Origin of the sequence: Fuscovulum sp. (genome assembly GCA_035192965.1) — a bacterium.
GTDB lineage: Bacteria > Pseudomonadota > Alphaproteobacteria > Rhodobacterales > Rhodobacteraceae > Paragemmobacter.
The window spans coordinates 1,273,256-1,330,926 of the sequence record CP136571.1 but is presented as its reverse complement, the minus strand read 5'-3'; the positions used below and the strand labels follow the sequence as shown (position 1 = coordinate 1,330,926).

Annotated in this window: 51 protein-coding genes (2 of these 51 running past the window's edge); 27 read left to right on the top strand and 24 right to left on the bottom strand. The window is 63.6% G+C overall.

The window, feature by feature from the left end; genetic code table 11:
• The 4 genes in view from RSE12_06525 to RSE12_06510 are tightly spaced (at most 2 nt apart) and all read right to left on the bottom strand, a layout consistent with a single transcriptional unit that may run on beyond the window.
• A protein-coding gene (locus tag RSE12_06525) for a chemotaxis protein CheA (GenBank protein WRH63985.1) crosses the window boundary here: on the bottom strand, positions 1 to 1,087 show its 5' portion. The gene continues 110 nt to the left of window position 1, outside the view; only the first 1,087 of its 1,197 coding nucleotides appear in the window; it begins with the start codon at positions 1,085 to 1,087; its stop codon lies beyond the left edge, outside the window.
• Positions 1,084 to 1,980, bottom strand: coding sequence for an Hpt domain-containing protein (locus RSE12_06520; GenBank protein ID WRH63984.1), 897 nt, complete (start codon positions 1,978 to 1,980; stop codon positions 1,084 to 1,086). The genes RSE12_06525 and RSE12_06520 overlap by 4 nt, the downstream gene beginning before the upstream one ends.
• 2 nt (positions 1,981 to 1,982) lie before the next feature.
• Positions 1,983 to 2,351 carry a response regulator gene (locus RSE12_06515; GenBank protein ID WRH63983.1) on the bottom strand — a complete coding sequence of 123 codons (369 nt, stop codon included), beginning with the start codon at positions 2,349 to 2,351 and terminating at the stop codon, positions 1,983 to 1,985.
• Positions 2,348 to 2,656: an STAS domain-containing protein gene (locus RSE12_06510; GenBank protein ID WRH63982.1), complete on the bottom strand. Its 309-nt coding sequence runs from the start codon at positions 2,654 to 2,656 to the stop codon at positions 2,348 to 2,350. The genes RSE12_06515 and RSE12_06510 overlap by 4 nt, the downstream gene beginning before the upstream one ends.
• A 221-nt stretch (positions 2,657 to 2,877) precedes the next feature.
• Here RSE12_06510 and RSE12_06505 point away from each other — a divergent pair, with 221 nt between their 5' ends.
• Genes RSE12_06505 through RSE12_06495 form a run of 3 tightly spaced genes read left to right on the top strand, consistent with a single transcriptional unit; the run spans position 2,878 to position 6,409 of the window.
• Entirely contained in the window at positions 2,878 to 3,900 is a 1,023-nt protein-coding gene (locus RSE12_06505) for a CheB methylesterase domain-containing protein (GenBank protein WRH63981.1), read from the top strand.
• Positions 3,897 to 4,415, top strand: a complete 519-nt coding sequence (locus RSE12_06500; protein WRH63980.1) for a chemotaxis protein CheD — start codon at positions 3,897 to 3,899, stop codon at positions 4,413 to 4,415. The genes RSE12_06505 and RSE12_06500 overlap by 4 nt, the downstream gene beginning before the upstream one ends.
• Before the next feature lie 38 nt (positions 4,416 to 4,453).
• On the top strand, positions 4,454 to 6,409 hold the full coding sequence (locus RSE12_06495; protein ID WRH63979.1) for a methyl-accepting chemotaxis protein: 1,956 nt from the start codon (positions 4,454 to 4,456) through the stop codon (positions 6,407 to 6,409).
• A gap of 267 nt (positions 6,410 to 6,676) precedes the next feature.
• Here RSE12_06495 and RSE12_06490 read toward each other — a convergent pair whose 3' ends face one another.
• Complete coding sequence (locus RSE12_06490; protein WRH63978.1) at positions 6,677 to 7,432, bottom strand: DeoR/GlpR family DNA-binding transcription regulator; 756 nt, start codon at positions 7,430 to 7,432, stop codon at positions 6,677 to 6,679.
• Between the two features lie 227 nt (positions 7,433 to 7,659).
• On the opposite strand from RSE12_06490, the gene RSE12_06485 reads away from it, so the two are divergent.
• The 5 genes from RSE12_06485 to RSE12_06465 all read left to right on the top strand — a co-directional run bounded on the left by RSE12_06485 (position 7,660) and on the right by RSE12_06465 (position 15,038).
• On the top strand, positions 7,660 to 8,631 hold the full coding sequence (locus RSE12_06485; protein WRH63977.1) for an ABC transporter substrate-binding protein: 972 nt from the start codon (positions 7,660 to 7,662) through the stop codon (positions 8,629 to 8,631).
• Between the two features lie 80 nt (positions 8,632 to 8,711).
• Positions 8,712 to 9,737 (top strand): glycine betaine/L-proline ABC transporter ATP-binding protein, encoded by a 1,026-nt coding sequence (locus tag RSE12_06480; protein WRH64751.1) that lies wholly within the window; start codon positions 8,712 to 8,714, stop codon positions 9,735 to 9,737.
• On the top strand, positions 9,734 to 11,731 hold the full coding sequence (locus RSE12_06475) for an ABC transporter permease subunit (GenBank protein ID WRH63976.1): 1,998 nt from the start codon (positions 9,734 to 9,736) through the stop codon (positions 11,729 to 11,731). Before RSE12_06480 ends, RSE12_06475 begins: the two co-directional genes overlap by 4 nt.
• Positions 11,728 to 12,606, top strand: coding sequence for a phosphotransferase (locus RSE12_06470; GenBank protein WRH63975.1), 879 nt, complete (start codon positions 11,728 to 11,730; stop codon positions 12,604 to 12,606). The genes RSE12_06475 and RSE12_06470 overlap by 4 nt, the downstream gene beginning before the upstream one ends.
• Positions 12,603 to 15,038 (top strand): FAD-dependent oxidoreductase, encoded by a 2,436-nt coding sequence (locus RSE12_06465; protein ID WRH63974.1) that lies wholly within the window; start codon positions 12,603 to 12,605, stop codon positions 15,036 to 15,038. The genes RSE12_06470 and RSE12_06465 overlap by 4 nt, the downstream gene beginning before the upstream one ends.
• A gap of 119 nt (positions 15,039 to 15,157) precedes the next feature.
• Here RSE12_06465 and RSE12_06460 read toward each other — a convergent pair whose 3' ends face one another.
• On the bottom strand, positions 15,158 to 15,817 hold the full coding sequence (locus RSE12_06460) for a class I SAM-dependent methyltransferase (GenBank protein WRH63973.1): 660 nt from the start codon (positions 15,815 to 15,817) through the stop codon (positions 15,158 to 15,160).
• Positions 15,818 to 15,890: 73 nt separating this feature from the next.
• Here RSE12_06460 and RSE12_06455 point away from each other — a divergent pair, with 73 nt between their 5' ends.
• Both RSE12_06455 and RSE12_06450 read left to right on the top strand, forming a co-directional pair.
• On the top strand, positions 15,891 to 16,793 hold the full coding sequence (locus tag RSE12_06455) for a choline/ethanolamine kinase family protein (protein WRH63972.1): 903 nt from the start codon (positions 15,891 to 15,893) through the stop codon (positions 16,791 to 16,793).
• Between the two features lie 254 nt (positions 16,794 to 17,047).
• Complete coding sequence (locus RSE12_06450) at positions 17,048 to 17,710, top strand: VPLPA-CTERM sorting domain-containing protein (protein ID WRH63971.1); 663 nt, start codon at positions 17,048 to 17,050, stop codon at positions 17,708 to 17,710.
• 83 nt (positions 17,711 to 17,793) lie between these two features.
• On the opposite strand, the gene RSE12_06445 is transcribed toward RSE12_06450, so the two are convergent.
• Both RSE12_06445 and RSE12_06440 read right to left on the bottom strand, forming a co-directional pair.
• Positions 17,794 to 18,618, bottom strand: a complete 825-nt coding sequence (locus RSE12_06445) for a CpsD/CapB family tyrosine-protein kinase (protein WRH63970.1) — start codon at positions 18,616 to 18,618, stop codon at positions 17,794 to 17,796.
• 3 nt (positions 18,619 to 18,621) lie between these two features.
• Positions 18,622 to 20,070: a hypothetical protein gene (locus RSE12_06440; protein ID WRH63969.1), complete on the bottom strand. Its 1,449-nt coding sequence runs from the start codon at positions 20,068 to 20,070 to the stop codon at positions 18,622 to 18,624.
• 361 nt (positions 20,071 to 20,431) lie between these two features.
• Between RSE12_06440 and RSE12_06435 the strand changes: the two genes are divergently transcribed.
• From RSE12_06435 to RSE12_06425, 3 genes are all read left to right on the top strand, one after another.
• The gene (locus tag RSE12_06435; GenBank protein ID WRH63968.1) at positions 20,432 to 22,888 is read left to right on the top strand and encodes a tetratricopeptide repeat protein; all 2,457 of its coding nucleotides are present in this window, start codon (positions 20,432 to 20,434) and stop codon (positions 22,886 to 22,888) included.
• 343 nt (positions 22,889 to 23,231) lie between these two features.
• Positions 23,232 to 23,909 carry a sugar transferase gene (locus RSE12_06430; GenBank protein WRH63967.1) on the top strand — a complete coding sequence of 226 codons (678 nt, stop codon included), beginning with the start codon at positions 23,232 to 23,234 and terminating at the stop codon, positions 23,907 to 23,909.
• A gap of 101 nt (positions 23,910 to 24,010) precedes the next feature.
• On the top strand, positions 24,011 to 24,616 hold the full coding sequence (locus RSE12_06425) for a YdcF family protein (GenBank protein WRH63966.1): 606 nt from the start codon (positions 24,011 to 24,013) through the stop codon (positions 24,614 to 24,616).
• On the opposite strand, the gene RSE12_06420 is transcribed toward RSE12_06425, so the two are convergent.
• The 9 genes from RSE12_06420 to RSE12_06380 form a co-directional block, all read right to left on the bottom strand.
• On the bottom strand, positions 24,613 to 25,650 hold the full coding sequence (locus RSE12_06420; GenBank protein ID WRH63965.1) for an EpsG family protein: 1,038 nt from the start codon (positions 25,648 to 25,650) through the stop codon (positions 24,613 to 24,615). The two genes, RSE12_06425 and RSE12_06420, sit on opposite strands and share 4 nt — an antisense overlap.
• The gene (locus tag RSE12_06415; protein ID WRH63964.1) at positions 25,647 to 26,732 is read right to left on the bottom strand and encodes a glycosyltransferase family 4 protein; all 1,086 of its coding nucleotides are present in this window, start codon (positions 26,730 to 26,732) and stop codon (positions 25,647 to 25,649) included. The genes RSE12_06420 and RSE12_06415 overlap by 4 nt, the downstream gene beginning before the upstream one ends.
• A gap of 24 nt (positions 26,733 to 26,756) precedes the next feature.
• On the bottom strand, positions 26,757 to 27,968 hold the full coding sequence (locus RSE12_06410) for a glycosyltransferase (protein WRH63963.1): 1,212 nt from the start codon (positions 27,966 to 27,968) through the stop codon (positions 26,757 to 26,759).
• Positions 27,965 to 29,071, bottom strand: coding sequence for a glycosyltransferase (locus RSE12_06405; protein ID WRH63962.1), 1,107 nt, complete (start codon positions 29,069 to 29,071; stop codon positions 27,965 to 27,967). The genes RSE12_06410 and RSE12_06405 overlap by 4 nt, the downstream gene beginning before the upstream one ends.
• 42 nt (positions 29,072 to 29,113) lie before the next feature.
• The gene (locus RSE12_06400; GenBank protein ID WRH63961.1) at positions 29,114 to 30,100 is read right to left on the bottom strand and encodes a glycosyltransferase family 61 protein; all 987 of its coding nucleotides are present in this window, start codon (positions 30,098 to 30,100) and stop codon (positions 29,114 to 29,116) included.
• A 165-nt stretch (positions 30,101 to 30,265) separates the two neighbouring features.
• Positions 30,266 to 31,078 carry a glycosyltransferase family 25 protein gene (locus RSE12_06395; protein WRH63960.1) on the bottom strand — a complete coding sequence of 271 codons (813 nt, stop codon included), beginning with the start codon at positions 31,076 to 31,078 and terminating at the stop codon, positions 30,266 to 30,268.
• Positions 31,079 to 31,415: 337 nt separating this feature from the next.
• Positions 31,416 to 32,198: a YdcF family protein gene (locus RSE12_06390; GenBank protein WRH63959.1), complete on the bottom strand. Its 783-nt coding sequence runs from the start codon at positions 32,196 to 32,198 to the stop codon at positions 31,416 to 31,418.
• Between the two features lie 6 nt (positions 32,199 to 32,204).
• On the bottom strand, positions 32,205 to 33,314 hold the full coding sequence (locus RSE12_06385; protein WRH63958.1) for a glycosyltransferase family 4 protein: 1,110 nt from the start codon (positions 33,312 to 33,314) through the stop codon (positions 32,205 to 32,207).
• 72 nt (positions 33,315 to 33,386) lie between these two features.
• Complete coding sequence (locus RSE12_06380; GenBank protein ID WRH63957.1) at positions 33,387 to 34,295, bottom strand: AAA family ATPase; 909 nt, start codon at positions 34,293 to 34,295, stop codon at positions 33,387 to 33,389.
• Positions 34,296 to 34,466: 171 nt separating this feature from the next.
• Between RSE12_06380 and xrtD the strand changes: the two genes are divergently transcribed.
• The 3 genes from xrtD (at position 34,467) to RSE12_06365 (ending at position 37,925) form a co-directional block, all read left to right on the top strand.
• The gene (xrtD, locus tag RSE12_06375) at positions 34,467 to 36,017 is read left to right on the top strand and encodes a VPLPA-CTERM-specific exosortase XrtD (GenBank protein WRH63956.1); all 1,551 of its coding nucleotides are present in this window, start codon (positions 34,467 to 34,469) and stop codon (positions 36,015 to 36,017) included.
• Positions 36,018 to 36,168: 151 nt separating this feature from the next.
• The gene (locus RSE12_06370; protein WRH63955.1) at positions 36,169 to 36,978 is read left to right on the top strand and encodes a VOC family protein; all 810 of its coding nucleotides are present in this window, start codon (positions 36,169 to 36,171) and stop codon (positions 36,976 to 36,978) included.
• Positions 36,978 to 37,925, top strand: coding sequence for a glutathione S-transferase family protein (locus RSE12_06365; protein ID WRH63954.1), 948 nt, complete (start codon positions 36,978 to 36,980; stop codon positions 37,923 to 37,925). The genes RSE12_06370 and RSE12_06365 overlap by 1 nt, the downstream gene beginning before the upstream one ends.
• Before the next feature lie 84 nt (positions 37,926 to 38,009).
• Here the strand turns inward: RSE12_06365 and RSE12_06360 are convergent, their stop codons facing one another.
• Entirely contained in the window at positions 38,010 to 38,771 is a 762-nt protein-coding gene (locus tag RSE12_06360; protein ID WRH63953.1) for a DeoR/GlpR family DNA-binding transcription regulator, read from the bottom strand.
• Between the two features lie 18 nt (positions 38,772 to 38,789).
• Positions 38,790 to 38,927 carry a hypothetical protein gene (locus RSE12_06355; GenBank protein ID WRH63952.1) on the bottom strand — a complete coding sequence of 46 codons (138 nt, stop codon included), beginning with the start codon at positions 38,925 to 38,927 and terminating at the stop codon, positions 38,790 to 38,792.
• Between the two features lie 121 nt (positions 38,928 to 39,048).
• Between RSE12_06355 and glpD the strand changes: the two genes are divergently transcribed.
• The 10 genes from glpD to RSE12_06305 all read left to right on the top strand — a co-directional run bounded on the left by glpD (position 39,049) and on the right by RSE12_06305 (position 50,400).
• Positions 39,049 to 40,644 carry a glycerol-3-phosphate dehydrogenase gene (gene glpD / locus RSE12_06350; protein WRH63951.1) on the top strand — a complete coding sequence of 532 codons (1,596 nt, stop codon included), beginning with the start codon at positions 39,049 to 39,051 and terminating at the stop codon, positions 40,642 to 40,644.
• Positions 40,645 to 40,653: 9 nt separating this feature from the next.
• Positions 40,654 to 41,742, top strand: a complete 1,089-nt coding sequence (locus RSE12_06345; protein WRH63950.1) for an ABC transporter ATP-binding protein — start codon at positions 40,654 to 40,656, stop codon at positions 41,740 to 41,742.
• A 3-nt stretch (positions 41,743 to 41,745) separates the two neighbouring features.
• Complete coding sequence (locus tag RSE12_06340; protein WRH63949.1) at positions 41,746 to 42,828, top strand: ABC transporter ATP-binding protein; 1,083 nt, start codon at positions 41,746 to 41,748, stop codon at positions 42,826 to 42,828.
• Complete coding sequence (locus RSE12_06335; GenBank protein ID WRH63948.1) at positions 42,828 to 43,700, top strand: sugar ABC transporter permease; 873 nt, start codon at positions 42,828 to 42,830, stop codon at positions 43,698 to 43,700. The genes RSE12_06340 and RSE12_06335 overlap by 1 nt, the downstream gene beginning before the upstream one ends.
• A 1-nt stretch (position 43,701) precedes the next feature.
• Positions 43,702 to 44,505 carry a carbohydrate ABC transporter permease gene (locus RSE12_06330; GenBank protein ID WRH63947.1) on the top strand — a complete coding sequence of 268 codons (804 nt, stop codon included), beginning with the start codon at positions 43,702 to 43,704 and terminating at the stop codon, positions 44,503 to 44,505.
• A 13-nt stretch (positions 44,506 to 44,518) separates the two neighbouring features.
• On the top strand, positions 44,519 to 44,920 hold the full coding sequence (locus tag RSE12_06325; protein ID WRH63946.1) for a DUF2160 domain-containing protein: 402 nt from the start codon (positions 44,519 to 44,521) through the stop codon (positions 44,918 to 44,920).
• A gap of 92 nt (positions 44,921 to 45,012) precedes the next feature.
• The gene (locus RSE12_06320; protein ID WRH63945.1) at positions 45,013 to 46,743 is read left to right on the top strand and encodes an ABC transporter substrate-binding protein; all 1,731 of its coding nucleotides are present in this window, start codon (positions 45,013 to 45,015) and stop codon (positions 46,741 to 46,743) included.
• A 251-nt stretch (positions 46,744 to 46,994) separates the two neighbouring features.
• The gene (locus RSE12_06315) at positions 46,995 to 47,498 is read left to right on the top strand and encodes a hypothetical protein (GenBank protein WRH63944.1); all 504 of its coding nucleotides are present in this window, start codon (positions 46,995 to 46,997) and stop codon (positions 47,496 to 47,498) included.
• A gap of 113 nt (positions 47,499 to 47,611) precedes the next feature.
• Complete coding sequence (gene glpK, locus RSE12_06310; protein ID WRH63943.1) at positions 47,612 to 49,096, top strand: glycerol kinase GlpK; 1,485 nt, start codon at positions 47,612 to 47,614, stop codon at positions 49,094 to 49,096.
• Between the two features lie 158 nt (positions 49,097 to 49,254).
• Entirely contained in the window at positions 49,255 to 50,400 is a 1,146-nt protein-coding gene (locus tag RSE12_06305; GenBank protein WRH63942.1) for an iron-containing alcohol dehydrogenase, read from the top strand.
• 191 nt (positions 50,401 to 50,591) lie between these two features.
• On the opposite strand, the gene RSE12_06300 is transcribed toward RSE12_06305, so the two are convergent.
• The 3 genes from RSE12_06300 to RSE12_06290 are packed head-to-tail and all read right to left on the bottom strand — an operon-like array spanning position 50,592 to position 54,201.
• A complete protein-coding gene (locus RSE12_06300) occupies positions 50,592 to 51,620 on the bottom strand; it encodes a substrate-binding domain-containing protein (protein ID WRH63941.1) in 1,029 nt (342 codons plus the stop codon).
• Between the two features lie 43 nt (positions 51,621 to 51,663).
• Positions 51,664 to 52,686, bottom strand: a complete 1,023-nt coding sequence (locus RSE12_06295; GenBank protein WRH63940.1) for an ABC transporter permease — start codon at positions 52,684 to 52,686, stop codon at positions 51,664 to 51,666.
• Positions 52,687 to 52,695: 9 nt separating this feature from the next.
• A complete protein-coding gene (locus tag RSE12_06290; GenBank protein ID WRH63939.1) occupies positions 52,696 to 54,201 on the bottom strand; it encodes a sugar ABC transporter ATP-binding protein in 1,506 nt (501 codons plus the stop codon).
• 160 nt (positions 54,202 to 54,361) lie between these two features.
• On the opposite strand from RSE12_06290, the gene RSE12_06285 reads away from it, so the two are divergent.
• The gene (locus RSE12_06285) at positions 54,362 to 55,357 is read left to right on the top strand and encodes a LacI family DNA-binding transcriptional regulator (protein WRH63938.1); all 996 of its coding nucleotides are present in this window, start codon (positions 54,362 to 54,364) and stop codon (positions 55,355 to 55,357) included.
• An 18-nt stretch (positions 55,358 to 55,375) separates the two neighbouring features.
• Here RSE12_06285 and gndA read toward each other — a convergent pair whose 3' ends face one another.
• The gene (gndA, locus tag RSE12_06280) at positions 55,376 to 56,794 is read right to left on the bottom strand and encodes an NADP-dependent phosphogluconate dehydrogenase (protein ID WRH63937.1); all 1,419 of its coding nucleotides are present in this window, start codon (positions 56,792 to 56,794) and stop codon (positions 55,376 to 55,378) included.
• Positions 56,785 to 57,671 carry the 3' portion of an SMP-30/gluconolactonase/LRE family protein gene (locus RSE12_06275; GenBank protein WRH63936.1) on the bottom strand. It continues 4 nt past the right edge of the window, so 887 of the gene's 891 nt are visible here — the last part of the coding sequence; its start codon lies off the right edge, out of view; its stop codon occupies positions 56,785 to 56,787. The genes gndA and RSE12_06275 overlap by 10 nt, the downstream gene beginning before the upstream one ends.

The following is a 57,671-nucleotide window of genomic DNA, read 5'->3' as shown; positions in this document are numbered from 1 at the left end:
CCGAAATGCCGGGAACGGTTCCGTAATTGTCTTCCAGGCTTTTGATGACGACCTGCCGCTGATCGAATATCCGGTCTGCAGCCAGCGCAGCGCGCCGCCCGGAATCGCATTCGACAAGGATCAGAACCCTGCGCTGATCGTCTTCTGTCGATGCAAAGCCAAAGCTTTGGGCAAGGTCTATGATCGGAATCATTTCGCCGCGTTTTGCGATCAACCGGCCGCTCCGCCCAAGGCGATGGATCTCGGATTCGTTTGGTCTGAGGGTTTCGATGATCGAAGAAATCGGCAGGATCATCGTCTCACCGCCAACACCGATCAGCATACCCTCCAACACGGCCAGGGTCAGCGGCAGGGCGATGGTGAAACTGGTCCCCTGCCCCGGGGTGGACTGGATCGATACGCGCCCGCCCAGCGACTGTATCTCGCGCCGTACCACATCCAGCCCGACGCCACGGCCGGACAGCGCCGAAACCTCCTCCTTGGACGAGAAGCCTGGAAGAAACAGAAGATTGTCGATATCGGCCGGGGAAAGCTGTGCTCCGGGCGGGATCAGCCCCTTTTCTTCGGCCACTTCCCGCACCCTGGGGCGGTTGATGCCCGCACCGTCATCGACCACTTCGATGATCACCCGGCCTGAGCGGTGGGCCGCTGAAAGGGTGATGGTGCCTTCTGCCGGCTTTCCCGCCGCAAGGCGCAGTTCGGTGGTTTCGATGCCGTGATCCACCGAATTGCGGATCATGTGGGTCAAGGGATCGACAAGCCGTTCGATGACAGTCTTGTCGACCTCTGTCGCTTCGCCCACCGTTTCCAGCCGCACCTGTTTGTGCGTTGCATCCGCCGCTTCCCGCGTAATCCTTTCCAGACGCTGAAACACCGATTTGAGCGGCTGGGCCCGAATCGCCATCACGCTTTCCTGGATTTTGGCCGCCAGCTGCTTGATCCCCTCAAGGCTGCTGGAGATATCGCCATCATCGCGCAGGCCTGCGGTCGAAATGGCCTGCGACAGCATGGCTTCCATGATGACCAGTTCGCCGATCTGGTTGATCAGCCGATCAACGCGGTCCAGGTTGACGCGGATCGTTGTCATGACAGAAGCGCCGCCGGGGCTTTGGCAACAGCGCGCAAGCCTTCGGCGCCTGACTTGGCAAACGTTGGCGCGGGGGCCGGATTCTCTGGCGGCGGCGCTGCGGCAGGAAGATCAGGCTCTGGCTGGGAGGTGCCTGCAGGGTGTGGCTGGATTGCGATCCGGGCCATGTCACCCACAAAAGCGAAGACCGACATGACCTCGTCTTCCGGCGCGGCGGTTTTGACATTCAGATGCCAGAACAACTGCGGATCTGACAGATCAAGACGTGCCAAGGGGGCGACGGCCGAAGTATCCGCCACCACCTCTGTATCGCCCAGTTCGGCGATCGCCCGAAAAAGTGCCAATGGCTCATGGCCAGCCGCGTAAAGCGCGACACTCGGCTCAAAGCTGATGGCAAATCCGCCGCAGTCCGGGCCTTGCGCCGCTTCGGCATCGCCAAGGGGCAGAATTTCGATCTGCATCGGCACGAAGGCAAAGGCCGCCTCCTCATCCTCTTGCGCGGGGCTTCCTTCGGCCAAAAGATCAAGCTCGACCAGCAGTTGCCCCATCTGCACAGGCTCTGCCGAGCCGTCGCGTGCTGCAGCAACAAGGTCACCCAGAACATCCGAGGCCCGCAATAGGGTATGCATCGCGGCCGCATCCGGATGGAGCGCACCGCTGCGCATCAGATCCAGCACCGTCTCGAAGGCATGCGCGAAGCCGACAAGCGATGTCAGCCCAAAGGCGCCCGCGCCGCCCTTGATGGAATGCACGGCGCGAAAAACATCGTGGATCGTCTCCAACTCATTGCGCTGCACCGCTTCGGGGATGCGGCCAAGGCCTTCGCCCATCCGCAGGAGCAGATCTTCACATTCTTCAAAAAAGGCAGGTCGCAAGGCATCGATGCTTGTCATCGTCACAGCCCCAGCACACGGTTGATCGTCTGAATCAGGCGGCTGTCATCAAAGGGTTTGACGATCCACCCGGTTGCTCCGGCCCGGCGCGCGCGATCCTTCAGGTCATTGCCGCTTTCCGTCGTGAGCACGAGGATCGGCACACTGGCATAGGCCGCGCTGGACCGAACCCCTTCGATCACCCCGAACCCATCAAGGCGCGGCATGTTGATATCGGTGATCACCAGATGGGGGTCGGCCTTGGACAGGATATCCAGACCCTTCATCCCGTCTTCGGCTAGGTGAAGCTCAAACCCGCTGGGCTCCAGCGCGGCGGCGACAAGGCCGCGCATCGTTGGGCTGTCATCGATGGCAAGGATCCGGATCGTCATTTCTTTCCTGTCCTTTCCGTTGGCGCCGGGCGCGCCGCGCTGCGCCAAGGTGCAACACAAGGCAGGCCAAGCGTCTGGCAGGCCGCTGAAAACCGTGCCGAGGGCTGGGCAATCGTCAGGCTTTGGCCATCCGCCTCCCATTGCCGCCCGCCCGCGATGATCACCTCGAGGGCCAGCGCGCCGATCACCTCCACCTGTCCGGCATCCAGAATCAGCGGCTTGCCGATCCGGTCCAGCAGGGCCGTCACCAGCCCCGGCGCGGCCGAGCTGTCCAGTCGATCGGGCAGGATGAAATGCTGCGTCATATGCAATCCCCTCAACGCGAAGTTTCAGACCGGCACGGCCGCAAAAGCCCCGCCAAGGCAGGAACTGCCGCCTGTCAGATCAAGACTTGCCCGCAGGTGATTAAGGGTTGGTTGCCAACTCCGCCGGAACGCAGAAAATTCGATCGATAGGTTCCTGAGGCAAGAAACACTTCCTTTACGGCCTCATGCAACGGTTGCCCTGTCAGCGAACAGGGACCCGCATGTCAGATCACACCCCCCTCCATGGCGTAGGCAGGAACAACCGCCCGCGGCCGGTCGTTCTGGTGGCCGATCCGCAAACCGCCCGCCGTCGGCATCTTGTGCGGGGGCCGCTGCGCCATGACGTGATAGAGGCAGCCTCGCTCAACGAAATCTATCCAACGGCCGAGGAAGCGGTCCCCGACGTGCTGGCCATGTCGGCCGATTTCCTGATCGAACCGGAAATGGAAGGGGTCATTCGCCTAGCCGATATGCTCGGCACGGCGGTTTTTCTCTATGCGGAACAGGGAACAAGCCCGGTTCGCACCCCCCTTCGTGATCGTCTTCGGACGGTCGTTATGGGCCCGAATGACCGGATCGAGGATCTGCTTGCCCGCAACACCGAAAGACAGGCGACGCCATCCCCGAAGGGGGACGATTCGCCCTTGCCGGACCTTGTGCTGATCGGGGCCTCAACCGGCGGCATCGCGGCGATTGAAACCGTCCTGATGGCCTTTCCTGCAGATTGCCCGCCGACGCTGGTCGTGCAGCATATCCGGGATGGGTTCGTTCCCGGCCTTGTCCATCGGCTGAACATGCGGTGCAGGCCGCGTGTCGTTGCGGCAACCCATTCCCTGCCGCTGCATCGTGGCACCATCTATTTTGCCGCCGATGCCGAACGGCACCTCACCGTCTCGGGGCCGGGCGTGCCGCGCTGTACGCTTGTGGCAGACGGCCCGCATCAGGGCCACAGGCCTGCCGTAAACCCGCTGTTCGAATCCGCCCTCCCCTGGGGGGACCGTGTTTCCGCCGCGTTGCTCACGGGGATGGGCGCAGATGGTGCCAGCGGCCTGGGCGCGCTCCGGCGGGTCGGGGCGCACACAATCGCGCAGGACCGTGCCACCAGCATCGTCTGGGGGATGCCTGGCGCGGCGGTTGCCGCCGGGGCGGCCGCCACCGTGCTGCCCATCGACCGGATCGGTCCCGCCCTGTTGGCCGGTCACGGCCAGGCCAGCCTCACTTCATCACGGGGTCGCGCAACATGACGGCACCGGCGACGCAAACCATTCACGTCATCCAGGGGGAGCACGGCATTTCAGATCAGCCCGATCTGGTGCTGACAACCGTTCTCGGCTCCTGTGTCGCGGCCTGTCTGCACGACCCGGTCCGCCAGATTGGTGGCACGAACCACTTTCTTCTGCCCGATGGGCCGGACACGCGCGATATCCGCTACGCCTCGGCGGCGATGGAACAACTGGTCAACAGCCTGCTCAAGATGGGTGGTCGGCGCGACCGGATGGTCGCCAAACTGTTCGGCGGCGCCCGCATGATCAAGGGGTTACCGGATATCGGCCACCGCAACGGCGAGGCGGCGCTGGCATTCCTCCGCGGCGAAGGGATCAGCGTTTCCGCCCACAGCTTGGGCGGCACGCAGGCGCGGCGCGTCCGCTTCTGGCCGGCAACGGGCAGGGCACAGCAACTGCTTCTCGTCGACACCCGCGATATCGCCATCAGCCAACCGCCATCGCCCACGGGCAGTGGCTCTATCGAACTGTTCTGAACACCGGGCAATCCGAAGCCCGATCCAGGAGGTAAACCATGGATTTTTTTGCTAGCATGTCGCTCAAATCAAGGCTGGTGACCATTCTTGTCACCTTCCTGTCTGTTCTTGCGATCCTGATTTCGGTCCTCGCCCTTTTGATGGAGCGCGAAGAGATGCGGCATCTGGCGCAAGACAGGGTGGAATTCGGCCTGACCGGTTTTGCCGCGGATCTGACCAGTTCCGCGCAGGGTTTTCTGTCGGGTCCAACGCGCGCCGACGCGATCACCAGTCTGGAGCGAACCGCAGGAGATGTGAAAATCGAGCCGTGGATGGTGGACCGCGTGCTGAACACGCTGGGTGTGCATGTCACCTATTTTCACTTCATCCCGGAATCGCAGCAGTTCAAGCGCGTCATGACCAGCATCCGTTCGGGCGACGGCACGCGCGCCGTGGGGACGATGCTTGATGCGGAAGGGCCCGCCTACAAGGCCTTGCTTGCCGGTCAGGTTTATGAGGGCAGCACAGATATCCTCACTCTCCCCTATATTGCCCGGTATGAGCCCGTCTTCAACAGCACGGGTCAGGTGAGCGGGGCGGTGTTTGCCGGGGTTTCGGTCGCCGCGATCGATGACATTCTCGTCGGCTACCTGACCAAGCTCGGCCTGCCGACGATCGGCCTTCTGTTCGCGGCCTACTTTGCCAGCCGATTCATGATCAATCGCGCCCTCGCGCCTGTGCGTGGCATGGTCGACATCGTCAACCGGCTGGAACGGCGTGACTATGATGTGGTGATCACCCCACCATCCACGAATGATGAAATCAGCGCGCTCGCTGGCGCCTGCATCGGGCTGCGCGACGAACTGGTCAAAGGGGCCGGGCTGGCAGAGGCGGCCGCGGCTCTGGAACAGGAACGCGCCCAGCAACAGGCGGACCTGTCCCGCGTCGTCACAGACCTGCGGGGCGGGTTGGCACGCTTTGCCGATGGCGACCTGATGAGCACGATCCCCAGCACGCCCGACAATCCATTCCCGCCTGCCTATGATGCCTTGCGCGAAAGCTTTAACGCTGTCACCGACCGGTTCGGTGTGGTGATCGATCAGGTCAACAACATCGCCCGCAGCGTGCGCGACAGCGCGGCGGAAATCACCGATGCCAGCCGGGAACTCTCAACCCGCGCCGAAACCCAGGCCGCCACGCTGGAACAATCCGCCGCCGCCTTGACAGAGCTAACACAATCGGTCGCCTCGACCGCCGAGCGCGCGGGAATGGCGCAAGAGGCCAGCTTCGGCAATCGCAAGGGGGCCGAACGCGGAGCAGAGATCGTAAAAGAAGCGGTCTCTGCCATGCAGGGGATCGAAAAGGGTGCCGAACAGATCACCCGGATCATCGGCGTGATCGAAGACATCGCCTTTCAGACCAATCTACTTGCCCTGAATGCCGGGGTCGAGGCCGCGCGCGCCGGTGATGCCGGGCGGGGCTTTGCGGTCGTTGCCTCGGAAGTGCGTCTTCTGGCCCAGCGCGCCTCGGAATCTGCGCGCGAAATCAAGTCGCTGATCTCTGACAGCACCAAGGGTGTCGAAGACGGGTCCGTCCTCGTTCGCCGCACGGGCGAAAGCCTGGCAGAGATTCTGGGGCGCGCGAATGATGCGGCAGGTCTGGTGGCTGATATCGCCATGGCGGCGTCGGAACAGGCGCGCGGCCTGGCCGAAGTGAATGCGGGCGTCAATCAGCTTGACACCGTCACGCAACAAAACAGCGCCGTGGCCGAGGAAACCTCTGCCGCCGCTGCGGCGCTGAAGTCGCGTTCGGAAGAACTGATCCTTGCGCTGGCAGGGTTCCGAACCCGGCAAAGGCCGGCCTCCATTTCCAACGATGCGCCGCCACGTGCAAGCGAAAGGCCAGGCGCGATGATCGAGGCGAATGTCGTGGATTGGGCCGCCGCAGCCGCAGCCGCAGCCAATGGCCCGCGCGCAAATCCGGTCCGTCAAAACGCCGCCTGGGCCGAGTTCTGACCCGCCACCTGATGCCGCGACGGGCTGCCCTGCCGCCCGTCGCGCTTATCACGATCCGGTAGCCTGCCTGCCGCGGAAAGCGCACACGTGGCCAGTGCCACGCGAAAGCTGCCTCAGCCTTCCGGTGGGCCGGTCAACTTCGCGCACCCCTGTCTAAGTGCCCTCTTCTGAGAACCCGAGCATCCGCGTCCCAGTCTCTGCACCCAAATGCCAACGATCCGACATCGGCGCCGCAGCTAAAGCTGGCCCCCGTTCCCGTGCCTTCGTTCAGCCCACAGTCATCACCTGACCGCCCGCAGCCTTTATCGCCGCAGCCAGATCATCGGGCGGGGCGCGGTCGGTCACCAGCACATCGACTTGCGCGAAATCCGTCACCCGGATGAACCCCCGCCGCCCGAATTTCGTGGCATCTGTCGCCACGATCCGCCTTGCGCCACAGGCCAGAACGGCGCGGGCGAATTCCGCCTCCTGCAAATCGAAATCCATCACCCCGCCCGCATCCACCGCGCCTGCCGAAATCACCGCATGTTCCACCGAAAACCGTCCGATGAACTCCAGCGCCGAAGCCCCCAGCGCGGCCCCGGAATCCCGGCGCAACTCGCCCCCCGCCATGTAGACGCGATTGCCGTTCACCGTGGCCAGAATGCGCGCGATGTCGGATGAGTTTGTCACCACTGTCAGCCGCCGGTGCCGCAGTAACTCACGCGCGATGAAGCTTGTGGTCGTGCCGGTATCCAGCATCACCGATGCGCCATCGCCGATCCCTGCCGCCACAGCCCGCGCAATCGTCCGCTTTGCCGCCGCATTTTCGCGCATCCGCCTGTCGAAGGGCGCCTCACCCGTCTGCCCGGCCAGCCCCACCGCTCCATGGCTGCGCACCGCCGATCCCGCATCGACAAGCGCGCGGATGTCGCGCCGCGCCGTTTCGGCCGAAATGCCCAGTCTTTCAGCCACTTCCGCGATAGGCAGCATCCCGCGCCCATCCAGCAGCTTCAACAATTCTGCCCGCCGCCGTGAAACCATGACACCCCGATCACCGCATCCCGCAGCCGATCCTGACCGCTTTCTGTGGACAACATGCCCGATCCATCAGCTATCGCCAAGAACCCGGTCACCAAAATTCCAAACCCCGTCAGATTCCATTTGACAGCTTGCCGACCCCTTCGCGTAACCTTGGGTCAAGCGATATCCCGGCACGGCCCGCGCCGCCCGGACAACTGCCCCAAAAAATCAATCGCAGGGAGTTCACGATGCGCCGTTCCACACCGTTGCTGTCCGGTTTCCGCCCCTTTGGCCTTGCCACCCTGATCGCGGCAACCACCGCCTTCACCGCCGCCGCCCAGGAGTCGCCCGACCCGATCAAGCTCACCCTGCATGACTGGACCGGTCAGCTGATCACCACCCAATTGATGGGCGAGGTGCTGAAGAAAGCCGGCTACAGCGTTGAATACGTGCAGGCCGATTATCTGGCGCAATTCCCCGGCCTCGAATCCGGCGATCTCCATGTCGCCATGGAGCTGTGGGACACCACCGCGCGCGAGGCGCTGGATGCCTCTGTCGCCACCGGCAACACCGAAAACTTCGGTCCGACGGGCATGAAGGCCAAGGAAGAATGGTGGTATCCCACCTATATGAAAGAGCTTTGCCCCGGCCTGCCCAATTGGGAAGCGCTGAAAGAACCCGCCTGCGCCGAGGCTTTTGCCACCGCCGAAACCGCCCCAAAGGGGCGCTATCTGGGCGGCCCCGTCACCTGGGGCGGCTATGATGAGGAACGCATCGCCGCGCTCGACCTGCCGTTCGAGGTGATCCATGCCGGTACCGATGCCGCCCTCTTTGCCGAACTGGAAAGCGCCTATCAGCGCAAGGCCCCCATCATCCTGTGGATCTATGATCCGCATTGGGCCCCTGCCAAATTCGAAGGCGAGTTCGTCGAATTCCCGCCCTACACGCCCGAATGCTATACCGATCCGGCGGTCGGCCTGAACCCCGACGCCGCCTATGACTGCGGCAAACCCTTCGGCGAAATCTGGAAGGCGGGCTGGGTCGGGCTCAAGGACAAATGGCCCGGCGCGCACAAGGCCATTCAGGCCTTCACGCTCGACAACAAGGAAATGGGTCTGATGATCACCGAGGTGGACCTGAACGGCAAAGCGATTGAGGCCGTCGTCGCCGATTGGATGGCCGCGAATGAGGCCCGCTGGAGCACCTGGATCGCCAAGTAACCCGCGACCCATCGAAGGGGCGGCCCGCTGTGGCCGCCCCTGATGTCCTGCCCTGCTCCGAAGGACCGGCCTCCTTGCCAATAACCGACGCCACCGAAAAACTCGTCTGCCGCAACGTCTGGAAAGTGTTCGGGGCCCGCGCGCATGAGGCCTTTGCCGGGCTCGGGCGTGACCCGTCGCTGGAACGGCTCTTGTCGGCCGGGCTGGTAGCTGCTGTGCGCGCCGTGGACCTGTCTGTCCGAAATGGTGAGATTTTCGTCATCATGGGCCTGTCCGGATCGGGCAAATCCACGCTGGTGCGCTGTCTGTCCCGCCTGATCGAACCCACGGCGGGCGAAATTCTTTTCAACGGCCAGAACCTTTTGGCCGCGTCAGATGCCGAAATGATCGAACTTCGGCGGCACAAGATGGGCATGGTGTTTCAGCACTTTGCCCTGCTGCCGCATCTGACCGTGCTGGAAAACGTGGCCTTCCCGCTGGAGGTGCAGGGCATCGACCGCGCCAAGCGCGAGGCGCGGGCGCGCGAAATCATCACCCTTGTTGGCCTCTCTGGCCGCGAAACCAGCTACCCGCGTCAGTTGTCCGGTGGCCAGCAGCAAAGGGTGGGCATCGCCCGATCCTTGGCGGTGGAGCCGGAATTGTGGTTTCTGGATGAACCCTTCTCCGCGCTTGATCCGCTGATCCGGCGCGAATTGCAGGATGAATTCCTACGCCTGCAATCAGCCCTGCGGAAAACCATCGTCTTCATCACCCATGATTTCGACGAAGCGATCCGTCTGGCCGACCGCATCGCCATCATGAAGGACGGGTTGATCGAACAGATCGGCACGCCCGAAGACCTCGTCCTTCATCCGGCCACGGATTACGTGCGCGAATTCACCCGCGCCGTCCCAAAGGCCAAAGCCGTGCGTGTGGCCTCGCTTGCCCATCCCGACGCGCCCGCCTCTGACGCGCCCCGCATCCCCGCCCGCGCCACCGTGGCCGAGGCAGGCACCGCTTTTCTGAACGGGGCCGATGTGCTGGCCGTGACAGATGCCGATGGCCGCGTCACCGGGTCCCTGCGGCGCGAAGATGTGGTCCGCCTGATTCTGGGCGGCGCGGGATGACCGCCCTTCCCGCCCCCATTTATGCCACCGCCTCACCCCGCCTGATCTGGGGCATCGCGTTGTCGCTGGCCGCGATCCTCTGGCTCTGGGGGCAGACCGTGGCCCCCTTCGCCTTTGAATACCCCAAGGCGCTGCAAATCCCCGCCGCGCGCTGGATTGGCGGCGCGATAAACTGGCTGGTGAAAGAGGCCGCCATCGGCCCCATCGCCTTTGCCGACATCACCCGCCTGATCGCAGACGTGATCGACCTGCCCTATCGCGCCACGCTGGCCCTGCTGGCCACCGGCCTTTTGTCCGGCGAAGGGTCTAGCGCTATCCAACTGTGGCCGCCGCTCCCTTGGGTGGCCGTAGTCGGGCTTCTGGCGCTGATCGGGCTGTATGCCGGGGGCATCCCGCTGGCGTTGACCGTTGCCGCCTGCATGACCTTCATCGCCGTCTTCGGCCAATGGCAAAGCGCGATGATCACGCTGTCATCCATCATCGTGGCCGTGCCTTTGGGCGTTGCGGGCGGGCTGTTCCTCGGCATCGCCGCCGCCCGCAGGCCGTGGCTTGACCGCGCGATGAAACCGTTTCTCGATCTCATGCAGACCATGCCGGTCTTTGCCTATCTGGTGCCCATCCTGATCCTGTTCGGCTTCGGCCCCACGGCGGCCATCGTGGCCACGCTGATCTATGCCATGCCGCCGATGATCCGCATCACCACACTGGCCCTGCAACGGGTGCCGTCCGAAATTCACGATCTTGGCCGCATGGTGGGCTGCACCGACCGGCAGATGACATGGCGCGTGCTGGTGCCATCGGCGCGCGAACCGCTGCTGGTGGGCGTCAATCAGGTGATCATGCAATCGCTCAACATGGTCATTATCGCCTCGATGATCGGCGCGGGCGGGCTTGGCTTTGACGTGCTCAACGCGCTGCGCCGCCTCGATTTCGGCGTGGGGCTAGAGGCGGGGCTTGCCATCGTCGCGCTGGCCATAACGCTTGACCGGCTGTCGCAGGCGCTGGCCCGGCGCAACCGCGCCGCCATCCCGCAGGGCAGCCTGATCCAGCGCCACCCCTATCTTGCCGCAGCCCTTGCCCTCATCCTCGCCACCACCCTGCTGGGCATGCTGATCCCCGCCATCCAGACCTATCCCGAAAGCGCCCGCCTGACGACCAGCCCGTTCTGGGCGGCAGCCGTGGAATGGATCAACATCACCTTCTTTGACACGCTGGAGGCGATCAAGAACGCTGTCCTTCTGGGCCTCTTGATCCCCGTCAAACGCTTCATGCTGTCGCTGCCATGGGTGGCGGTTGTTGCAATGCTGGGCCTTGCGGGCTGGCGTCTGGGCGGCTGGCGGCTGGGCCTGCTTACCGCCAGCCTGTCCTTCCTGATCGCAGCTACCGGGCAATGGGAAAAGGCGATGATCACCGTCTATCTCTGCGGCATCGCAAGCCTGATCGCCATGGCCATCGGCCTGCCCATCGCCATCGCCGTGGCCGACCGTGACCGGGCCTGGACCATCACCCGCGCCATCATCGACACGCTGCAAACCCTGCCCTCCTTTGTCTATCTCATGCCCGTGGTCATGCTGTTCCGCGTGGGCGACTTCACCGCCCTGATCGCCGTGGTGGCCTACGCCGTTGTCGCCTCAATCCGCTACACCGTCCTTGGCCTGCAATCCGTCGACCCAAGGCTGATCGAGGCAGGCCGCGCCATGGGCTGCACCGATTGGCAGATCCTCACCCGCATCCGCCTGCGCCTTGCCCTGCCGGAAATTCTGCTGGGCCTGAACCAGACGATCATGTTCGCCCTCGCCATGCTGGTGATCACCGCCCTCGTCGGCACCCGCGACCTTGGGCAGGATGTCTATATGGCGCTGACCAAGGCCAATCCCGGCAACGGCCTTGTCGCAGGCCTTGCCATCGCCTTCATCGCCATCATCGCCGACCGCCTGATCCACGCCGCGGCCGAGGCGCAGCGCGCCAAGCTGGGGCTTGGAGGGCATATATGATCCCCGCCACCCTGCGCGCCCTGCCATGGCAGGGTGACATCACCGCCGAACCCCTGCTGGGGGGCCTGTCCAACGAAAGCTGGAAAGTGACCGATGCGGCGGGCGTCCATGTCGTCCGTTTCGGGCGCGACTTCCCCTTCCACCATGTCGACCGCGCGCGTGAGGTTATGACCGCCCGCGCCGCCCATGCCGCAGGTTTCGGCCCCGCCGTGGAACATGCCGCGCCGGGCGTGACGGTTGTCGAATACCTGAACGCCCGCACCTGGGGCCCCGATGACCTGCGGGCAAACCCGGAACGGGTGGGCGATCTGCTGCGCCGCTTTCACCACAACATGGCCGCCCATATCCAAGGCGCGGCCTTCCTCTTCTGGCCCTTTCACGTGATCCGCGACTATGCCCGCACGCTGCGCGCGGGCAACAGCCCCTTCACCCCCGATCTGCCCGCGCTGCTGGACCTCTGCACCGAACTGGAACAGGCCCAGATCCCCCTTCCCCTGATCTTCGGCCACCATGATCTGCTGCCCGCCAATTTCCTCGATGACGGCACCCGCCTCTGGCTGATCGACTATGAATATGCAGGCTTCGGCACCGCGCTGTTCGATCTTGCCGGGGCTGCCTCAAACGCCGGGATGACGCCGGATGAAACCGACCGCCTGCTCACCGCCTATTTCGGCAGTCTCCCCGATGCCCCCCTGCGCCGCGCCTTTGATGCCATGCAATGCACCAGCCTCCTGCGTGAGGCGATGTGGGCCATGATCTCGGACCTCCACCTCGCCGCCCCCGGCGCGGATTACAAATCCTACGCCCGCGAAAACCTGGCCAAGCTCGACGCGGCGCTGACCCAATACCATTCCCTGCACGGACAGAAAAAATGACCATCCCCACCCATGCCCAGATCGTCGTCATCGGCGGCGGCATCATCGGCTGTTCCACCGCCTATCATCTGGCGCGCGACCACAAGGCTGATGTGATCCTGCTGGAACAGGGCCAGATCACCTCCGGCTCCACCTGGCACGCGGCGGGGCTCGTGGGTCAGCTTCGCGCCTCCGCCTCGATCACCAAGGTGTTGAAATACTCGGTCGACCTCTACAAGGGCCTCGCCGCAGAGACGGGTCTTGATACCGGGTGGAAGATGACGGGCTGCCTGCGCCTTGCCACCAACCCCGACCGCTGGACCGAATACCGCCGCCTCGCCACCACCGCCCGCTCCTTCGGGATGGAGATGCACCTCGTCTCGCCGGATGAAGTGAAACGCATGTGGCCCCTGATGGACACATCCGATCTGGTCGGCGCAAGCTGGCTGCCCACCGACGGGCAGGCGAGCCCGTCAGACATCACCCAAAGCCTCGCCAAGGGGGCGCGGATGCACGGGGCGAAACTGCTTGAAGGCGTCACTGTCACGGGCTTTGCCATGGACGGCCGCCGCATCACCGCTGTCCACACCAATCAAGGCACGATCACCTGCGAAAAGGTCGTTAACTGCGGCGGCATGTGGGCGCGGGAAATCGGGGCCATGGCCGGGATCAATGTCCCCCTGCAACCCGTCAAACACCAATACATCATCACCGAGAAGATCGACGGCCTCTCCCCCGACGCGCCCACCCTACGCGACCCTGACCGCCGTACCTATTTCAAGGAAGAAGTCGGCGGTCTGGTCATGGGCGGCTATGAACCCAACCCGCAAGGCTGGGTCACGGGCGATATTCCCAAGAACTGGGAATTCCGCCTGTTTGATGATGATTACGACCATTTCAGCCAGCACCTCGAACAGGCCATCGCCCGCGTTCCGGCATTGGAAAACACCGGCGTGAAGCAGATGATCAACGGCGCGGAAAGCTTCACCCCCGATGGCAATTTCATCCTCGGCCCCGCGCCGGAATGCGCCAATATGTATGTCGGCGCGGGCTTCAACGCCTTTGGCATCGCGTCGGGCGGCGGCGCGGGCTGGGTGTTGGCCGAATGGGTCATGCGGGATGAGGCTCCGCTCGACCTCTGGGTCGTCGACATCCGACGCTTCTCAAATCTCCACCGCGACCGCGATTGGGTCTTCGACCGCACGATGGAGGCCTATGGCAAACACTACACCATCGGCTTCCCGCATGAGGAATATACCAGCGGCCGCCCCCGCATCACCTCTCCCCTCTATGACCGCCTGAAAACCCACCGCGCCGTCTTCGGCTCCAAACTCGGCTGGGAACGCCCCAACTGGTTCGCCCCACAGGGAATGGAACCCCACGACGTCTATAGTATGGGCCGCCAGAACTGGTTCGCCCCCGTGGGGCAGGAACATGCCCATGTGCGCGAAAAGGTTGGCATCTTCGACCAATCCTCCTTCGCCAAATACGAACTCGCGGGGCCAAAGGCCGCCGAGGCGCTGGAATGGATCTGCGCCAACCGCGTGGCCCGAGATGTGGGCCGCCTGACCTATACGCAACTCCTCAACACCCGCGGCGGGATCGAGGCTGACCTCACGGTCGCCCGCCTGTCAGACGAACATTTCTATATCGTCACCGGCACCGGCTTCCGCACCCATGACCTTGCTTGGATCGCCGATCACCTGCCCGCCACAGGCTGCACACTGACAGATGTGACCGAAGATTGGGGGACCCTCTCGCTCATGGGGCCGCTGGCGCGTAACGTTCTTGCCAAGGTCACCGATGCCGATGTCTCCAACAGCGCCTTCCCCTTCGGCCATGTCCGCGACATCGCTATCGCCGGGGCAAAGGTCCGCGCCCTGCGCGTCACCTACGTTGGTGAACTGGGATGGGAACTTCACACCCCCCTCGCCCAAACCGGCGCGGTCTTTGATGCGCTGATGGCGGCAGGCGGCGCGGATATCCGCCCCGTGGGCTATCGCGCGCTGGAATCCCTGCGGCTGGAAAAGGGCTACCGCGCCTGGTCCTCTGACATCACCCCCAACGATACGCCGTTCGAAGCGGGCCTTGGCTGGGCGGTCAAGCTCAAGGCCAACACCCCCTTCATGGGCCGCGCCGCGTTAGAGGGCGCGCAGGGCAAGCCGCTGACCAAACGCTTTGCAGGCTTCACGCTGGCCGATCCTGATGCCGTGCTGGTGGGCCGCGAAACCATCCTGCGTGATGGCCAGCCGGTGGGGTATCTCACCTCTGGCGGTTACGGCTACACGTTGGGGCAAAGCATCGGCTACGGCTATATCCGCAACGCCGATGGCGTGGCCGATGATTGGCTCACCTCTGGCAGCTATCAGCTTGTGGTCGCCGGGGATGCCTTGCCCGCCACCCTTGCACTCGGTCCGCTGGTCGATCCCGAAGGCGCGCGCATCAAGGCCTGAGCGCCGCGCAAAGTGGCGCAGTCAGATGGGTATTTGAACCAAGGTGAACCCGCCGTTTCATCTTGGCAAAAATACCCATGCGACGCCGATTCCAGGCGCGCGCGCCGAAGAATGCAGCCTCACACCCGCCGCAGGACCACCGCGAGCGAAGGCACCGTTCCCGGCTCTCCGGGCATCGAGATATAGGGGTCGGTTTGCTCCACGATATGCACATCCGTATGCACGCCCGTCTGCACCGCCATCTGCACCGGCTGCTGCACACCCAAAGCGGCGGCAAAACCGCCATCCCACAGCGTCGTCTTCACCGTCAGCACGATCACCCCGCCGGGCCGCGTGATGCGGATCAGCTCCGGCAACCCCTCGGCCCCGACATGGCCCGTGGTGAATACCCCGGTTGAGATGACACCCGCGAACTGCCCGTTTTCAAAGGGCAATTCCCGCCCCAGTGCCAGATTGTGCAGCCGCGCATAGCTCCCCTTGCGCCGTGCCACCTCCAACATGCCGGGCGACAGGTCCAACCCCTCAACCGGCGCAAAGCCCAGAATGCCCAGCCAATCCCCCAGCAACCCCGTCCCGCAGCCCGCATCCAGCACAGGCCCCGCCCCCCGCGGCAAATGCCGCGCGAGAAGCGCAAGTCCCACCGCCGGATGGCGATACCCCGCCTTGGCCATCTCTTCATCGTAAGTGCTTGCCCAGGCGTCATAAACGGCGGCCACTTCCTCGGGCGCGCGGGCCTCGTAGACCGCGCCTAGATGCCCGTCATGCCCGCCGGTTGCCATGATCCCCACTCCCCGCTTTGCCTTGTGTCCAGCTTGCGGCAGACTGATCCGCAACGCAACGGCAGGGGCTAGAATGACCGACGACATCGCCGCAATCGCCGCCACCCTTCCCGTCTTGCAGGGCTTCACCGGCACGCCCCGCCGCCTTGGCGGGCTGACCAACCGGGTCTGGCATCTGGGTGACCATATCCTGCGCATCCCCGGCGAAGGCACCGCCGAATATATCGACCGCGGCAATGAGGCCGTCGCCGCCCGCGCTGCCGCCATGGCCGGCGTCGCGCCTGATGTGCTGCACGCCGATCCCGCCACCGGTTTGATGGTCACCCGCTTCATCCCCGACACCGTCACCATGACGCCTGACCTGTTCCGCACGCGGCCCGGCAGCCCTGCCCGCGCCGCCCATGCCTTTCGCCGCCTGCATGACAGCGGCCAGACCTTCCCGGCGCGCTTTGATCTGTTCGACATGATCGACAGCTATCGCTCCCTGCTGGCTACAAAATCCACTGCTTTGCCAGAGGGTTACGTTGACGCTCTGCAAGACGCGCAACAGGTGCGCGCCGCCCTTGACGCGCATCCCCGCCCGCTTGCGCCCTGCCATTGCGATCCGCTGTGCGAGAACTTCCTCGATACCGGCAGCCGCATGTGGATCGTCGATTGGGAATATTCCGGCATGAACGATCCGATGTGGGATCTGGGCGATCTGTCCGTCGAGGCAGGATTTGACGCCGCCCAGGACCGTGAACTGCTGGAGGCCTATTTTCAGGGCCAACCCAATCCAGCCGACCATGCCCGCATGGTGGCCTACAAGGCGATGTGCGATCTGCTCTGGACGTTGTGGGGATTGATCCAGCACGCCAACGGCAACCCGGCGGATGACTTCCTCGCCTATGCCACCACCCGCTTTGACCGGTTCCGCAGCCTCATGCGCGATTCGTCGATGCCGGCACATCTGGCCGCGATCCATGCAGGCGGCTGATGCCTCGAATCAACTTGTACTGACCGCGTCTAAAGTCGCCAATCACACCCGATCACGTGACGTTGTGCTGTGGCTGCACACGTCATGGTGGCACGCTTTCCGAAAATCGCAAAGCTTTGCGTGCCTGATCGCTATATTCAGGCCCATTATGCACAAAGTGGTTCCATCAGGCCCCAAATGCGGTATTAATATGGCTTAACACTGGTTGGATTGTGGCGTTGGGCCGGAAGACCTCCGCGTTGGGAGATTATGCTATGCTCGGATATGCAAAAATGTGGTTGCAATCGTTGGCTGCGGTCGTGGTCATCAGCGGCGCGGCAGTCGCTGCGCCGATCACGATAGACACGTCTTCGGCCCCGACCATCACGAACTGCCGGATCGCAACCGGCGCAAGCGATTGCTTGGCAACGGTTGCCTATGCACCGTCGCTGCTTTCGAACCCGGTTCTGGAAGTCCAAGTCAACGGCCCGGCTCTGGTGTTCGATTTCCTGGAACTCACCGCTTCGGCACGTGACCGCTTCGTTCCCGACCTGTTCGATCTGAACGCTGCGCTGCGCTTCCTTGTGCCGGGTCTGCCGACCTTTGCAAGCACGGGCCTTGGGACGGGCTTCGCAACGGACTTCAACAGCGACAACGGCTTGGCCGGCTTCATTGCCAACAGATATGATTTCCTGACCGGCAACCTGACCTGGGGTTCCATTCCTTCCCAGCAAGTCGCAGGCCTTGGTCTGGTGACCGTGTCGTTCCTTCCGGTTCCGTCGACGCTATTTGGTGAAGGCCCGGGAACGAACCCGTCGCGTGTCATCGTGCAGGCCTCCATCAGCGTCGTCCCGCTGCCCGCCGGTATCCTTCTGCTCGGTACTGCGCTGCTCGGCTTGGTTGGTCTGTCGCGTCGCCGCAAGCTCGCTACGGCCTGATCGAACTGGACCATCGCAATCTGGGGCGCTTCGGCGCCCCTTTTCTTTTGGGCCTTACCGTCTTGTCACCGTTCAGGGATCGCTCAGTACCCGCTCGCCGCCCCGGCCGCGCGATACTTGTTCAGCACAACGCCCACCAGCGCCGTCCGGTCCGAGATTTCGCGCACACAGGCCTCAACCTGGGCCGTGGTCGTGTGTTCTGCGCTGGTCACCAGCAAGGCGCAGTCGACATTGCCAAGGAAGGCCAGCGTATCATCGGCAAGCATCAGCGGCGGAAGATCAAAGATCATCACGTCTGGCCGATAGGCGCGCTCAATCTCTTTCAGCATGCCGGGCACAACATCGCTGTGCAGCAGTTCCGCCGAGGCAGGGCTGCGGTCGCGGTTGGCCAGTACGGCAAGGTTCTCGCGCACCCGCACCAGACTTTTGGGGAAGGGAACCTCGCGCCGCAACACTTCGGCAAAGCCACCGCGCGGCGACAACCGCATCGCCTTGGCCAGAGACGGCTGCCGCAGATCGGCCTCTACCAAAATCGTGCGCAATTCCACCTGACGTGACAGGCTGAAGGCGAGGTTCATCGCCACCATGCTCTTGCCGCAGTTCTTGTCGGCAGATGTGATGGCAATCCGCTTCCATCCTTCGGCCTTCATCCGCTGCAACACCTTGGTGCGCATCATGTCAAAGGCGGTGGAATGCTCGGCCAGACCCGCCGTCACGATCCGGGCCCGATCCAGAATCCGCGCGGTCATGCCGGATTTCGGCAGCGCGTTCCAATCCTCGGGCGGGACAGGCTCGATGATATCCTCTTCCGCCATCGGCAGATCATCTTCGATCTCGTAGACCGTCTCCAGACCCGCGCGCTGGGCACGGGCACGGGCAATCGCCGATTGAACGCGTTCGACGGCCATGGCCTACACCCCTCCCACAGTGCCAGCGGGCACTAACGTCTTCATCTTGTCCAGAACTTCGGCCAGCATCCGGCCAAGCTCCGCTGAATTCTGCCACCCAAAAGCAGCAAGGCCCAAAGCGACGACAAGTGTCAGGCCGCTGACCATCCAGATGGTCGTCATCTCACTGCGCGTGCGGACATAGGGCAGCGTCATGATCATCCGGTCACCGATCACCGCAGTGATGTCCTCGGGTCGGCGGATGACATTGCGCAGGGTTTCCAGCGCCACGATCAACCCGATGGCCGTGGCCAGCGCGGCGGCAATCCCGATCAGGGCGATCTGTGGCCGGTTCGGGCTATAAGGACGGTCGGGCCGCACGGCCTGTTCGATCACACTGATCCGCCGCCCCTTGGCGAGGCTCTCGATCAATTCGCCGATCTCGGCCTTTGCCAGATTGGAAATCGCCAGATCATACTGGCTCCGCACGTTCTGATAATCACGCTCCAGCGCTTCCAGCCGGATCGACACGCGGGGCGTTTCGGCAATCGTCTCGGTCAGGGCTGCGGACCGCGCCATCAGTTGGTCGCGCTCCTGATCCAGATAGGACAGTTCGGTCACCAGATCGCCGCGCCGAACATCGCGCGTCGTGACCTGCTCCCGCTCCACCCCGGTGCCGTCATCGGCCCTCGGCTCCGTGGGCTGCGCGCCCGTCAGCCGGTCGATCCGGTCAATCTGATCCAACAGCACCCGGCGATCCCGGTCCAGCTGCACCATACGTTCTTCGATCATCGCCAGATCCTGCCGGCGGAACATCAGGCTGTCTGGTAGCGCGTTGATATTTTCTTCCTTATAGGCCTGAATCTCTTGCGAACGGGCCGAAAGCTCCTGCTCCAGCCGCGCCACTTCTTGCTGGAAAAACGCCTGCGTCTGGCGGGCAAGCTGGATGCGGGTGGCGACATCCTCTTCAAGGATGAGCGTCACAAGCTCATTGGCCACCGCAGCCGAAACATCGGGATTGGGCGAATCAAAGGCGATACGCACCAGCAGGGCCTCTGCATCCCCAACCGCGCGCGGGCCGTCATTGGACGGGGTGATCAGGATGCGCGACCGAAGATCCTCGACGATGACGCCAGAGGACAATGCCTCAGGATCCGTCACGCCCTCAGCGGCAAAGATGTCCAACCGGTCGGCTAGATTGATCAGAACCTCGCGCGACAGAACACGCTGTTCGATGATCTGCAATTGCTCGCCCGCCTTGGTGCGGACCGTCGATTGGGCAAGATCATCAGGGATCTGCTCGGACTCCACCACCAGCAGGGCCTCTGATCGATAGACCGTCGGCAAGATCAGCGCGACGATCAGGCCGATCCCCGCAATCGTCACAAAGACGAACAGGAACAGAAACAGCCACCGCCGCGCGCGCGAGAGGACAAAGGGCAGATCAATCGAACCGGACTGTTCTTCGATCACCGCACGCCCCCCCTGTTCCACAGGCCCAACCGCCGCGGGGCGGCGTTATGCAAAGCGACCGCTTGCGGTTGTTCAGAGCCATTCATCGACCGGTCATCCACATTCGGCGCAACCCGCCGACAATCATCACTCGCCTGCATGTCCTAAAGCTCTTCGTTCTACCAGCCCTGACATTAATACTAGTTGACTACCTTTGGTCCACCCGGCATCCCACTGAATTCGAAGGCTGTGTGCAAAGTGATCAACGATTGAACAGGCGCCGTTGTGGATGCGCCGCAGTGAACACGACAACCGATCCTCCCGCGGCACAGGGATGCAGAGCCGCCCTTGCGGGCAGTCGTTTTGGAATGAAGGAATTGGTATGCCCGTTTCAGGACTGTTTCCCCGGTTCCCCGCGGCCCTCGCTCTGGTTTTGCTGCTTGCCGCCTGTCAGAGCACCGAAGAAAAGGCCGCCGGTCATTTCGCCTCTGCCCAATCCCTGCTTGCCGAAGGTGACACACCGCGCGCGCTGGTCGAATTGCGCAACGCGCTGTCGCTGCAATCCGATCTGCATGCCGCGCGCAAGGTGCTGGCCGATACCCTGCTGGAAACCGGCGATCTGGCCGGGGCCTATCAGCAATACAAGGAACTGGCCGATCTACAGCCCAACGATCTCGAATCGCGGGTCGCCATCGCCACCATCCTGCTCAGCCAAAGTGCTTGGCCGGATTTCGAGGCCGCCGCTACCGAAGCGCAGCGGATCAGCGCCGCCGATCCCCGTGTCATCAGCCTGATCCTTGCGCGCGACTATCAGCGGGCCGTCACCGACAACAACACAGCCCAGCGCGGCAGCATTGCCGAACAGGCGGCCAAGCTGCGCGCCGACCGCCCCGATGATCCGGCTTTGCTGCGCATCGCCATTGATCAGGCCATGTCTGAGGACCGGGCGCAAAGCGCGCTGCCCCTGATCGAACAGGCGCTGGCACAGCAGCCAAAGGATTTCAGCCTTCAGGATCTGAAGCTCCGTCTGCTGCTGGAACAGGACGCGCCTGATGCCGTCGTGGCCCAGTTCCGGCTGATGATCGGGCTGTTCCCAACCGATGCAGAGCTTCCGGGCAATTTGCTGCAATGGTATCTGGCGCGCGGCGATGTCGCCGGGGCCGAGGCTTTCCTGCGCGAACGCGCCGGCGAGGCTACAGCCGATGCCGAAGGCCACCTTGCCCTGATCGACTTTCTGCGCGGCACCAAGGGGCCGGATGCGGCCCTTGCCGAGATTGACCCCCTGATCGCTGCGAATGCCGAAGATCCCAAGGCAGACCTTTACCGCGCCCTGCAAGCCTCGATCATTTTTGAAACAGGTGATCGGCAGGCCGCGCTGACCGCGATCGCCGAACTCATCGCCGCGGCCCCTGCCTCGGATCAGACCCGGCGTATCAAGTCGCTTTATGCCGGAATGCTCACGACCATGGGTGACCAGCCAAAGGCCGAAACCGTCGTCGCCGAAATCCTTGCCGAAGACGCCTCGCATGTCGAAGCGTTGCTCCTGCGCGCGGGTTGGCGCATCAACGCCGATCAAGTGTCAGACGCGATCATCGACCTGCGCACGGCACTGAATCAGGATCCGAACAACGCCCGCATCCTCGCCGCGCTGGCCGCGGCCTATCTGCGCGACGGATCGGTTGATCTGGCGACGGAAACGCTGGGCCGCGCGGTGGAAGTGGCACCACGCGAGCCTTCCTATGCACGCGACTATGGCCGCCTGCTGCAAGATCAGGGCCGGGCCGAGGTTGCCCGTTCCGTGCTGTATCAGGCGTGGCAAAACAACCCGGCCGATCTTGGTCTGGTCGAAATGTTGTCGGAAATAGCCCTGAACAGCGCAGATTGGGCGCTGGCGGGGCAACTGCTGGGCCTTCTCAGATCGTCCGACGCGCCCGAGGCGCAATCTGCCGCGAACCAGTTGGAAAGCGCAGTCCTTCTAGCGCAGGAACGCCCGGATGAGGCGCTGGCCATACTCGACCGCGAAATCGCGGCAGCCGAAGATCCGGCCCCTTGGGCGCTGCTGAAAGTCGACGCCCTGCTTCAGGTAGACCGGCAGGATGAGGCCGCCGCCGTGCTGTCCGCTGCCCTCGAAAAGCAGCCCGAATCGCGCCCGCTCTTGCACCGTCAGGCTATTCTGGATGAGGCCGGGGAACGCCCCGACGCCGCCATTGGGATTTATCGCACCCTGCTGGAGTCGGACCCCGCGGATGAACGCGCCATTCGGGCGCTCTATACCCTGCTGGAAGCGCAAGGCCAGTCAGACGAAGCCGGCAAGGTGCTGGACGCTGGGCTGACCGCACAGCCGCGCTCGGTCGACCTGCGCTGGATCCGCGCATCGCGCCTTCAGGCACAAGGGGACGTGGCCGGTGCCATCGGCATCTATGAGGCGCTTTATGCCGAAGACAGCGCCAACCCTCTGATCGCAAACAATCTTGCCAGCCTGTTGTCGCAAACCGTGGACGATGCCGCCACGATCGACCGCGCCTTCCGCATTGCCCGGCGCTTTCGCTCCTCTGAAGTGCCTGCGTTGCAGGACACCTATGGATGGCTGCTGCACCTGACCGGCGATTCCACCGCCGCCTTACCTAAGCTGGAGGCCGCCGCCGCCGCACTGACCGAGGATGCGTCGGTTCAGTATCATTACGGCGCCGTCCTCGCTGCCCTTGGCCGAACCGATGAGGCAAAGGTCGCTGTGGCACGCGCGCTCGATCTGGCCGCCACCGCGCCTTGGCCGGGTGTGGACCGCGCCCGCACCCTGTTGCAGGATCTATCCGCGCCCCAGCCCCAGCCCCAGCCGTGACCCCGTTAACCGGCTGGTGATTCTGCGCCAAGTGGCGAAAAAGGCGTAAATCTCCACCAACTTCGCCCAAGACGGGCAGGGTTTGCAAAAACGCATGGCCTTCGCAAAGGCCGCAGCCGCGCCGCAGAAACGATGAGCAAACTCTCGCCAATCCGCCGTGCCGAATTATGCCCGAACGGCCCAATTTACGGCCATAATTCTGCATTTCGAACCAATCCTGCCCGATTTTTTCCACATTCTTAATCTCGGGCAGCGTTTTACACGTAACCTTCGTTAACCTTCATGTATATTCGGATTGTGGGACTTCCCACTCTTCTGCTGCCACAGCTGCCAGGGGCCGGACGTGAAATTGGATGATACTTTTGATATGGTTGGGGCGGATATTGTTGCGCCCGCGAGCGTTTACACGGGCCCCGTCGCCAAGGGCAGGCAGCGTCAGCGCTATCTCTTTGCGCGCAGCTTCGACATCCTTTTCGCCCTGCTTGCTGCGCCCATGGTTGTTGCTGTTGCGCTCGTCCTGCTGGTGCTGAACCCGATCTTCAATCCCGGCCCCCTGTTCTTTCGGCAAAAGCGAATGGGCAAGGATTGCACCTCCTTCCGCATGTGGAAGTTCCGGACCATGCTGCCGTCTTCGATCGACGTGCGGTCCCATGATGCGCCGCTCGATCGCCACCGGATCACCCAACTGGGCGCGCTTCTGCGCAAGTCGCGGCTGGATGAACTGCCCAACCTGATCAACGTCCTGCGCGGTGAGATGGCGCTGGTAGGTCCGCGTCCCGACGCATGGGATCACGCCGTGGTCTATATCCGCACCATCCCCCTTTACGCCCAGCGCTTTGCCGTACTGCCGGGCATCACCGGTCTGGCACAGGTGCGCTCTGGCTATGCCGATGATTACAAAAGCGTCTGCCGCAAGGCGCGCCTTGATGCGATCTATGTGCGCAACCGGTCGGCCCGCATGGACACTGGCATCGTTTTCGCGACCGTCGTGGTCATGCTGACGGGTTTCGGCGCCCGCTGACGGGCCCCGATTGGCGGCGGCCTGATAGTGCCGTCCGCCAACCTCCGGGCAAACATCCGGGTAAACAGACCTTGCAAACTCTCCGCACCGCCCTGTCCGCCTTGATCGCTACGGTCCTGCTTCTTGCGCTTCTGATCGTCGCCGATTTCTTCCAACGCCTTGCCCCCACGCTCGACGCGGCGGGACAAACCAGAACCGCCGTCGTCTTCACCGGCCAATTCGACCGCATCGACGCCGCGCTCGCGCTGTTTGATCAGGGCCGCATCGACCAGTTGCTGATCAGCGGGGTGGGCATCGGTTCTGGCCTGCGACCCGAAACGCTGGCCGATCAGTTCAACTTTTCCCCGGCGGCCCGCGCCGCACTGCGCTCGGGTGACATCCTGCTGTCGCCGGATGCACAGGACACGTTTCAGAACGCGGCCGAGACGGCCTGTTGGCTGCGCGCCCTACCTCCGCAGGCGGGCGTGATCCTGATCAGCTCGGTCTCGCATCTGCCGCGCGCGTCGATCACGTTGGAACGCGCCCTGCCGCCGGGCATCCGCGTTTATCGCAGCAGCCCCCCGATCACGGACACCGACCGCGCCATTCAGCGGGAAGAACTGGGCAAGTTCATCCTATCTTGGCTTGCCTCGCTGACGCCCCGCTTTCGGCAGCCCCCGGACCATCTGGCATTGTGCAAGCCGACGCCGGACGCCACCAATCCCTAGAAATCGGGAAGGCCGAATATCCAAGTCTGATACGGCAAATAGCATTTCTGGAAATGCGACGACAGCAGCGCCCAGACCACAAGCACGGCCAGCAACCCGATATAGGGCGCTGCAACGGCCAGCGCGCGCCCGTTGCGCATCGGCAAAAACGGCAACCGCGCAAGGATCATCGCCTGAATGGGAATAAAGTAATAGTTCAGCCGGTCCGCAATCACGCTCGATGCGGGCAGCACCACCAGCAGACCCAGCATCATCAAGGAGCCAATCACGGCCAGCTTGTGATCGGCAGGGAAGGTAACCTGCCACCTGCGGCGTAGCACCGTCAGGAACCAGATCGCCACCAGAACCAGCAAGGCCACCCGATAGGCCGCCCCCGCCGCATCGACATTGGTGCCGACATAACGGCTTGTCGCCGTATTCACCGCATCTGTCGTCATCAGCGCCAGCCCACCGGGCAACGCGAGCAGCAGCGACAGCGCGATCCGTCCCCGCGACAGCCCGCCCGTCACCATCGGCGCCAGCAGCAGGAAAACGATGGCGCTGGAATGAAAGCCCGCCGCCAACAGCACCAGACCGACAAAGCGAACCAGCCGCCGGTCAATGAATGCCAGATAGGCCAGACACATGATCCCGACCGCCGCCCCCTGACGGATACCCGACATCGGCATGTTCAGGATCAACACCGGGAACAGCAGCACCAGAAAGCCCAGCGCATCAGGCTGCCGCTTTGCCAGCTTGTGAACGCCGAAAAAGAACATGAACGACGAGATCACGTTCAACCATGGATAGGGCAGCCCCAGCTTGACCTGCAAACCGATCAAAACCGTCCAAAGCGGTTCGCGTGTAGCGACAGCCTCGGCAAATGGCAGGCTGCCGAACACCTCATACTGGTTCAGATAACCCGTCCAGTCACAGCCGACCTCATAGCGAAAGGCCGAAAAGACGAACACCACGCCAAGCAGAAGCCCATACCCCCCCGGCGCACGCGACAGGCGCAGCAGCAGCATCGCGACATAGGCCAGAACATAGATCATGCGCTTGGCGTCCCTGTCGCGGCCCGGGCTAACATCCCTGCCACCCGCGGCCCCCAGACTTGAAGGCTATAGCGCTCTTCAACAATCGCCCGCCCCGCCTGCCCCATCTTCACGCGCAACGCCGGATCGGCAAGAAGCGTTGAAAGTGCCGCGCGCCAATCCGCATCGGTCTCGGCCAGAAAGCCGTTCACCCCATGCTGGACAATGTCGCGGTTCACCCCGACCGGTGAGGCGATGACCGGCAATCCGCAGGCCATGTACTGAATCAGTTTATAGCCGCACTTGCCCCGCGCCCAGGGCGTATCCATCAGCGGCATCAGGCCAAGGTCCATATCCAGGATATCGGCCACTTCCCTGTCTTCCGACCAGGGCCTGTTTTCCAGCAAAGGATGCACCCCCGCCTCGCGCCCAGCCCCCACGGCCATGATCCGCGCCCCGGCACGGCCTGCCACTTCGGCCAGCATCGGCATCATCGGAACCATGTATTCGGCCCAGGTGCTGGGTGATCCGATCCAGCCGATCCGCGCCGGGCCGGAATCGGTGGGCGCAGTCTTCGCCCGGTACAGTTCGGCATCCACCACGGTCGGCACGATCTCCACCCAACGCGCGCCGGCGCGGGTTGCCCGATCCGCCAGATAGGCATTGCCCGCCGTGACCAGTGTCGCCGCCGCCATCAGGTGATCCAGCTTCTTCCCCAGCACCGCACGCACCGCAACCGAAGCATTCAGGTCATAGCGATGAAACACCGCATCATCGTAATCCACCGCAAAGGGAACACCCTTCGGCAGGGCCATGCGCTCCACCACCCATGGCAGCCACGGCAAGGCTTCCTTTTCGATCCACAGCAGATCGGCCCCGCCCACCCGGCGCAAATCACGCAAGCGCCGCCCGAGCGCCTCTATCGCGATGCGCCGTGTCGGGGCACCTGCATAAAGGTGTAGCAGGTAGTCATCCTCGAAATAGGGAAGATAGTCGGGGTCCAGCCCGCCCTTTTCCAGATAGGGCCGGTAAAGCATGGTTCGCAGCCGGCTTGATGCGCCAAGCGCCGCGTATCGCGACAAGACCGAAAGACGAATTGTCATCGCCGCATCACTTCCCTGTTGCCGTCATCGGCGCGCATCTGCTGCGGCACCGATCACCTGCTCATACAGCGTGGCAAAAGCTGCCGTCCCCGCATCGAGCGAAAAAAGCTCTTCTGCGGCCTTGCGGCATCGCGTGGCAAGGTCCGGATCTTCCAGCAGGGCCAGCAGCGCATCGAAGGCCACCTGCATCTCTGCCTCCGCGCCACCACGCACCACCACGCCCACCCGGTGATCGCGGATGATCCGGGCAACATCGCCCACGCCTTCGTTGGCCACCACCGGCAGACCACAGCCCAGAATTTCGGCCATGCGGGTCGGGGACCGGCCCAGTTCGGAAACCTCGCCCCCGGCATAGAACATGACCGATGCCATCTGCCCCTGCAGCACCTCTGGCACCTTTCCGGGTGCCGCCGGGCCGATGCGCAGCCGCGCGTTCAGCACACCCGCCGGATCAATCGCCGCCCGCACCAATGCCGGGTCATCGCGCGTGGTCACCTCGAACATCAGCGCGGGGTCGCGCCCCGCCGCGACCGCAACAAAGGCCGCCAACCAGTCCAGCCGGAACCACCCGCTCAACACCGTGCCCAGACATCCGATGATCCGCCCGATGGGTGGCGCGCTTGCCGGAACGAAGCGGCTCAGATCGGCGCAGGTGGGGATCACGGCGACCCTCTGGTTTGCCATCTCTGCCGGATAGACACGACTCAGGTGGTCAACCGCAGCATGGGTCAGCGACACCACCGCCCCCGCCCGGCGCAGGCAGGCGCGTTCGGCGGCAACGATGGCCCGGTGCAGCAGCGACCCGCGCCGCAACCGTCCCGCCGTGATAAGCTCATCCGGCCACAACGCGCGCATGTCAAAGATGAAGGGCACCCCCAAAAGCCAACCAACCGCCAGCGCCACAACCGCCGGAATATAGGACCGGGCATGGATCAGCCGCGCGTCCTGCCCCCTCACTTCGCGTTGCAAAAGCCAGGCCATCCGCACCATGCTCAGGGCCGGGGCAATCAAGCGGGGCCGCCGCAGGAACCGCTGCGGCAGCCAGCGGATACCCAACTCCGCGCAGGCGGTCTGCATCTCTGCCACCCGGTCGGCATCCGCCCAGTCTTCATCCTTTTCATAGGTGATCAGCGTGATCCCGTAGTCCCGCGACAACCCTCGCACATAGCCAAAGACCTGGCTTTGCCCCAGCGGTTCCAGCAGCCCGTTGCGGGTGACATAGACGGTCGCAGTCACGACAGGCCCACCAGTCCAAGGTACTGCCGCGCCACGATATCCGGCGCGAATTCCGCCGCCCGCGCCTTCAGCGCCTCGCGGTTCACCGGTCTGGACAGCGCCGCCGTCATCGCCGCGGCCAGCGCCTCTGCGTCGCGCACCGGCACCAGATCGCCCCAGCGCCCGCCACCCAGAATCTCTGCCGGGCCTGCGGGGCAATCCGTCGAAACGACGGGCAGCCCGAAGGACAAGGCCTCGACCAGAACATTGCCAAAGCCTTCATGATCAGACGACAGCGCGAACAGATCGGCCGTTGCATAAAGCGCCGCCGGATCAGCATGAAATCCGGCAAGGATCACACGCTCCCCAAGGCCCAATTCAGCCACCAACTGGCGCAGCCTGCCCTCTTCCGGCCCTTGCCCCACGATCATCAGCCGCGCCTGCGGCAGCGGCAGCCGGGCAAAGGCCTGCAGCAAAAGCGCGTGGTTCTTTACCGGCTTCAGACTGCCCACCGTCACAATGCGTGGGCCCTGCCCCTGCCAAAGCGCCTCTGCCTGTGCCACCTGCCCCACCTCGGGATCCGCGAGCCGCCGCAACGGATTATGGATCGCCGCAAACCGCGACGCGGCCATCCCCGACAACCGCGCCATATCCGCCGCGACTCCGGCAGACACCCCAACACGCGCATCCGCCAGCCGATAGCCCAACATAGTCGAGGCGCGCAGCATCACACGATGGCCCAATCCCCATGTCCCATACTGCGCCGAAAGCATCCCATGCTCGCTGACGATGACCCGGCACCGATGCCCCGAAAGTCTTTGCGCCACCTGTGCCAGCACCGTCAGCGGCCACATCGCCGCCAGCACCACATCGGGCCTGCTGCGCCGCAAATGGGCGGTCAATCCGGGCAACACCTGCCGCACGCGCGGCGCCGCAAGGTCTGCCACCGGAAAAGCCGCCTCTGCCTCGGCCAGAAAGTCCCCGGACCGCCGCATCAGGGCAAACTCCACCTGATGGCCCAGCGCCGCAAAGGCATGGCCCAGATCAAGGCTCACCCGTTCCGCGCCACCCCCGCGCAAATCCGGCAAAAGAAGGCAGACCTTCACCACGACCCGAACACCCAAAGCTGTCGCACCAAAGGGCGCGACGCATTTACTCCCGCCGCCTTAAGCATCGGCAGGCCCAACCGCAGCCACAACATCTGCCGGATCAAAGTGAACATTGGCCATATCCGTGGCCGCATGCCATTTGCTGTCCGCCGTCCCCAGAACCGCCGCATGGCGGTGCCCGAACACATCGGCAAGGCGCACATAGCACGGCTCGTGCCGGATGGAGTTTCGCCCGTATTTGTAGTCAAAAATCCCATGCTTTCTCGGGATGATCTCGATCACGGAACCACCTTCCGGCATGAACATCATATTCGTCAGCCCTGCCCCATGAATGCTGATCAGGCACTTGGTTTCTTGCATCAACCTGACCTGACCTTCAAAATCCAGATCCTCAAAATGATACAACTCAACACCCAAAGGATGCAACGCCTGCAGAACCTCTTCCTCGTTCAAGACAGTCCTGCCGCGCGATTTCGCGCGTGAAGCATAGACGATGCGAAACGGCTTGGCCGCCGCGCCGCCCATGACATTGCCAAGGATAGTGTCTCGGACCCGCTTCAAAAGCGCCGGGTCCGTCGTCCCATAGGTCGGCAGGCATTCAGTGAGGATCGGATCGCCAACGCTGACATTCGCGTCACTGGGAAAGAACACGACCTCCGGAAATCCCAGCTTTTCAAGCGAGCCTGCATATTTTCGAAACAGTGGCGATGGCAGGATCGGCACCGCGTCCGGAAAGGCATCGCGCATCACCAGCGCGCGCGGCAGGCTCTCGGTCAGCCAATGATAGTACCCCGCCGTCCACCCTGTATGGATCAGGCCCAGATCCCGACCGCCTTCAACCCGCGCCACCCCCCGTTTCACCAGCGACAGCAGCGTCACGACCATGAAACGCGCGGCCACGATCGGGTGGTGATACATGCTGGCCCAGGTCCATTTCCAATGCGCTAGCAGCATACCCGACCGCGAGATGACATATCTACCGCGCAGCCTGACGACTCTGGGGTAGAACGGCCTGTAAGTGATCGGATCAAATATCTTGGACACGGTCCGCTCCGTCACAATGAAAAGACGCCATCACCCTGCCGGGAATAATAGCCCGGAAAAGACGGCCCCGAAAAAGGGCATCGCAAGAACAAACCAGCCCGGAACGGCGAAGCATCGGGAAGGCACAGCATCCGCCCGCGTCCAAATCCCGTCCAGACAAAAGCATCAATTCACACCCTGCATCTCTTCATATGCCGGATTTCCCACCATCAGCGGCGACGGGTCCGGCACGATCCGATGATTGCGGTCCCCTGACATGTGCAGATGATGCCGCCGCAGCCGAAGTATCTCACGAACACCAGGGGTGCGGTTCAACAACCGGGCGACGATCCGCATCGCATTCGCCTTGCGCCGATATTCCATCACGGATTCGAACGCCGCAAGATCCACCGCCGACGGGCTCAGAATGCGCAGGTGATTGACAAATCCCCGCGCATGGAAGGCGTCAAAATCATCGGCGCAGAATTCCACGGGATCGTTGCCACGCAGAATACCCCGCGCCGCGCCAAGATCGATCGCATAGCACAGCGTCGTGCGCACGGATCGGGCCTGCATCGGCGTCACAAGCAGACTGCCCCCGACGCTGCGCGCGCCATGCGACGAATACAGGTTCGGCTGCCGGTTCGGGCTGTGGAACGAGATAACCTCGCCCCGCCGCAGGTCCGCCAGAACCGCGCGGGCAAGATCGTCAAACCCTTCGGGCAGCGCCGCATCATCCTCCATCACCACAGCGCGCGGGATGTTTTCAGCCACCATCGTCCGATAGGCCGACAGATGCGACAGCGCACAGCCAAGCTCGCCCGGCAAAATACTTGAACGGCGCGGCAGATCGGGCGTCGCCGCCAATACATCCCGCCCCACAATGCCAACAAGGCGCGGCGTCTGCTTTGACCGCGCGGCCAGATGGCGCGTGATATATTCATATCGCTGGCGAAAGGCGGGATGGGCCACAACAAAAAGGGCAAAGGGCGCAGTCATGTCATCCCACATGCCATCACTGGCACGGGTCCCTGCCGCCCGTGTTTCAGCCGGTCTCCTGCCGCAACTGTCCGTCGCGCCGGTCCCCTGTCTTTCGCCCGAATTGCAAACACCCGCTCTGCCTTCATCCGTCCGTTGTCCCGCCCCCCTGTGGTGACGCCCGCGCAAGGGCCCGACGCTGGTCCCGGCAGCGCTGCGACCGGATCTCCCCTTCGCTGGGGGTCGGCCCGACTTCGCAACAATCCTTAATTCCCCCGAACACCGGTGGAAAGGCATGATCGCCGCTGAAACTGCTCCAACCTTCACCCCAGGGCATTCGCAGGCCCGGACCCGCCTCTCAGCGCTGCAATATGCGATAGGCCAGCCGCCCGACCCATTCCCGCAGGGCGATGTTCAGCAGCTCCAGATTCCTGGCCAGATCCCATCCGATCCCGTCAATGACAGGGCCACTGCGATAATCCACAGGAAAGGGAACCAGCCCCGTCCATCCCGCCGCCTGAAAGCTCTGCATTGCGCGGGGCATGTGAAAAGCGCTCGTCACCAGAACCCACACCTCCCCCTCGGCAACCGGCGCACCCGCAATGCTGCGCCGCGCATTCTCGGCCGTCGTCCGCGACTGCTCCTCCAGCATGATCCGCGATGCAGCAACGCCGTGCCGCTCAAGGAAACCTGCCGAAATCTGCGCCTCGGACAGGGCCACCCCGCCCGCATCGCGCAACCTGCCGCCGCCGCCGGTTACGATGACCCGCGCTTCGGGAAACCGCCGCGCCAGTTCGGCCACCGCCATCAGCCGCTCGCCCGCCGCGCCCAGTTGCGCCCCGCCCCATTGGCGGCTGGGTGCCACATCCTCGGCCCCGCCAAGCAGGATGATCCCCCCCACCTGCGCCAGCGGCGGGTTGGCGGGAAACGTGGCCTCCAATGGCCGCAACAAGGCCGCACCGATGGGAAACACCGCAAGTGCCACCAGCGCGGCAATCAGCCCGCCCGTCAGCGCGCGGGCCAGCCCCGGCCTGCCCCGGACCTGCGCCAGCAGGGACAGAACGGCCAGCGCGACCAGCCATGTCTCGATCCGCAGCATCGCCCCGACCAGCTTTCCGATGATGAAAACCGCCGTTTCCATGCTGCCTCAACCCCGCGCGGTCACAGCCCGCACCGCATCATGATAGGCAGCGATGACGATCCTTTCGTCGAACTCCCGCTCCATCTTGCGGCGCGCGGCGGCCCCCATTTCGGCCCGCGCCTCGGGCGACAGGTGCAGGAAACGGCGCATCGCCGCGGCGAGGCTCTCTGCATCGCGTGGCTGGCACATGAACCCGGTGATATCCGCATCCACCACCGCGCGGCACCCCGCCACATCGGTCGCGATCACCGGCCGCGCCATGGCAGAGGCCTCGATCAGCGTGCGCGGCGCGCCTTCGCGATAGGATGGAAGCACAACGCAATCCGCCGCCTGCAACAGTGGCCTCACGTCGGTTCGCGTGCCCAGATAGTCGATGATCCCGTCATCCACCCAGCGCTGCACCTCGTCCAGATGGATCGCCGTCCGGTTCTGCACCCCGGCCGGCCCAAGCAATTGAAACCGCGCCTGCGGATACTCTGCCTTGATACGGCGCGCCGCCTCGACAAACTCGATCACGCCCTTGTCGCGCAGCAGCCGGGCCACCATTAGAAAAACCGGGGCCTCGGGCGCATGTCCCGGCATCGGGACCGCCCCATAATGCGCCAGATCAATCCCGGTGCCCGGCAAAACCCGCGCCTGCCCCGGCCGCAGCATCCCGCGCGCTTCGAACAGCGCGCGGTCATCGTCATTCTCGAAAAACACCACCGGCAGCCCCCGGAACGCCATCCGGTACAGTGCCTCGGCAATCCGCTGAAGCAGCCAGCCGGACAGAAACGCCGTGCCAAGCCCGGTCACATTCGGCACGAAGGGCATGCCGGTCAACCGCGCGGCCAATCCGCCAAAGATGTTGTTCTTGATCGTAAAGCTCAGCACCACGTCGGGCCGCTGTTCGCGAAAGATCGCCCGAAACCGCCGCACCAGCGCCAGATCGGCCACCGGGTTCAGCCCGCGCACATCCATCTTCAGCGGCACCACCGCGCAGCCGATCCGCTGCAAATCTGTCAGCATATCATCGGCAGGGGCCAGCACTGTCACCCGATGCCCGGCTTGCAACAGCGACTGCACGATAGGGCGGCGAAAGTTCCAGATGTTCCAGGCCGCATTGGCCGTGATCATCACATGCAACCTGCGCCCATGTCCGGGCACAGACGTATCGTCCGCCCGTGAAACCTGACTGTCCTGCATCGGTCAGTCCAGCGGTGCCGTGCGGGCGCGGAACATAGGCAGATGTGCGACGTCATCCTGATCTGCCAGCGCCGTCAGCGCCTGCCCGCCAAAGAACACCCCGTCATTGATCACCTGCATGACCGTCATCTTGTCGATCTGCGGGTTGCCCTTGCTAAAGGCATAGACCATCGAAAAATCGCACAACTGGTTCACCAACCGCGCCAACCCGCCGGTGCGCTCATGCACAAGGTCAACCGCATCATCGGTGAACAGTTCGTCGTTGCCGCCCACGGCCTTCAGCCGATGCCGGACATATTCGCCTGTCGTCAGCGCATCCATGGCGGGTAAATGGCAGGCAGCGCCGATTCTTTGGGCAAGCGGCTGAAGCGCCGAATTGACGATTCGGTCACGCAGCCCCGATTGCCCCACCAGAAACACCTGCAACAACTCGTCCGTGCCGGTGTTCATGTTGGTCAGCGTGCGAATCTGTTCCAGCGCCTGATCCGAAAGATTCTGCGCCTCGTCGAACACCAGCACCACCCGCCGCCCGGCGGCATATTCCTGTATCAGACGCTCCTCAAAGCGCGAAAAAAGCTCCACCATGCTGTCATCCGGCTCGGCCGGTTCACCCAGCGCCAGAAGCACCCAAGGCAGCACATCCTCGGCCTTGCCACGCACCTGCGACACCAGCCCGAAGACCACGTCATCACCCACATTTCGCAACAAATGCTGCACCAGCAGCGTCTTTCCCGCCCCAACCTCACCCGTCACCAAAGTGATCGGTGCACGGGTCACGATGGCATATTCCATAAGCGAATAGGCCCGGCGATGGGTCATCGACCAGAACAGCATGTCCGGGTCCGGCGCGATGGCAAATGGCCGGGCGCTCAGCCCGAAATAGCCAGTGTAGATGTCAAGGATACTACCCATCCGCGCACTCGTCCCTTCCAGTTTCTTGTGTCAGGCCGGGCGAACATGCGCGACCTGTTTACTTCACCGCCCTTGTGCCTTGTAGTATCGTAAAATTAAACCTGATTAATCAAGCACGGCCAGAACATGCACAGCCCCGAAGGCACCCAACCGCTCTCGGCCCCCCTTCCCATGCAAGTTATGGGCCTGTTCTGGCTGACCGTGTCCCTGATCGGCGCTTTTGTGCTGTTCTGGCCGGGCATCACGCTTCTCTTCGCTGTCTGGCAGATGCCTGAATACAGCCACGGGCCGCTTATTCCCGTGCTGTCAGGCCTGCTTTTCCTGCGCCAACTCAAGACCGAACCGATCCTGCACGGACCCGTGAACCGCTGGCCGGGGCTGGCCCTGCTGGCCGTGTCCGTCTTCTTCGGCATCCTTGGCCAGATGGTGGAAACGCCGATGGTCACCGCCACGGCGCTGATCCTGTGGTTCGGCGCAATCCTGCTCATCTGCTTTGGCTGGGAACAGGGAAAGCGCTTCTGGCCGCCGATCCTGCATCTGGGCTTCATGCTGCCCCTGCCAAGCTCCACCTATTACACCGTGTCCATCACGCTTCAGCTCATCTCGGCCGAATTGGGCGTCTGGCTGCTGCGGTTGGCCGATGTGCCGGTGTTTCTGGATGGCTACATCATCGACCTCGGCGTCATAAAGATGCACGTGGCCGAGGCCTGCTCGGGCCTGCGCTATCTGTTCCCGATCCTCAGCTTTTCCTACATCTTCGCGATCCTCTATCGCGGCTCCTTCACCATGAAGGCCATCATGCTGCTGTCGGCGGCCCCCATCGCTGTGGTGATGAACTCGGCGCGCATCGCCATCGCCGGGCTGATCGTGCAGTATCAGGGGCCAGAACATCTCGAGGGGTTTTCGCACTTCTTCGAAGGCTGGGTGATCTTCCTGCTCTCGGTGCTGATGCTCTTTGGCCTGGCCCGCCTGCTGCTGATATTGCAGCGCCGGCACACGACATTGGTCGACGCGCTTGATCTGGATTTCTCCGGTCTGGTCCCGCAGGCCCGCCGCATCCTGCTGGTCGAACCGTCGCGCGCACTGGCGGTCTTTGCCATCGTCACCGTCGGGGCCGCCGTGCTGTGGCAGGTCTTCCCCACTGTCCGCACGGTCGAACCGCCCCGGGCCGAGCTTGGCTCCTTCCCCACCCAGATCGGAAGCTGGACCGGTGGCGAGCGCCAGTCGCTCGATCCCGCCGTCGCCCAGACGCTGCAAGCGCAGGATTACGCGTTGATGTCCTTCACCGCAGGCCCCGATGCCACGGTCGAGGTTTTCGCCGCATGGTTCCGCGATCAGACAACCAGTGGCGCGCATTCCCCCGAGGTGTGCCTTCCCAATTCAGGCTGGGAATTCGCCTCGTTCGACCGGCGCGATATCGGCATGGAAATGGGCCTGAACAAACCTTTCCCAATCAACCGCGCCCTGATCCAGAAGGGCGAAGATCGCCTGCTCGTCTATTACTTCTTCCTGCAAAACGGGCGGCAGGTCGCCTGGGACTTCGGGTCGAAGCTCTGGCTCCTTTGGGACAGCGTGCTTTACGGGCGCAAGGATGGCGGGCTTGTCCGCCTTGTCACCCCCGTCGCGCGCGGCGAAGACGAGGCATCCGCCGACCTTCGGCTTCAGGACATGGCCCGCGAACTTGACGGCCGCCTCCCGCGCTTCTTCCCCGGCCGCGACTGACGAAACCCCTGCCCCGTTCCCGATACCGCCATCGGGCACGGCCCGACAGCGGCGCAACGGCAGCACAAAGACTGTGCATCCCGGACCCTTTCGCAACAGCGCCCGCAGGTCTAGGCCTGTGCGGGTAACGTAGTGTCACAGGAGTCCCGCGATGCACACCGCCGCAGCCCCGATGGAAATCGGACGGGTCACGCTTACAGTCCATGATCTGGCCCGCAGCGCCGATTTCTACGCCCGCGCGCTCGGCCTGGCGAAGCTGACCGCCGATGCCGCACAGGTCACTCTCGGTGCAGGCAACCGGGCACTGATCACGCTGATCGCCGATCCCGCCGCGCGGCTCCGCTCCCCGCGCGAGGCCGGCCTGTTCCACACCGCCTTTCTTCTGCCAGACCGCGCCGCCCTTGCCCGCTGGCTGCACCACGTGGCCAGCACCCGCCTGCCCCTTCAGGGCGCATCCGATCACAAAGTGTCCGAGGCGATCTATCTCGCCGATCCCGAAGGCAACGGGATCGAAGTCTATGTCGACCGCCCCCGCGCGCAATGGACCAAACAGGACGGCTCCATCCAGATGGCGACCGATCCGCTTGACCTTGACGATCTCGCCGCCGCCGCCGATGGCCCTTGGACAGGCGCACCCGATGGCACGGTCGTGGGCCATGTCCACCTGCAAGTGGGCGATGTCGCGCAAGCGCAGGCCTTCTATACCGGCACACTCGGCTTTCCCGTGACCGCCACCTATCCCGGCGCGGCCTTCTACGGGTCAGGCGGCTATCACCATCACCTCGCCACCAATGTCTGGAACAGCCGCGGCGCGGGCCCCCGCACCCCCTCGACCGGCCTGACCAATGTGGAAATCCTCGCAGACGCCACCGCCCTTGCCGCTATCGCCGCGCGCAGCGATGGCCAAACACGGCTGACCGATCCCTGGGGCACCCAGATCACCCTGACGGAGAAACGCTGATGCTCGTGAACGGCAAATGGATCGCAAAATGGGATCCGGTTCAGGCCAAGGATGAACAGGGCGGCTTCGTGCGGCAGGTTTCCACCTTCCGCAACTGGATCACCCGCGATGGCAGCCCCGGCCCCACGGGCCAAGGCGGTTTCCGCGCCGAGGCCGGCCGCTATCACCTCTATGTCGGCCTCATCTGCCCCTGGGCCAGCCGCACGCTCATGGCACGCAAGCTCAAGCAGCTTGAAGACGTCATCTCCCTCTCCATCGTCGAACCCGAACTCACCGATGAAGGCTGGCACTTTGTCGCCGGGGCAGATGCCATAAACCAAGCCACTTACATGCATGAAATCTATACGCGCGCCGATCCGGCCGTGAACGGCCGCGCCACTATTCCGGTCCTGTGGGACAAACAAACCCAAACTATCGTCAACAACGAAAGCGCCGACATCCTGCGCATTTTCAATTCGGGCTTCGGGACACTCGCCAACGGCCCCGATCTCTACCCCGCCGATCTGGCGGCCCAGATCGACGCGCTGAACGATGCGATCTATCCCGCGCTGAACAACGGCGTCTATCGCGCGGGCTTTGCCACCACGCAGGCCGCCTATGAATCCGCCTTCCACGATGTCTTTGCCATGCTGAATACGCTGGAGACCCGGCTTTCCGACGGGCGCGCATGGCTTCATGGCGACCGATTGACCGAGACGGACATCCGCGCCTTCGTCACGCTGATCCGCTTTGACGCCGCCTATCACGGCCTGTTCAAATGCAACCTGCGACAGCTGGCCGATTATCCCCACCTGACCGCCTACACCGCCCGCGTCTACCGCCTGCCCGGCATCGCCGAGACAGTCAGCATCGATCACATCAAGCGCGGCTACTATTCGATCAAGGCGCTCAACCCCAAGGGCATCGTACCGCTTGGGCCAAGGCTGGATTGGCTGGACGCCCTGTAAGAAACCTGTCCCGGGCCAGCCCGGGACAGCCACCCAACCCACCGGGCGGCGGGGCCATCCCGGCGCCTGCGCGCCGGGATCACCTCACCCGGCAACCACCACCCCGGTCCCCCATTCGGCACATTTCCGCGCCAGTTCGGGCGGCAGAGGCTGATCCGTGAACAAAGTCGTCACCTCCGACAGCGACGCCAGCCGTGCCGGTGCGCTCCGGTCCAGCTTGGAATGGTCGCAGACCAGAAACACCTTGCGCGCCTGCCGGATGATCGCCTTCGACACCCGCACCTCGGCCAGATCGAAATCCAGCAGATCGCCGTCCTGATCCAGCGCCGACGCGCCAATCACCGCGTAATCTACCTTGAACTGCTCAAAAAACTGCGTCGTCAGCTCCCCCACCAACCCGCCATCCGACCGCCGCAGCGCGCCACCCGCCACCATGATCTCGCAGCCCGGATTGGCGGCCAGCGTGTTGGCCACGTTCATGTTGTTGGTCACCACCGTGATATTGCGATGGGTCAGCAATTCCCGCGCCACCGCCTCGGTCGTGGTGCCAAGGTTCATGATCAGCGAACAGTTCTCCGGGATCGCCGCCGCACAGGCCCGTGCGATGGCGGACTTCGCCGCCTCGTTCATCTGGCGGCGCTGCTCATAGCCAAGGTTCGTCACCCCGGTGCGCGGTACCGCCCCGCCATGCACCCGGTCCAGATGGCCCATATCCGCCAGATCCGTAAGATCGCGCCGGATCGTCTGCAAGGTCACATCAAAGCGCTGCGCCAGATCCTCGACGACCACCCGCCCCTCGGCGCGGGCAATCTCAAGGATCTCGGTCTGACGGAAACTCAGCGCCATTCCGGCATTCCTTTTTCTTCACTCGTGATCGCCCACCTTCGGAAAGGAAAGCCGGGCAATCAAGCCGAAAAAGTTTCTGCACGCGCACGCGGCAATCACGCCGCATTGCAGCGCGAAAATGCGCGTATCAGGGTCAAGTCCCTGATATTCAGCCATTTCCCTTACGTCACTTGCGCGCAAATGTTCGCTTCAATAAGAAACGCGCAAATCCGAAAAATGGGCATTGACCAATGGCAAAGATTCGTTCCAACCTGCCCCCGCTAGGGAGGAGACTGGCGTGATACCGAAGAACAGGCCCGAAACGGCCGATCTGTTCATCATCGGCGGCGGCATCAACGGATGCGGCATCGCCCGCGACGCAACGGGTCGCGGCCTGTCGGTGGTGCTTGCCGAACAGGGCGATCTGGCTCAGGCCACATCGTCAGCTTCGACCAAGCTTTTCCACGGCGGCCTGCGCTATCTGGAATATTTCGAATTTCGTCTGGTGCGCGAGGCGCTGGAGGAACGCGAAACCCTGCTTGTCGCCATGCCCCACATCTCGTGGCCCATGCGTTTCGTGCTGCCCTACCATCCCGACATGCGGTTCGAAGGCGATACGCCCACAGGTCGCCTCCTGTCGCGCCTGATGCCCTGGATGAAGGGGCGCCGCCCTGCATGGCTCATTCGGCTTGGCCTGTTCCTCTATGACACGCTCGGTGGCCGTAAGATCCTGCCTTCCACCCGCACGCTGGACTTGACAACCGATCCCGCAGGCAAACCGCTGCAATCGCGGTTCCGCCACGCCTATGAATACTCCGATTGCTGGGTTGAGGATTCCAAGCTCGTCTCCCTCAACGCCCGCGATGCGGCCCAGCGCGGCGCCACCATCCTGACGCGCACCCGCGTCATCTCGGCCAACCGCACCGGCGAGATGTGGGAGATCACCACCGACGGCCCCGATGGCCAGCAGGTCCACCACGCCCGCGCGCTGGTCAATGCAGGCGGCCCTTGGGTCGAAGACGTGATCCGCAATGTCGCGCGGATCAATTCATCCGAAGGCGTCCGTCTCGTGCGCGGGTCGCACATCGTGACCAAGAAACTCTACGACCATGACCGCTGCTATTTCTTTCAGGGCACCGATGGGCGCATCATCTTCGCCATTCCCTATGAACAGGATTTCACCCTCATCGGCACCACCGATCAGGATCACAAGGGCGCACCCAAGGATGCGGTCTGTTCCGATGCGGAACGCGATTACCTGCTGAATTTCGCCAGCCAGTATTTCGCCAAGCCCGTCACGCTGAAGGATGTCGTCTGGACATATTCCGGCGTCCGCCCGCTTTATAACGATGGCGCGAAATCGGCCACGGCGGCCACTCGCGACTATGTTCTGTCGCTGGATGGCAACGGCGCGCCGCTGCTCAATGTTTTTGGCGGCAAGATCACCACCTATCGCCGCTTGGCCGAGTCTGCTTTGGAAAAGCTGACACCCTATTTCCCGCAGGCAAAGGGGCCGTGGACCGCCCGCGTCGCCTTGCCCGGCGGAGATTTCCCACATGATGGCGTGGCCGCGCTGACCGCATCGCTCAAGGCCAACCACCCCTTCCTATCCGATTACTGGGCCGCGCGCCTGATCCGCGCCTACGGGTCTGAGGCGGCCACCCTCCTGCGCGGGGCCACCTCCGCCGCTGATCTTGGCCGCGATTTCGGCGGCACCCTGACCGAGGCCGAGGTGCGCTGGCTGATGCAGCACGAATTCGCCCGCGCCGCCGCAGATATCGTCTGGCGGCGCACAAAGCTTGGTCTGCGCATGACCAAGGAACAGATCGCCGCACTGGATGATTTCATGGCAGGCGCGGCAACCCACGGGGCCATCAGCCCCGCGGCAGAATAAGGGGGACGGATGGCGCTGGAACTGAAAGCCATCAGCCGGGTCGTAAAGGGGCAGGTTCATATCCACCCCACGACCCTGACGCTGGAAAAAGGCACCATGAACGTGCTGCTTGGCCCCACCTCATCGGGCAAGACCTCGCTGATGCGGCTTATGGCAGGCCTTGATGCGCCCAGCACCGGCACGCTGCATTGGCACGGGCAGGATGTCACCGGCCAGCGCGTGCAGGACCGCAAGGTCGCTATGGTCTATCAGCAGTTCATCAACTACCCGGCGATGAGCGTCTATGACAACATCGCCTCGCCCCTCCGCCTGATGGGCAAAACAAAGGCCGAGATTGACCGCGCGGTGATGGAAACCGCCGACATGCTCAAGCTCACCCCGATGCTGACCCGCAAACCGCTGGAACTGTCGGGCGGCCAGCAACAGCGCTGCGCCCTCGCGCGGGCACTGGTCAAAGGCGCAGGGTTGGTGCTGCTCGACGAACCCCTCGCCAACCTCGATTACAAACTGCGCGAGGAACTCCGCGCCGAAATCCCCCGCATATTTGAGGAATCCGGCGCGATCTTCGTCTATGCCACCACCGAACCCGAAGAAGCCCTGCTTCTGGGCGGCAACACCGCCACGCTCTGGGAAGGCCGCGTCACGCAATTCGGCCCCACCCCGACCGTCTACCGCCAACCCGCCGACGCCACCACCGCGCGCGTGTTCAGCGATCCGCCGATGAACTTCGTCCCCTGCGTCAAGGAAGGCCACCGCGTCAATTTCGGCGGCCACGCCAATGCCCCCGCCGACGGCCCCTTCGCCGCCCTGCCCGATGGCCGCTACACTGCCGGCTTCCGCGCCAATCATCTTCATCTGAACACCCATTCCGGGCAGGCGGTCGAATTCCGCTGCACACTGGGCGTGACGGAGATCACGGGATCGGAAACCTTCCTGCACCTGACCCATGGCTCCGACCGCTGGGTCGGCCTAGTACATGGCGTGCATGACCTGACCGCCGGACATGAGGTAAGCGTCTGGCTCGACCCCGCCCATGTCTACATCTTTGATGCCGAAGGCCGCCTCGCGGCACCTGCGGCCTATGCGGCGGCAGCCTGACCCATGGCACAGATCACCCTCAAGAACCTCGCCCACAGCTACTTTCCCAACCCGCGCGGCGAACATGACTTCGCCTTGAAGGAAATGGATCACGTCTGGCAGGACGGCGGGGCCTATGCCCTTCTGGGCTCATCCGGCTGCGGCAAGACCACGCTGCTGAACATCATCTCGGGCCTTCTGAAACCGTCTCAGGGCCGCGTGTTGTTCGGCGACCGTGACGTGACAGACTCCGAAACCGCCGAGCGCAACATCGCGCAGGTGTTCCAGTTCCCGGTCGTCTACGACACCATGACCGTGCGCGAAAACCTCGCCTTCCCGCTGCGCAACCGGGGCATGGACGCAGCCTATATCAAGGCGCGCGTCGGCCAGATCGCCACCATGATCGGGATGGAGGCGACGCTGGATCGCAAGGCCCGCGGTCTGACGGCGGATGCCAAGCAGAAGATCAGCCTTGGCCGCGGCATGGTGCGCGAAGATGTCAACGCCATCCTCTTCGACGAACCGCTCACCGTGATCGACCCGCACATGAAATGGGAGCTTCGCACCCAGCTCAAACAGCTGCACCGCGAATTCGGCCATACGATGATTTACGTCACCCATGACCAGACCGAGGCGCTCACCTTCGCCGACAAGGTGGTGGTGATGTATGACGGGCGCGTCGTGCAGATGGGCACGCCAGAAGACCTTTTTGAAACCCCCGCCCATACCTTTGTGGGCTATTTCATCGGCTCGCCGGGCATGAACCTTCTGCCCGCCGACGTCCGGGGCGACACCGCGCATCTGCAAGGCGCGGCTGTGCCGCTGGGTGCGGCCTACGGGCCAATCACGGGCCGCACCCAGATCGGCATCCGCCCTGAATATGCCGTGCTGACCGCAGGCGATGGCCTGCCCATCACCATCAAACGCGTCGAAGACGTGGGCCGCCACCGCATCATCCGCGGCGAAGTCGCGGGCAGCACCGTCAACGTGATCGCCCCCGAAGGCATGGCCGTGGGCGCAGAACTGACCCATGTCCGGTTCACACCCGACCGTATCAATGTCTATGCCGACGACTGGCGCGTCGCACCGCTCGGGGGGGCCGCCTGATGGAAAAGACCCAGAACAACAAGGCCTGGTTCCTTGTCCTGCCTGTCCTCGTCGTGGTGGCCTTCTCGGCCATCATCCCGCTGATGACGGTGGTGAACTATTCGGTCAACGATACCTTCGGCGACAACCAGTTCTTCTGGGCGGGGCTGGAGTGGTTTGAGGAAATGGTCACCTCCGACCGCCTGCATGGCGCGCTGGGGCGGCAGATCCTGTTCTCGGCCATCATTCTGGCCATCGAGGTGCCTCTGGGCATCTACATCGCCCTGAACATGCCGAAAAAAGGCTTCTGGGCCTCGGTCTGCCTTGTTCTCATGGCATTGCCGCTGCTGATCCCGTTCAACGTTGTGGGCACCATCTGGCAGATCTTTGGTCGCGTCGATATCGGCCTTCTGGGCCACTATCTGGCCGAGCTTGGCATCGACTACAACTACACCAACGATCCCATCGACGCCTGGGTAACCGTGGTGGTCATGGATGTCTGGCACTGGACCAGCTTGGTCGCGCTCCTTTGCTATGCAGGCCTGCAATCCATCCCCGAGGCCTATTATCAGGCCGCCCGCGTGGATCAGGCCAGCCGTTGGAGCGTGTTCCGCTACATCGAACTGCCCAAGATGGCGGGCGTGCTGCTGATCGCGGTCCTGCTGCGCTTCATGGACAGCTTCATGATCTATACCGAACCCTTCGTCGTCACCGGCGGTGGCCCCGGCAACGCGACCACCTTCCTGTCCATCGACCTCGTGAAGATGGCCGTGGGCCAGTTCGACCTTGGCCCCGCCGCCGCCTTCTCGATCATGTATTTCCTCGTGATCTTGCTGGTGAGCTGGGTGTTCTACACCGTGATGACCAACCTCGACAAAGAAGAGGGCAAGTAACATGCGCCTGCGCGGCTCCGCCCTGGTAATGACGCTCTACCTGCTGTTCCTGCTGATCCCGATCTATTGGCTCGTGAACATGAGCTTCAAGACCAATACCGAGATCACCTCGACCTTCACCCTGTTCCCGGCCGATTTCACGATCCAGAACTACGTGACGATCCTCACCGATCCATCCTGGTACATGGGCTATGTGAACTCGATCATCTACGTCACGATGAACGTGGTGATCTCGCTGACGGTCGCCCTGCCTGCCGCCTATGCGTTCTCGCGCTACAGCTTCATGGGCGACAAGCACCTGTTCTTCTGGCTGCTGACCAACCGCATGGCCCCGCCTGCCGTCTTCGCCCTGCCGTTCTTTCAGCTCTATTCCTCGGTCGGCCTGTTCGACACGCACATCGCCGTGGCCTTGGCGCATTGCCTTTTCAACGTCCCCCTCGCGGTCTGGATCCTTGAAGGCTTCATGCGCGGCGTGCCCAAGGAAATTGATGAAACCGCCTATATCGACGGCTACTCCTTCGGGCATTTCTTCGTGAAGATCTTCATGCCTCTCATCGCTTCAGGCATCGGCGTCGCGGCCTTCTTCTGTTTCATGTTCTCATGGGTGGAACTGTTGCTGTCGCGCACGCTGACTTCGGTCAACGCCAAACCCATCGCCGCCACCATGACCCGCACCGTATCCGCGTCTGGTATGGATTGGGGCGTGCTGGCCGCCGCAGGGGTGCTGACCATCGTGCCGGGTGCCTTGGTGATCTACTTCGTACGCAACTACATCGCCAAGGGCTTTGCCCTGGGCCGCGTGTGACGGGGGAACAACCATGACCAAAACCCGCTGGAACACGATCTACCTGACCACCTTCGCGGCGCTTGCGGCGATCTTTGCCGCCCTTCTTGCCGCCGTGCCCCGCACCGAAGACGGGATCGACTGGTTCGCCCCGCTGATTGAAGGCGGCTGGATGGCCTGGACCTTCCCCATCGCCTTGTTCTTCTATTGCATCGCCTGCCTGCTGATCCTCTTCACGCTGCTGGCGATCCGTTACCCCGAAACCCCGCGCCGCGGCATCCTGCGGATCGAAACCACGCGCGGTGACCGGCTGTTCATTTCCCTTCTCGGGTCGGCCTTCATCTGTGTGGGCTGGCTCTTCGCCTTCGGTGCGCCCCTCACGGGCGCGCTGATCTGTTGCCTGATCTACGCCGCAGCGGTCTTCCGCTGGGTGTGATCCAAGGCATGAAAGCGCCGGGGGGGATGGATGCGACCCTTCCCCCCCGGCGAAACGAAGACGACACGTCTCAACTTCTGGGAGGAAAACGAATGAGACTCAGACAAACCGCAACGGCGATGGCGCTTGCGCTCATTGCCTTCGGCTCGGCCCCGGCCTGGGCTGACATGGAGGCCGCCAAGGCCTTCCTCGATGCTGAAATCGGCGATCAATCCACCCTGTCCCGCGCCGATCAAGAGGCGGAAATGCAGTGGTTCATCGACGCCGCTGCCCCCTTCGCGGGCATGGACATCAAGGTGGTGTCGGAAACCATCACCACCCACGAATACGAAGCCAAGGTCCTTGCTCCGGCCTTCACCGCCATCACCGGCATCAAGGTCACCCATGACCTGATCGGCGAAGGCGACGTGGTGGAAAAGCTGCAGACGCAGATGCAGTCGGGCGAGAACATCTATGACGCCTACATCAACGACTCTGACCTGATCGGCACCCACTGGCGCTATCAGCAGGCCCGCAACCTGACCGACTGGATGGCAGGCGAAGGCGCAGCGGTCACCAACCCGAACCTCGATCTGGCCGATTTCATCGGTACCAAGTTCACGACCGCCCCGGACGGCAAGCTCTATCAGCTGCCCGACCAGCAGTTCGCGAACCTCTACTGGTTCCGCTATGACTGGTTCAACGATCAGAAAACCAAGGACGACTTTAAGGCCAAGTACGGCTATGACTTGGGCGTTCCGCTGAACTGGTCCGCATACGAGGACATCGCCGAATTCTTCACCGGCCGCGACATGTCCTATGCGGGTGGCCCGGCAACCGGCGTCTTTGGCAACATGGACTACGGCAAAAAGGACCCGTCCCTCGGCTGGCGCTACACCGATGCGTGGATGTCCATGGCCGGCATGGGCGATGTGGGTGAACCCAACGGCCTTCCGGTCGATGAATGGGGCATCCGCGTGAACGAAAACTCGCAGCCTGTCGGCTCCTGCGTTGCGCGTGGCGGTGCCACCAACGACGCCGCCGCCGTCTATGCCGTGACCAAGGCCATCGACTGGCTCCAGCGGTTCACCCCGCCGGAAGCGCAAGGGATGACCTTCGGCGAAGCCGGTCCGGTTCCTGCCCAGGGCTCTATCGCCCAGCAGATGTTCTGGTACACCGCCTTCACCGCCGACATGGTCAAGCCGGGCCTGCCCGTCATGAACGAGGATGGCACGCCCAAGTGGCGCATGGCCCCCTCGCCGCACGGCGCCTACTGGCAGGACGGCATGAAGGTTGGCTATCAGGACGTGGGTTCGTGGACCCTGATGCAATCGACCCCGGTCGATCGCGCTCAGGCCGCATGGCTCTATGCCCAGTTCGTCACCTCGAAAACCGTGGACGTGAAGAAGTCGCATGTCGGCCTGACCTTCGCGCGTGAATCGACCATCCAGCACCAGTCCTTCACGGATCGTGCGCCGCAGCTTGGCGGTCTGGTCGAATTCTACCGCAGCCCGGCCCGCGTGCAGTGGTCGCCCACCGGCACCAACGTTCCTGACTATCCGAAGCTGGCCCAGCTGTGGTGGCAGAACATCGGCGACGCCATGTCGGGGGCCAAAACCCCGCAAGAGGCGCTCGATGCCCTGTGCGAAGAGCAGGAAAAGGTGCTGGAACGTCTGGAACGCGCAGGCGTGCAGGGTGACATCGGCCCGAAGATGAACGAACCGCAGGATCCGCAGGTCTGGATCGACGAACCCGGTTCGCCCGTCGGCCCGCTGGAGAACGAAAAGCCCCAGGGCGAAACGATCTCCTATGACGAACTGATCAAGTCCTGGCAGCAGGGCTGATCTGACGGGCGGGGCGAAAGCCCCGCCCGCTTCTGCCTGCAAGGCGGATGACACATCAAACTCGGCCTCGGGTGGGTGTCGTCCGGCCATCCCGACTGGCCAGATCTCCGGGTGATGCACCTATCGAGAACAAGGGACCAATGCGGTGATGCCACGATTGTATCATTCCACGCACGATGCCGTGACAACCGTAACGGTGCGGCTGTCGCAGGAGTAACGGCCTGACGTAACTCCAGAGGACGGAACCCACCATGTCGATCGCATCTTCCACATCCCCCCGCTCGGGCACATTGCCAGCCATCAACGCCCAAACACTCGGCCTTCTCTTCGTCGCGGGCTTTTTTGCCAGCAACGCCTTCGATCTTTGGGGGCAACTGATCAGCCCCGCCTTGGGCTTCGCTACCCTTTCGCCCCATGGCCTAGCCAAAAGCCTGCTCGGCGCACTTGGCCTGCCCAACAGCGATTTTGCGGGCTATTTCATGCACTTCTATCTCGTCGGGCTGATCGGCTATCCGGTCGGCTGGCTGTTCATCTTTGCGCCCATCTGGCGCAAGGTGATTGGCCAATCGCATTGGCTCCTGCCCTCGACGATCTACGGCTTCGGCCTGTGGGTCTTTGCCATCGGCGGGATCACGGCCATCGCCGGACTGCCCTTCTTCCTCAACTTCACCGGTATCACCTGGGTCGCCCTTGTCGGCCACATGCTCTACGGCATCGTCCTTGTCGCCGTAATGCAGATGATCCAGAAAGACTGACCCCTTCTCCCGGCGCGCCGCCATCACGGCGCGCCGGGCACCAACGCCGCCGCAAGGCGCATCGCACCAACCAGAATCCCGCGCAGGGACAGCACAGCCAAGGGAGGCCCCGCATGACCCATATCCTCGCCATTGATCAGGGCACCACCTCTTCGCGCGCGATCATCTTCGACGCATCCCTTGCCGTTAAGGCCGTCGCACAAGAGGAATTCCCCCAGCACTACCCCGCCTCCGGCTGGGTGGAACATGACCCGTCCGATCTGTGGTCCACTGTCGCCGGCACCGCCCGCGCCGTGATCGAAAAGGCAGGCATCAGCACCACCGACATCGCCGCAATCGGCATCACCAATCAGCGCGAAACCACCCTCATCTGGGACCGCGCCACCGGCGAGCCGATCCACCGCGCCATTGTCTGGCAGGATCGCCGCACCGCCGACACCTGCACCGCGCTAAAAGACGCGGGACATGAACCGATGATCACCGCCCGCACGGGCCTGCTCCTTGATCCCTATTTCTCCGGGACAAAGATCAAATGGCTGCTTGACCACGTCCCCGGCGCCCGCGCCCGCGCGGCCAAGGGCGAGCTTGCCTTCGGCACTGTCGATACCTTCCTCATCTGGAAACTCACAGGCGGCAAGGTCCACGCCACCGACGCCACAAACGCCGCCCGCACACTCATTTACAACATCGCCAAGGGCGAATGGGACGCCGACATCTGCGCCCTTCTGGACATCCCCATGTCCCTCCTGCCCGATGTTCGCGACTGCGCCGCCGATTACGGAACCACGCGCGCCGATCTGTTCGGTCGCGAAATCCCGATCCTTGGCGTCGCCGGTGACCAGCAGGCCGCCACCGTGGGCCAGGCCTGTTTCGCGCCGGGAATGATGAAATCCACCTACGGCACCGGCTGTTTTGCGCTTCTGAACACCGGCGCTGACATGGTGCCGTCAAAGAACCGCCTGCTCACCACCATCGCCTACCGGCTGGATGGCAAGACGACCTACGCCCTCGAAGGCTCCATCTTCATCGCAGGCGCGGTCGTCCAATGGCTCCGCGATGGGCTCAAGATCATCCGTGAGGCAAAGGAAACCCAGCCCCTCGCCGATGCCGCCGACCCGACACAGGACGTGATCCTCGTCCCTGCCTTCACCGGCCTCGGCGCACCCTACTGGCGCCCCGATTGTCGCGGCGCGGTCTATGGCCTGACCCGCAATTCCGGCCCCGCCGAACTCGCAAAGGCCGCACTGGAAAGCGTCGGCTACCAGACCCGCGACCTTCTTGAGGCAATGCGCTCTGACTGGGGCGCCGCCGCCGATGGCGTCTTGCGCGTCGATGGCGGCATGACGGCCAGCGATTGGGCCATGCAATTCCTCTCCGACATCCTCGGCGCGCCGGTCGATCGCCCTGTCGTCACTGAAACCACCGCGCTGGGTGCCGCCTATCTCGCCGGCCTCAAGGCGGGCCTCTGCCCAGCCCCTGCCGAATTCCAAAAGACATGGGCGCTGGAACGCCGCTTCACCCCCGCGATGGACGCCGCCACCCGGGATGCCAAATACACGCGCTGGGGCCGTGCCGTCGCCGCCACCATGACAGTGTGACACCTGCCTGCCGGGGGCCACATGGCCCCCGATCCCTTGATCACCGGACCAAAGCCATGCCCCGCGCCGTGCTTTCCATCTGATCCCCCTTCTCCCTTCCCCATCCAAGGGGGAAGGGTCGGGGCGGGGGTCGCCTTCTTGCCAGAAACGGACCCGCCATGCCCCCCTTTGCCATCGCCATGCCGCAACGCATCCTCTTCGGCCGGGGCGAGGCCAGCAAGGCCCCCGCCCTCATCCGCGCCTTCGGTCCGCGCGGCCTGATCGTGCATGGCGCAAGCCCCGCCCGCGCGCAATGGCTGATCGAAGGCCTGCACGCTGCCGGGGCCGAAACCATGGCCATCGTCTGCGACCGCGAACCCACGCTGATGATGCTGGAAACTGCCATGGCCACGGCCCGCCGCTTTCGCCCCGACTGGGTCACCTCCATCGGCGGCGGCGCAGCGCTCGACCTCGGCAAAGCGCTGGCCGCGCTGATCCCCGCCCCGGGCGGCGCGATGGACCATCTTGAGGTGGTGGGCAAAGCCCTGCCCCTTTCCGTACCACCGCTGCCCTTCATCGCCCTGCCCACGACATCCGGCACGGGGGCCGAGGCGACCAAGAACGCCGTCATCGGCCTGCCAGATCATGGCCGCAAAGTCTCGCTCCGCGAAGACCGGATGCTCGCCCGCCTCGCCATCATCGACCCGGCGCTCACCGACCACACCCCCCGCGCCACGACCCTCGCCTCCGGCCTCGACGCGATCACTCAGGTGATCGAACCCTACGTCTCGTCCAAGGCCACGCCCTTCACCGACGCCCTCACCGCCCCCGCCATCCCGCAAGGCCTCACCGCCCTCAAGCGCCTGATGGAAGCCGAAGACGCTCAGGCCCGCGATGCCCTCGCCTATGTCTCCCTCACCGGCGGTATCGCGCTTGCCAATTCTGGCCTCGGGGCAGTCCATGGCCTCGCAGGCGTCATCGGCGGTGTCGCCCCCGCCCCGCATGGCGCGATCTGCGGCGCACTTCTTGCCCCCATCCTCCGCCTCAACCGCACCCATGCTGTGGGCGAGGTTGCGCACCGCCTCGACACCGTCTTCGCCCATATCGCAGCCACTTATGGCGGTCGCCCCGAGGACGCCCCCGAAACCCTCGCCGCCTGGGCGCGCGCAACCGGCCTGCCGGGCCTCACCGCCCAAGGTCTTCCCCCCGCCCTACACCGGCAAACAGCCGAAGCCGCCCTCTCCTCCTCGTCGATGAAAGGCAACCCCGTCAAATTGACGGTCAATGAACTCATCGATGCGTTGAACGCTGCGGCTGGCGCCTAGCCCTGAAATCCGACAGGCGGCCCCTGCATGCGATTTCGTTGGCCGCGATGCGGCCCAGGCGGGTTAGCAGGGCGATACGCCGGCAAGGCCCTTGTGTCGCCAAAAGCCTCCCTCTCCTTGCGACGATCCGGGCGAGGTCCGGAAATGCGAAAGGGCGCAGCAAGCTGCGCCCTCCCGCGAATGTTCTGTGCTCACTTGCCCCAGATCGCAGCATAGGCCTCGCGATAGCCATTGTCGGGATCAAAGGTATTGCCTTCCGTATTGGCCAGACCCTCTTCCGTCACCAGCGCAGGTGCGGTGATATAGCCGGAGCAGGCCTCACCCGAAATGGCGCGGTTCAACTCGTCCACCAACTGCCAACCCTGCAAGTTCAAGGGTTCTGCCACCGTCACGGCCTGATACTGGCCCGAACGGATGCGCTGGAAGGCGGCTTCCGACCCGTCACCGGCAGACCCCGCCTTCGGCGAGCCCTTGCCGTCGATCCCGGCAGCCGCAAGCGACGGTCCCATGAAATCGAAATACAGATCGTTGATCGCCAGCGAATGTGTCCATGCCGCGCCATGCTGCTGCAAAAGCGTGGTGGTCAGCGGGCCCATCCGGGCCGAGGTTTCAGCGATGGGCGTATCCACCCATTGCAGCACCGTGCCGCCACCTGCTTCGATCACTTCCTTCAGCTTCGCCGCCTTCAGGATGGCAATGGTATAGGTGCTGTCGGTAAAGATCACGACGCCGGGCTTGCCGCCACCGTCTTGCAGGGCCCATTCGGCAGCCTTGACCGACACATCCATCGCATCGGTGGACACGTTGGCAAAGATCCCGCCGGGCGCATCACACCCGATCTTCGGCCCGGAATGCCATGACACCATCGGGATACCCGCCGCCACCACGCCTTCGAGTGCGGCCTGCTGCTCGGCCGCGTCAAAGCCGTTGATCACGATCCCATCCGGGCCAAGCGCCAGCGCCTGCCCGACGGCGGCCGACCGGCTTTGAACGGAACCTGCGCCGTCCAGAACCTTGACCTCCCAGCCGATCTTCGCTGCGGCCTCTTCGATGCCGGTGGTGACGCCAAGGATGCCACCGTTCTTCATGTCTCCGGCAAGAACGACAATCGTCTTGCCCTCTGCCGCCTTGGGGCCGGTGGTCGGCCCGTCAAAAGCCTCTTGCGCAAAGGCGGTCAAACCTGTGGCCGCCAGAATGGTGCCCGCAAGCAATCCGCTCATAAGGGTTCTCTTCAGCATTTTGATCCTCCCGATTTATTGCTGATCATTTCGATTTTGCCCCCTTCTTCCGTTGCGCATACCCGGCAATGCCGATCGCAATCAGAAGCGTGGTTCCGTTGAACAAGGGTTCGACCCAGAAACTTCCGCCGAACTGCTGGATGCCGGAAATGCCAACCGCCAGGATCATCACACCAACGATGGTTCCCCAGACGTTGACGCGACCCGGCTTGATGGTGGTCGATCCAAGAAAGGCCCCGACAAGCGCAGGCAGCAGGAACTCCAACCCCACCGACGCCTGCCCGATCCGCAGCTTTGACGCGAGCAATACCCCCGCCAGCGCAGTGAGCGCGCCAGAGGTGACAAAGGCGCCAATCACGAATTTCCGTGTCGGAATGCCGTTCAGCTCGGCCGCGCGCTGGTTCGCCCCGATGGCATAAAGGTAGCGCCCCGTCGGCGTGTATTCGAGGATGATCCAAAGCGTGACGGTGATCACCAGCACATAGAACGCCGTGATCGGCAGGCCAAAAACAAAGGTGCCGTTGATGGCATAGAACGCGTCCGGCAATGCGCCAACCATCTGCCGCCCACCCGTGTGCCACAGAGCCAGCGCATAAAGAACCGTCCCGGTGCCAAGCGTGGCGATAAAGCTGTCGATCCGCGCCACTTCAACCAGAAGGCCGTTCAGCGCGCCCGTAATCACGCCCAGCACCAGCACGATCCCAACAGCGAACGGCCAAGGCAGGCCATACATCGTCTGCAGGCTGATCGCCAGAATGTGCCAAAGCACGATCCCATAGCCCACCGTCAGGTCAATCCGCCCTGCCACCATCGGGATCATCGCCGCCAGCGCCAGCAGCGCAATGATCGCCTTGTCGCTCAAAATCGACCGCAGGTTCAGCAGCGTCGGAAATGTCGTCGGCAAAAGCACCGAAAACAGCAGGATCAGACCCAGCATCAGGATCACAAGCCCATAGGTTGGCGCCAGCCGCAGCGCCTTGCGCAGGGGCGAAAGGCCGCGAAGTTCGTCCTTGGTCGGCTCGACAGCGTTGGAATCTATTCCGGGCATGTGATGTCCTCAGGCGGCTTCACTGGCCGATGCGGCCTGGATCAGCGATTCAGTGGAAAGTTCGACACCGCTCAGTTCGGCAACGGGCAAGCCCCGGCTGAACACGATGGCACGGTGACAGATGGCGGCGATTTCCTCGAAATCGGTCGATACGACAAGAACGCCCATACCGCTGGCAAGGGCTTCGTACAGCAGATGGTAGATCTCGGCCTTGGCCCCCACATCCACGCCTGCTGTCGGATCCTCGGTAATCAGCAACCGGCGGCCCGAGTCGAGCCAGCGCCCGACCACCACCTTCTGCTGGTTCCCGCCAGACAGCGCCTCGATCGCAAGGGTCGGGTCGTTTGGCGAAAGTCCCACCCGGCGACCGATGGCTTCGGCAATGGCCTCTTCGCGGCGCGGCGACATGAGCGATAGCAGCCCCCGTCCGGTCGCCGACGGGTTCAGAAAGGCATTCTCTCGGATGGCAAGGCCAAGGGCCACGCTTTCCCCGATCCGGTCCCGCGCGACCAGCCCGACACCGGACCGCATGGCCGTTTGCGCGCTGCGCAGGTCGGGGGCTTTTCCGTCAAGCGCGATCCGTCCGGCATGGGGGATCACCCCGAACAGCGCCCGGCCAATATCTTCATGCCCCGCGCCCCGCAGGCCTGCCAGACCCAGCAGTTCACCCCGCCGGATGTCAAAGCTGACCGGGCCAACCGCCGGTGTAGCAAGCTCCTCGACCTTCAGGATCGACGGGCCATCCTGCACGGCGGGCCGGGCGATTTCCCGCGCCTTGCGACCCACGATCAGGCTGACCAGCTCTGCCGGTGTGGTGTGTTCGATGGGGCGCATCCCCACCATCTGCCCGTCACGCAGCACCGCCACTCGGTCGGCAATGCGAAAAATCTCGTCCAGCCGGTGGCTGACATAAATCATCCCGACGCCCCGCGCCTTCAACGGGCGCAGCGCCGCAAACAGCCGCTCCACCTCATCGGCAGGCAGGCTGGCGGTGGGTTCGTCCAGCACCAGAAAATCGCTGCTGGCAGCCAGCGCGCGCGCAATGGCGACCAGCGATTTCTGGGTGCGCGTCAGGCTCGACACACGGGCCGTGGCGGGAAACTCCGCCTCGACCAGTGCAAGCGCCGCATCTGCGGCGGCTTCGGTTGCGGCCCAGTCAATCCGGCGGCCAAAACCGCCACTCTTGCGCACATAGCCAAGCGCAAGCGCGATGTTTTCCGCCACGCTCATCCATTCGATCAAGCCAAGGTCCTGATGGATGAAGGCCACCTTCTGCCCACCGGCCTTGCCCGCCTCATGTGCATAGGGAACACCGTCGATCTGCACGGCGCCTTCGTCTGGCCGGTGGATGCCACCCAGAACCTTGATCAGCGTGGATTTGCCAGCTCCGTTCTCACCCAGAAGCGCCACGATCTCCCCACGGCCGACCGTCAGCGACACCCCGCGGAGCGCTTGCGTGCCGCCAAAGGACTTGACGATACGGTCAAAGAAAAGGCCGTCAGAAGACGGGTGCATGGCGGTTCCTCCCTGGTCGAGACCGAACATAGCCTGATCTTGCGCCAGGTTTACCGGTAACGTATCAACAGATGACCGCAGGGCCCGCCTGCTGTCAAGCAAAAAAGTTATCGATACCATTGCCGCCTGAACGTCCCGATACGAACGACAAGGACCCGCCGTGAAAGCCAATCTGGAAGACATCGCCCGCGCTGCCGGAGTGTCGAAGATGACCGTCAGCCGGGTGCTGCGCGGTGGAACCGGCTTTTCCAACGATACGCGCGACAGGGTCGTGAAAGTTGCCGAAACCATGGGCTATGTCCCCAACCGGCTTGCCGCTGCCTTCGGGTCGGATCAAGCCAGCACGTTGGTCGGCATGTGCGTCCCAAGGCTCACCTCGGGTCTGTTCGGGCATGTACTGGACGGCGTTGATCGGGCCCTGTCCCGTTTGGGCTATCAACTGATGATCGGTGCCAACAGCCATTCCACCGATGAGGAAGAAGCCTGGGTCCGTCAGGTGATCAGCTGGCGTCCTGCCGGGCTCATTCTCTCTGGGCGCACCCATACGCAGGGAACGGTGGACCTGCTCCGTCAGGCCGCATCCCCCGTGGTCGAGATCTGGGATCTGACAACCAGCCCCATCGACATGTCGGTCGGCTTTTCACATTTCGACTGCGGGGCCGAAATGGGGCGCTTCCTGATCGGGCGCGGGCGGCGACGGGCGGGCTATGTCGGTGCTCTGGCGCGGGCCGATGTCATGGGCGCGGCCCGGATGGATGGGTTCAGGACCACCCTCGCCCGCGCCGGCCATCCGATCATTGCCAGCGAGGTTCTGCACGATGCGCCCGGCTTCTACGCCGGATACTACGGGCTTGAAACGCTGCTCAGCCGCGAATCCGGTCTGGATGTCGTCTACTTTCACAATGACGAAATGGCGATTGGCGGACTGGCCTATGCCCAGTCGCGGGGCCTACGCGTGCCCGAAGACATCGGCATCGCCGGTTGGGGCGGGATGGAGGCAGCCTCGATCCTGCCGCGCCGGTTGACCACCACCGTTGTTCCGACCACCGCCATCGGCAAGGCCGCAGCCGAGGCTCTGGTCGCCCGCCTGAAGGGCGAGCAGGGGCAGGACGTGACGGTGGTGCCCACGCGGCTGGTGCCGGGCGAAACCGGCTAGATCAGCCGCGCCAGTCCATCACCCCTCGGCCCATGGCCCATGCGGGCGATCAACACCATCCAGCCGCTTGAACCCGTGCAGCCCAAAGAAATCGCGCTGCGCCTGGATCATGTTCGCGGTGCCCCGCGCCGTCCGCATCATGTCAAACCACGCAAGACCAGATGACAGGGCCGGGCAAGGCAAGCCCTGCTCCGCGCCTATGGCCACCACCCGCCGCAATCCGGGAAGCGCCCGGCGCAAATGATCGGCAAAAAACGGCGCCAGCATCAGGTTGCGCACCGGATCTTCGGCCAGCGCATGCGCCATGTCGTTCAGCATGGCCGACCGGATGATGCAGCCCGCTCGCCAGACCCTTGCAATGGCCGGCATATCCAACGCCCAATCAAAATCCGCCGCCGCTGCCGTCATCATGGCAAAGCCCTGCGCATAGCACAGGATCTTCCCCGCAATCAGCGCCTGTTCCAGATCCTCCGTCGATAGCCCTTCAACGCGGGCCGGGGCCGGACCGAACACCGCCTCGCCCGCCGCGCGCTCCGCCAGCAAGGCCGACACGTTGCGCGCCATCACCGCCGCCTCGATCACCGGGATCGGGGACCCAAGGTTCTGCGCCTCGATCACGGTCCAGCGGCCAGTGCCCTTCTGCCCGGCCGCATCCAAGATAACGTCCAGCAACGCCCCGCCTGAAATCGGATCCACCGCTTGCGCGACAGTGGCGGAAATCTCGATCAGATAAGACCGCAGGGTACCGGCGTTCCAGCCCGCAAAGGTGGCGCCAATCGCATCGGCCTGCAGCCCCAGCCCGTCGCGCATCATGCCATAGGTTTCGGCGATCATCTGCATGTCGGCATATTCAATGCCGTTGTGAATCGCCTTGACGAAATGCCCCGCCCCATCAGGCCCCATATGATCGGCACAGGGGGTGCCGTCCTCGGCCCGCGCGGCAATGGCCTGCAAGACAGGCGCCATACGCGCCCAATCTTCTGCCATGCCACCCGCCATGATCGCGGGGCCGTGGCGCGCACCCTCTTCGCCACCGGAAACACCGATGCCCATGAACCGGAACGGCAACCGGGCGGCATTGCGACGGTTGGTGTCATGAAAATTGGCATTGCCCGCATCAATCACCAGATCATCGGGGCCAAGCAATCCGCTCAGCGCCGCAAGTTGGTCATCCACCGGCTGCCCTGCCGGAACCATCAGGATGATGGCGCGTGGCGGGCGGATCGCCGCCACCAGATCCGCCAGCGTCACTGTCGGCGTGATCCGATCCGACAACACCCCGGCCGCGGCGTGGAAATCCTGCGCCACCTGCGTCGTGCGGTTCCACACCGCGATCGGGAACCCTTTTTCCGCGATGTTCAACGCAAGCGCCGCGCCCATCGTGCCAAGCCCGATCAACCCGATCTGCGCTTCCGGCTGCCCCTTCGTCACGGCCATTGCACACCCTTCCTGTTCAGGATCACCGAATAGACGCTGGTGGTCGCGGTGATGAATAAACGATGCTTGGCCCGCCCGCCAAAGCAGATGTTCGACACCAGTTCCGGCACCAGTATCTTGCCCAAAAGGCGGCCGTCCGGTGCAATGCAATGCACGCCGTCCGCAGCTGATGACCACAGGTTGCCGTCACTGTCACAGCGGATGCCATCCGCGCAGCCGGGGCTGATCGTGTGGAAAATCCGCCCGTTGACCGGCTGTCCCTCCACCATATCGTAAACCCGGATGTGCTGCGGGTCGGCGCTGAACATCCGCCCCGTGTCCGCAACGTAAAGCCGCGTTTCGTCAGGGCTGAAAGCCAGACCGTTCGGACAGGCCATATCGGTCACCATCGCCTCGATCTTGCCCGCAGCCCCAACCCGATAGACATGACAGGGCAGTTCCTGATCGGATCGAAATCCTTCGTAATCCGTCATGATCCCGTAATGCGGGTCGGTGAACCAAACTCCGCCATCCCGCGCGACGATCACATCATTCGGGCTGTTCAGCGACTTGCCCTCATAGCCCTCTGCGATCACGGTCACCGTCCCGTCCCACTCTGTCCGTGTGACGCATCGGGTGCCGTGCTCGCAACTGATCAGCCGCCCCTCGCGATCGCGCGTATGGCCGTTGGCAAAGTTGGATGGCTGGCGGAAGGTGGTCACCCCCTCTTCCGTCCAGCGCAGGATGCGGTTGTTCGGAATGTCTGAAAACAACAGTGCTTGCTGGTCGCCCATCCAGACCGGCCCCTCGACCCAGTCAAACCCGGTCGCAAGCCGTTTCACCGGCGCATTGCCCAACACATAGGCCCCGAATACCGGGTCATGGATTTCGAAGAATG

Excerpts from the sequence above, each read along its gene's own strand:
- RSE12_06360 (WRH63953.1), bottom strand. The coding sequence starts at position 38,771 with ATGGCGCTGAGTTTCCGTCAGACCGAGATCCTTGAGATTGCCCGCGCC.
- RSE12_06505 (WRH63981.1), top strand. The coding sequence starts at position 2,878 with ATGTCAGATCACACCCCCCTCCATGGCGTAGGCAGGAACAACCGCCCG.
- RSE12_06325 (WRH63946.1), top strand. The coding sequence starts at position 44,519 with ATGACCAAAACCCGCTGGAACACGATCTACCTGACCACCTTCGCGGCG.
- RSE12_06435 (WRH63968.1), top strand. The coding sequence starts at position 20,432 with ATGCCCGTTTCAGGACTGTTTCCCCGGTTCCCCGCGGCCCTCGCTCTG.
- RSE12_06495 (WRH63979.1), top strand. The coding sequence starts at position 4,454 with ATGGATTTTTTTGCTAGCATGTCGCTCAAATCAAGGCTGGTGACCATT.
- RSE12_06465 (WRH63974.1), top strand. The coding sequence starts at position 12,603 with ATGACCATCCCCACCCATGCCCAGATCGTCGTCATCGGCGGCGGCATC.
- RSE12_06365 (WRH63954.1), top strand. The coding sequence starts at position 36,978 with ATGCTCGTGAACGGCAAATGGATCGCAAAATGGGATCCGGTTCAGGCC.
- RSE12_06330 (WRH63947.1), top strand. The coding sequence starts at position 43,702 with ATGCGCCTGCGCGGCTCCGCCCTGGTAATGACGCTCTACCTGCTGTTC.
- gndA (WRH63937.1), bottom strand. The coding sequence starts at position 56,794 with ATGGCCGTGACGAAGGGGCAGCCGGAAGCGCAGATCGGGTTGATCGGG.
- RSE12_06445 (WRH63970.1), bottom strand. The coding sequence starts at position 18,618 with ATGGCCGTCGAACGCGTTCAATCGGCGATTGCCCGTGCCCGTGCCCAG.
- RSE12_06395 (WRH63960.1), bottom strand. The coding sequence starts at position 31,078 with ATGACTGCGCCCTTTGCCCTTTTTGTTGTGGCCCATCCCGCCTTTCGC.
- RSE12_06455 (WRH63972.1), top strand. The coding sequence starts at position 15,891 with ATGACCGACGACATCGCCGCAATCGCCGCCACCCTTCCCGTCTTGCAG.
- RSE12_06475 (WRH63976.1), top strand. The coding sequence starts at position 9,734 with ATGACCGCCCTTCCCGCCCCCATTTATGCCACCGCCTCACCCCGCCTG.
- RSE12_06385 (WRH63958.1), bottom strand. The coding sequence starts at position 33,314 with ATGATCACGGCCAATGCGGCCTGGAACATCTGGAACTTTCGCCGCCCT.
- RSE12_06470 (WRH63975.1), top strand. The coding sequence starts at position 11,728 with ATGATCCCCGCCACCCTGCGCGCCCTGCCATGGCAGGGTGACATCACC.
- RSE12_06315 (WRH63944.1), top strand. The coding sequence starts at position 46,995 with ATGTCGATCGCATCTTCCACATCCCCCCGCTCGGGCACATTGCCAGCC.
- RSE12_06305 (WRH63942.1), top strand. The coding sequence starts at position 49,255 with ATGCCCCCCTTTGCCATCGCCATGCCGCAACGCATCCTCTTCGGCCGG.
- RSE12_06290 (WRH63939.1), bottom strand. The coding sequence starts at position 54,201 with ATGCACCCGTCTTCTGACGGCCTTTTCTTTGACCGTATCGTCAAGTCC.
- RSE12_06500 (WRH63980.1), top strand. The coding sequence starts at position 3,897 with ATGACGGCACCGGCGACGCAAACCATTCACGTCATCCAGGGGGAGCAC.
- RSE12_06460 (WRH63973.1), bottom strand. The coding sequence starts at position 15,817 with ATGGCAACCGGCGGGCATGACGGGCATCTAGGCGCGGTCTACGAGGCC.
- RSE12_06340 (WRH63949.1), top strand. The coding sequence starts at position 41,746 with ATGGCACAGATCACCCTCAAGAACCTCGCCCACAGCTACTTTCCCAAC.
- glpK (WRH63943.1), top strand. The coding sequence starts at position 47,612 with ATGACCCATATCCTCGCCATTGATCAGGGCACCACCTCTTCGCGCGCG.
- RSE12_06415 (WRH63964.1), bottom strand. The coding sequence starts at position 26,732 with ATGACAATTCGTCTTTCGGTCTTGTCGCGATACGCGGCGCTTGGCGCA.
- RSE12_06355 (WRH63952.1), bottom strand. The coding sequence starts at position 38,927 with ATGGCTGAATATCAGGGACTTGACCCTGATACGCGCATTTTCGCGCTG.
- RSE12_06450 (WRH63971.1), top strand. The coding sequence starts at position 17,048 with ATGCTCGGATATGCAAAAATGTGGTTGCAATCGTTGGCTGCGGTCGTG.
- RSE12_06515 (WRH63983.1), bottom strand. The coding sequence starts at position 2,351 with ATGACGATCCGGATCCTTGCCATCGATGACAGCCCAACGATGCGCGGC.
- RSE12_06510 (WRH63982.1), bottom strand. The coding sequence starts at position 2,656 with ATGACGCAGCATTTCATCCTGCCCGATCGACTGGACAGCTCGGCCGCG.
- RSE12_06380 (WRH63957.1), bottom strand. The coding sequence starts at position 34,295 with ATGGGTAGTATCCTTGACATCTACACTGGCTATTTCGGGCTGAGCGCC.
- RSE12_06390 (WRH63959.1), bottom strand. The coding sequence starts at position 32,198 with ATGGAAACGGCGGTTTTCATCATCGGAAAGCTGGTCGGGGCGATGCTG.
- RSE12_06485 (WRH63977.1), top strand. The coding sequence starts at position 7,660 with ATGCGCCGTTCCACACCGTTGCTGTCCGGTTTCCGCCCCTTTGGCCTT.
- RSE12_06295 (WRH63940.1), bottom strand. The coding sequence starts at position 52,686 with ATGCCCGGAATAGATTCCAACGCTGTCGAGCCGACCAAGGACGAACTT.
- RSE12_06320 (WRH63945.1), top strand. The coding sequence starts at position 45,013 with ATGAGACTCAGACAAACCGCAACGGCGATGGCGCTTGCGCTCATTGCC.
- RSE12_06520 (WRH63984.1), bottom strand. The coding sequence starts at position 1,980 with ATGACAAGCATCGATGCCTTGCGACCTGCCTTTTTTGAAGAATGTGAA.
- RSE12_06300 (WRH63941.1), bottom strand. The coding sequence starts at position 51,620 with ATGAGCGGATTGCTTGCGGGCACCATTCTGGCGGCCACAGGTTTGACC.
- RSE12_06370 (WRH63955.1), top strand. The coding sequence starts at position 36,169 with ATGCACACCGCCGCAGCCCCGATGGAAATCGGACGGGTCACGCTTACA.
- RSE12_06490 (WRH63978.1), bottom strand. The coding sequence starts at position 7,432 with ATGGTTTCACGGCGGCGGGCAGAATTGTTGAAGCTGCTGGATGGGCGC.
- RSE12_06345 (WRH63950.1), top strand. The coding sequence starts at position 40,654 with ATGGCGCTGGAACTGAAAGCCATCAGCCGGGTCGTAAAGGGGCAGGTT.
- RSE12_06335 (WRH63948.1), top strand. The coding sequence starts at position 42,828 with ATGGAAAAGACCCAGAACAACAAGGCCTGGTTCCTTGTCCTGCCTGTC.
- xrtD (WRH63956.1), top strand. The coding sequence starts at position 34,467 with ATGCAAGTTATGGGCCTGTTCTGGCTGACCGTGTCCCTGATCGGCGCT.
- RSE12_06420 (WRH63965.1), bottom strand. The coding sequence starts at position 25,650 with ATGATCTATGTTCTGGCCTATGTCGCGATGCTGCTGCTGCGCCTGTCG.